This is a genomic window from Microbacterium sp. NPDC056234 (assembly GCF_042267585.1).
Taxonomy (GTDB): Bacteria; Actinomycetota; Actinomycetes; order Actinomycetales; family Microbacteriaceae; genus Microbacterium.
The window spans coordinates 170,284-225,387 of the sequence record NZ_JBHJTE010000001.1 but is presented as its reverse complement, the minus strand read 5'-3'; the positions used below and the strand labels follow the sequence as shown (position 1 = coordinate 225,387).

Annotated in this window: 57 protein-coding genes and 1 pseudogene (2 of these 58 cut by a window edge); 34 read left to right on the top strand and 24 right to left on the bottom strand. The window is 68.5% G+C overall.

Features of this window, described 5'->3' with window-relative positions; all coding sequences use genetic code 11:
• Positions 1–582, bottom strand: partial view of an SDR family NAD(P)-dependent oxidoreductase gene (locus ACFCYE_RS01055; RefSeq protein ID WP_376175693.1) — the 5' portion only. 414 nt of this gene lie to the left of the window's left edge; only the first 582 of its 996 coding nucleotides appear in the window; it begins with the start codon at positions 580–582; the stop codon falls past the left edge of the window.
• A gap of 76 nt (positions 583–658) precedes the next feature.
• Here ACFCYE_RS01055 and ACFCYE_RS01050 point away from each other — a divergent pair, with 76 nt between their 5' ends.
• Positions 659–1,243, top strand: coding sequence for a TetR/AcrR family transcriptional regulator (locus ACFCYE_RS01050; RefSeq protein WP_376175692.1), 585 nt, complete (start codon positions 659–661; stop codon positions 1,241–1,243).
• A 30-nt stretch (positions 1,244–1,273) separates the two neighbouring features.
• On the opposite strand, the gene ACFCYE_RS01045 is transcribed toward ACFCYE_RS01050, so the two are convergent.
• Positions 1,274–2,485 carry an McrC family protein gene (locus ACFCYE_RS01045; RefSeq protein WP_376175691.1) on the bottom strand — a complete coding sequence of 404 codons (1,212 nt, stop codon included), beginning with the start codon at positions 2,483–2,485 and terminating at the stop codon, positions 1,274–1,276.
• A gap of 2 nt (positions 2,486–2,487) precedes the next feature.
• Positions 2,488–4,617, bottom strand: coding sequence for an McrB family protein (locus tag ACFCYE_RS01040; protein ID WP_376175690.1), 2,130 nt, complete (start codon positions 4,615–4,617; stop codon positions 2,488–2,490).
• A 694-nt stretch (positions 4,618–5,311) separates the two neighbouring features.
• Here ACFCYE_RS01040 and ACFCYE_RS01035 point away from each other — a divergent pair.
• From ACFCYE_RS01035 to ACFCYE_RS01025, 3 genes are all read left to right on the top strand, one after another.
• Positions 5,312–5,671, top strand: a complete 360-nt coding sequence (locus ACFCYE_RS01035) for a hypothetical protein (protein WP_376175689.1) — start codon at positions 5,312–5,314, stop codon at positions 5,669–5,671.
• A gap of 103 nt (positions 5,672–5,774) precedes the next feature.
• On the top strand, positions 5,775–6,269 hold the full coding sequence (locus ACFCYE_RS01030) for an SDR family NAD(P)-dependent oxidoreductase (RefSeq protein ID WP_376175688.1): 495 nt from the start codon (positions 5,775–5,777) through the stop codon (positions 6,267–6,269).
• Positions 6,270–6,348: 79 nt separating this feature from the next.
• The gene (locus ACFCYE_RS01025; RefSeq protein ID WP_376175687.1) at positions 6,349–6,663 is read left to right on the top strand and encodes a hypothetical protein; all 315 of its coding nucleotides are present in this window, start codon (positions 6,349–6,351) and stop codon (positions 6,661–6,663) included.
• A 23-nt stretch (positions 6,664–6,686) separates the two neighbouring features.
• Here ACFCYE_RS01025 and ACFCYE_RS01020 read toward each other — a convergent pair whose 3' ends face one another.
• Complete coding sequence (locus ACFCYE_RS01020; protein ID WP_376175686.1) at positions 6,687–7,208, bottom strand: single-stranded DNA-binding protein; 522 nt, start codon at positions 7,206–7,208, stop codon at positions 6,687–6,689.
• Positions 7,209–7,324: 116 nt separating this feature from the next.
• Positions 7,325–8,392 carry a hypothetical protein gene (locus ACFCYE_RS01015; RefSeq protein WP_376175685.1) on the bottom strand — a complete coding sequence of 356 codons (1,068 nt, stop codon included), beginning with the start codon at positions 8,390–8,392 and terminating at the stop codon, positions 7,325–7,327.
• Positions 8,393–8,495: 103 nt separating this feature from the next.
• Here ACFCYE_RS01015 and ACFCYE_RS01010 point away from each other — a divergent pair, with 103 nt between their 5' ends.
• The 16 genes from ACFCYE_RS01010 to ACFCYE_RS00935 all read left to right on the top strand — a co-directional run bounded on the left by ACFCYE_RS01010 (position 8,496) and on the right by ACFCYE_RS00935 (position 26,887).
• Positions 8,496–8,705 (top strand): hypothetical protein, encoded by a 210-nt coding sequence (locus ACFCYE_RS01010; RefSeq protein WP_376175684.1) that lies wholly within the window; start codon positions 8,496–8,498, stop codon positions 8,703–8,705.
• Positions 8,706–8,809: 104 nt separating this feature from the next.
• Positions 8,810–10,513 carry an ABC transporter substrate-binding protein gene (locus tag ACFCYE_RS01005; protein ID WP_376175683.1) on the top strand — a complete coding sequence of 568 codons (1,704 nt, stop codon included), beginning with the start codon at positions 8,810–8,812 and terminating at the stop codon, positions 10,511–10,513.
• 2 nt (positions 10,514–10,515) lie between these two features.
• Positions 10,516–11,490: an ABC transporter permease gene (locus ACFCYE_RS01000; protein ID WP_376175682.1), complete on the top strand. Its 975-nt coding sequence runs from the start codon at positions 10,516–10,518 to the stop codon at positions 11,488–11,490.
• Positions 11,487–12,485, top strand: coding sequence for an ABC transporter permease (locus ACFCYE_RS00995; protein WP_376175681.1), 999 nt, complete (start codon positions 11,487–11,489; stop codon positions 12,483–12,485). The genes ACFCYE_RS01000 and ACFCYE_RS00995 overlap by 4 nt, the downstream gene beginning before the upstream one ends.
• Entirely contained in the window at positions 12,482–13,360 is an 879-nt protein-coding gene (locus ACFCYE_RS00990; RefSeq protein ID WP_376175680.1) for an ABC transporter ATP-binding protein, read from the top strand. Before ACFCYE_RS00995 ends, ACFCYE_RS00990 begins: the two co-directional genes overlap by 4 nt.
• A complete protein-coding gene (locus ACFCYE_RS00985; RefSeq protein WP_376175679.1) occupies positions 13,357–14,217 on the top strand; it encodes an ATP-binding cassette domain-containing protein in 861 nt (286 codons plus the stop codon). Before ACFCYE_RS00990 ends, ACFCYE_RS00985 begins: the two co-directional genes overlap by 4 nt.
• Positions 14,214–15,494 carry an alpha/beta fold hydrolase gene (locus ACFCYE_RS00980; protein WP_376175678.1) on the top strand — a complete coding sequence of 427 codons (1,281 nt, stop codon included), beginning with the start codon at positions 14,214–14,216 and terminating at the stop codon, positions 15,492–15,494. Before ACFCYE_RS00985 ends, ACFCYE_RS00980 begins: the two co-directional genes overlap by 4 nt.
• Positions 15,491–16,933: an aminopeptidase P family protein gene (locus tag ACFCYE_RS00975; protein WP_376175677.1), complete on the top strand. Its 1,443-nt coding sequence runs from the start codon at positions 15,491–15,493 to the stop codon at positions 16,931–16,933. Before ACFCYE_RS00980 ends, ACFCYE_RS00975 begins: the two co-directional genes overlap by 4 nt.
• Positions 16,903–19,722: a glycoside hydrolase family 127 protein gene (locus ACFCYE_RS00970; protein ID WP_376175676.1), complete on the top strand. Its 2,820-nt coding sequence runs from the start codon at positions 16,903–16,905 to the stop codon at positions 19,720–19,722. The genes ACFCYE_RS00975 and ACFCYE_RS00970 overlap by 31 nt, the downstream gene beginning before the upstream one ends.
• A gap of 72 nt (positions 19,723–19,794) precedes the next feature.
• Complete coding sequence (locus ACFCYE_RS00965; RefSeq protein ID WP_376175675.1) at positions 19,795–20,703, top strand: dihydrodipicolinate synthase family protein; 909 nt, start codon at positions 19,795–19,797, stop codon at positions 20,701–20,703.
• A gap of 12 nt (positions 20,704–20,715) precedes the next feature.
• Positions 20,716–21,717 carry a proline racemase family protein gene (locus ACFCYE_RS00960; protein ID WP_376175674.1) on the top strand — a complete coding sequence of 334 codons (1,002 nt, stop codon included), beginning with the start codon at positions 20,716–20,718 and terminating at the stop codon, positions 21,715–21,717.
• Between the two features lie 93 nt (positions 21,718–21,810).
• Positions 21,811–22,518 (top strand): GntR family transcriptional regulator, encoded by a 708-nt coding sequence (locus ACFCYE_RS00955; RefSeq protein WP_376175673.1) that lies wholly within the window; start codon positions 21,811–21,813, stop codon positions 22,516–22,518.
• Positions 22,515–23,681 (top strand): NAD(P)/FAD-dependent oxidoreductase, encoded by a 1,167-nt coding sequence (locus tag ACFCYE_RS00950; protein WP_376175672.1) that lies wholly within the window; start codon positions 22,515–22,517, stop codon positions 23,679–23,681. The genes ACFCYE_RS00955 and ACFCYE_RS00950 overlap by 4 nt, the downstream gene beginning before the upstream one ends.
• Positions 23,678–23,971, top strand: a complete 294-nt coding sequence (locus tag ACFCYE_RS00945; RefSeq protein WP_376175671.1) for a (2Fe-2S)-binding protein — start codon at positions 23,678–23,680, stop codon at positions 23,969–23,971. The genes ACFCYE_RS00950 and ACFCYE_RS00945 overlap by 4 nt, the downstream gene beginning before the upstream one ends.
• The gene (locus ACFCYE_RS00940; protein WP_376175670.1) at positions 23,964–25,439 is read left to right on the top strand and encodes an FAD-dependent oxidoreductase; all 1,476 of its coding nucleotides are present in this window, start codon (positions 23,964–23,966) and stop codon (positions 25,437–25,439) included. The genes ACFCYE_RS00945 and ACFCYE_RS00940 overlap by 8 nt, the downstream gene beginning before the upstream one ends.
• Positions 25,440–25,441: 2 nt before the next feature.
• Positions 25,442–26,887, top strand: coding sequence for an aldehyde dehydrogenase (NADP(+)) (locus ACFCYE_RS00935; protein ID WP_376175669.1), 1,446 nt, complete (start codon positions 25,442–25,444; stop codon positions 26,885–26,887).
• A 63-nt stretch (positions 26,888–26,950) separates the two neighbouring features.
• Here the strand turns inward: ACFCYE_RS00935 and ACFCYE_RS00930 are convergent, their stop codons facing one another.
• The gene (locus ACFCYE_RS00930) at positions 26,951–28,822 is read right to left on the bottom strand and encodes a glycoside hydrolase family 127 protein (RefSeq protein WP_376175668.1); all 1,872 of its coding nucleotides are present in this window, start codon (positions 28,820–28,822) and stop codon (positions 26,951–26,953) included.
• A 109-nt stretch (positions 28,823–28,931) separates the two neighbouring features.
• Between ACFCYE_RS00930 and ACFCYE_RS00925 the strand changes: the two genes are divergently transcribed.
• From ACFCYE_RS00925 to panB, 5 genes and pseudogenes are all read left to right on the top strand, one after another.
• On the top strand, positions 28,932–29,297 hold the full coding sequence (locus ACFCYE_RS00925) for a cupin domain-containing protein (protein WP_264156075.1): 366 nt from the start codon (positions 28,932–28,934) through the stop codon (positions 29,295–29,297).
• Positions 29,254–30,045, top strand: a pseudogene (locus tag ACFCYE_RS00920) (DUF2520 domain-containing protein); the annotation flags it as partial. The gene ACFCYE_RS00925 and the pseudogene ACFCYE_RS00920, both read left to right, overlap by 44 nt.
• A gap of 283 nt (positions 30,046–30,328) precedes the next feature.
• Positions 30,329–31,180 (top strand): pantoate--beta-alanine ligase, encoded by an 852-nt coding sequence (panC, locus tag ACFCYE_RS00915; RefSeq protein WP_376175667.1) that lies wholly within the window; start codon positions 30,329–30,331, stop codon positions 31,178–31,180.
• The gene (panD, locus tag ACFCYE_RS00910; RefSeq protein WP_376175666.1) at positions 31,180–31,563 is read left to right on the top strand and encodes an aspartate 1-decarboxylase; all 384 of its coding nucleotides are present in this window, start codon (positions 31,180–31,182) and stop codon (positions 31,561–31,563) included. Before panC ends, panD begins: the two co-directional genes overlap by 1 nt.
• Positions 31,560–32,429 (top strand): 3-methyl-2-oxobutanoate hydroxymethyltransferase, encoded by an 870-nt coding sequence (gene panB, locus ACFCYE_RS00905; RefSeq protein WP_376175665.1) that lies wholly within the window; start codon positions 31,560–31,562, stop codon positions 32,427–32,429. The genes panD and panB overlap by 4 nt, the downstream gene beginning before the upstream one ends.
• A gap of 82 nt (positions 32,430–32,511) precedes the next feature.
• Here the strand turns inward: panB and ACFCYE_RS00900 are convergent, their stop codons facing one another.
• The gene (locus ACFCYE_RS00900; RefSeq protein ID WP_376175664.1) at positions 32,512–32,730 is read right to left on the bottom strand and encodes a helix-turn-helix domain-containing protein; all 219 of its coding nucleotides are present in this window, start codon (positions 32,728–32,730) and stop codon (positions 32,512–32,514) included.
• Positions 32,730–33,215, bottom strand: coding sequence for a DUF2975 domain-containing protein (locus tag ACFCYE_RS00895; RefSeq protein ID WP_376175663.1), 486 nt, complete (start codon positions 33,213–33,215; stop codon positions 32,730–32,732). The genes ACFCYE_RS00900 and ACFCYE_RS00895 overlap by 1 nt, the downstream gene beginning before the upstream one ends.
• Before the next feature lie 141 nt (positions 33,216–33,356).
• Between ACFCYE_RS00895 and ACFCYE_RS00890 the strand changes: the two genes are divergently transcribed.
• Entirely contained in the window at positions 33,357–33,914 is a 558-nt protein-coding gene (locus tag ACFCYE_RS00890; protein WP_376175662.1) for a PadR family transcriptional regulator, read from the top strand.
• Between the two features lie 11 nt (positions 33,915–33,925).
• Positions 33,926–35,686: an ABC1 kinase family protein gene (locus tag ACFCYE_RS00885; protein ID WP_376175661.1), complete on the top strand. Its 1,761-nt coding sequence runs from the start codon at positions 33,926–33,928 to the stop codon at positions 35,684–35,686.
• A gap of 34 nt (positions 35,687–35,720) precedes the next feature.
• Here ACFCYE_RS00885 and ACFCYE_RS00880 read toward each other — a convergent pair whose 3' ends face one another.
• Positions 35,721–37,289, bottom strand: a complete 1,569-nt coding sequence (locus tag ACFCYE_RS00880) for an SDR family oxidoreductase (protein ID WP_376175660.1) — start codon at positions 37,287–37,289, stop codon at positions 35,721–35,723.
• Positions 37,290–37,395: 106 nt separating this feature from the next.
• On the opposite strand from ACFCYE_RS00880, the gene ACFCYE_RS00875 reads away from it, so the two are divergent.
• Positions 37,396–38,604 (top strand): MFS transporter, encoded by a 1,209-nt coding sequence (locus tag ACFCYE_RS00875; protein WP_376175659.1) that lies wholly within the window; start codon positions 37,396–37,398, stop codon positions 38,602–38,604.
• A 111-nt stretch (positions 38,605–38,715) separates the two neighbouring features.
• Here ACFCYE_RS00875 and ACFCYE_RS00870 read toward each other — a convergent pair whose 3' ends face one another.
• Together ACFCYE_RS00870 and ACFCYE_RS00865 are read right to left on the bottom strand one after the other, a co-directional pair.
• Entirely contained in the window at positions 38,716–39,378 is a 663-nt protein-coding gene (locus ACFCYE_RS00870; RefSeq protein WP_376175658.1) for a hypothetical protein, read from the bottom strand.
• A 141-nt stretch (positions 39,379–39,519) separates the two neighbouring features.
• Positions 39,520–40,392, bottom strand: coding sequence for a helix-turn-helix domain-containing protein (locus ACFCYE_RS00865; RefSeq protein WP_376175657.1), 873 nt, complete (start codon positions 40,390–40,392; stop codon positions 39,520–39,522).
• A gap of 90 nt (positions 40,393–40,482) precedes the next feature.
• Between ACFCYE_RS00865 and melA the strand changes: the two genes are divergently transcribed.
• The 3 genes from melA to ACFCYE_RS00850 all read left to right on the top strand — a co-directional run bounded on the left by melA (position 40,483) and on the right by ACFCYE_RS00850 (position 43,322).
• On the top strand, positions 40,483–41,871 hold the full coding sequence (gene melA / locus ACFCYE_RS00860) for an alpha-galactosidase (RefSeq protein WP_376175656.1): 1,389 nt from the start codon (positions 40,483–40,485) through the stop codon (positions 41,869–41,871).
• A 94-nt stretch (positions 41,872–41,965) separates the two neighbouring features.
• A complete protein-coding gene (locus tag ACFCYE_RS00855) occupies positions 41,966–42,343 on the top strand; it encodes an ArsR/SmtB family transcription factor (protein ID WP_376175655.1) in 378 nt (125 codons plus the stop codon).
• 1 nt (position 42,344) lies between these two features.
• Positions 42,345–43,322: an SRPBCC domain-containing protein gene (locus ACFCYE_RS00850; RefSeq protein ID WP_376175654.1), complete on the top strand. Its 978-nt coding sequence runs from the start codon at positions 42,345–42,347 to the stop codon at positions 43,320–43,322.
• A gap of 10 nt (positions 43,323–43,332) precedes the next feature.
• Here the strand turns inward: ACFCYE_RS00850 and ACFCYE_RS00845 are convergent, their stop codons facing one another.
• Positions 43,333–44,049: a hypothetical protein gene (locus ACFCYE_RS00845; protein WP_376175653.1), complete on the bottom strand. Its 717-nt coding sequence runs from the start codon at positions 44,047–44,049 to the stop codon at positions 43,333–43,335.
• Between the two features lie 51 nt (positions 44,050–44,100).
• Between ACFCYE_RS00845 and ACFCYE_RS00840 the strand changes: the two genes are divergently transcribed.
• On the top strand, positions 44,101–45,240 hold the full coding sequence (locus ACFCYE_RS00840; protein WP_376175652.1) for a mechanosensitive ion channel family protein: 1,140 nt from the start codon (positions 44,101–44,103) through the stop codon (positions 45,238–45,240).
• A gap of 25 nt (positions 45,241–45,265) precedes the next feature.
• Here the strand turns inward: ACFCYE_RS00840 and ACFCYE_RS00835 are convergent, their stop codons facing one another.
• From ACFCYE_RS00835 to ACFCYE_RS00795, 9 genes are all read right to left on the bottom strand, one after another.
• Entirely contained in the window at positions 45,266–46,084 is an 819-nt protein-coding gene (locus tag ACFCYE_RS00835; RefSeq protein ID WP_376175651.1) for a ribonuclease H, read from the bottom strand.
• A 59-nt stretch (positions 46,085–46,143) separates the two neighbouring features.
• Positions 46,144–46,470 carry a hypothetical protein gene (locus ACFCYE_RS00830; RefSeq protein ID WP_376175650.1) on the bottom strand — a complete coding sequence of 109 codons (327 nt, stop codon included), beginning with the start codon at positions 46,468–46,470 and terminating at the stop codon, positions 46,144–46,146.
• A 54-nt stretch (positions 46,471–46,524) separates the two neighbouring features.
• Positions 46,525–47,016: a hypothetical protein gene (locus tag ACFCYE_RS00825; RefSeq protein WP_376175649.1), complete on the bottom strand. Its 492-nt coding sequence runs from the start codon at positions 47,014–47,016 to the stop codon at positions 46,525–46,527.
• Positions 47,017–47,039: 23 nt separating this feature from the next.
• On the bottom strand, positions 47,040–47,567 hold the full coding sequence (locus ACFCYE_RS00820) for a hypothetical protein (protein WP_376175648.1): 528 nt from the start codon (positions 47,565–47,567) through the stop codon (positions 47,040–47,042).
• A gap of 39 nt (positions 47,568–47,606) precedes the next feature.
• Positions 47,607–48,164 (bottom strand): TetR/AcrR family transcriptional regulator, encoded by a 558-nt coding sequence (locus ACFCYE_RS00815; protein ID WP_376175647.1) that lies wholly within the window; start codon positions 48,162–48,164, stop codon positions 47,607–47,609.
• Positions 48,165–48,226: 62 nt separating this feature from the next.
• Positions 48,227–48,442, bottom strand: coding sequence for a hypothetical protein (locus ACFCYE_RS00810; RefSeq protein WP_376175646.1), 216 nt, complete (start codon positions 48,440–48,442; stop codon positions 48,227–48,229).
• A gap of 27 nt (positions 48,443–48,469) precedes the next feature.
• Entirely contained in the window at positions 48,470–49,372 is a 903-nt protein-coding gene (locus ACFCYE_RS00805; protein ID WP_376175645.1) for a VOC family protein, read from the bottom strand.
• Between the two features lie 67 nt (positions 49,373–49,439).
• Positions 49,440–49,886 (bottom strand): hypothetical protein, encoded by a 447-nt coding sequence (locus ACFCYE_RS00800; RefSeq protein ID WP_376175644.1) that lies wholly within the window; start codon positions 49,884–49,886, stop codon positions 49,440–49,442.
• Positions 49,864–50,928, bottom strand: coding sequence for a M4 family metallopeptidase (locus tag ACFCYE_RS00795; protein WP_376175643.1), 1,065 nt, complete (start codon positions 50,926–50,928; stop codon positions 49,864–49,866). Before ACFCYE_RS00795 ends, ACFCYE_RS00800 begins: the two co-directional genes overlap by 23 nt.
• Before the next feature lie 57 nt (positions 50,929–50,985).
• Between ACFCYE_RS00795 and ACFCYE_RS00790 the strand changes: the two genes are divergently transcribed.
• On the top strand, positions 50,986–52,494 hold the full coding sequence (locus ACFCYE_RS00790) for an SDR family NAD(P)-dependent oxidoreductase (protein ID WP_376175642.1): 1,509 nt from the start codon (positions 50,986–50,988) through the stop codon (positions 52,492–52,494).
• A 73-nt stretch (positions 52,495–52,567) separates the two neighbouring features.
• Here ACFCYE_RS00790 and ACFCYE_RS00785 read toward each other — a convergent pair whose 3' ends face one another.
• Positions 52,568–52,906, bottom strand: coding sequence for a winged helix-turn-helix transcriptional regulator (locus tag ACFCYE_RS00785; RefSeq protein WP_376175641.1), 339 nt, complete (start codon positions 52,904–52,906; stop codon positions 52,568–52,570).
• 81 nt (positions 52,907–52,987) lie between these two features.
• Between ACFCYE_RS00785 and ACFCYE_RS00780 the strand changes: the two genes are divergently transcribed.
• Entirely contained in the window at positions 52,988–53,641 is a 654-nt protein-coding gene (locus ACFCYE_RS00780) for an FMN-dependent NADH-azoreductase (protein ID WP_376175640.1), read from the top strand.
• A gap of 118 nt (positions 53,642–53,759) precedes the next feature.
• On the opposite strand, the gene ACFCYE_RS00775 is transcribed toward ACFCYE_RS00780, so the two are convergent.
• Positions 53,760–54,809, bottom strand: coding sequence for a sensor histidine kinase (locus ACFCYE_RS00775; RefSeq protein ID WP_376175639.1), 1,050 nt, complete (start codon positions 54,807–54,809; stop codon positions 53,760–53,762).
• Positions 54,810–54,819: 10 nt separating this feature from the next.
• On the bottom strand, positions 54,820–55,104 hold the 3' portion of the coding sequence (locus ACFCYE_RS00770; protein WP_376175638.1) for a response regulator transcription factor. 387 nt of this gene lie beyond the right edge of the window; 285 of the gene's 672 nt are visible here — the last part of the coding sequence; the start codon falls outside the window, past its right edge — the gene reads right to left on this strand; the stop codon is at positions 54,820–54,822.

Here is a 55,104-nt window from a genome sequence, read left to right as displayed (position 1 = left end):
GTTGATGGCGATCACGCGGTCCCACACGGCATCCGACGTCTCGCCTGCGGGCGAGAAGTCGTCGTTGATGCCCGCGATGTTGGCGAGGCCGTCGATGCGGTCGCCGGCGGCCGCGATGACGGCGTCGATGGCATCCTGCTTCGTCAGGTCGCCGGCGATCGTGACGATCTCCGGGAGCTCGGCCACGAGGGCTTCGAGCTTCTCGGCGGAGATGTCCGCGGCGATGACGCGTCCGCCTTCGCGGGCGATGCGGGATGCCGTGGCCCTGCCGATTCCGGATGCCGCGCCCGTGACGATCACGGTCTTGCCGGCGAAGCGGCCGGCGGTGGGCTTCTCGGTCCAGCCTTCGGATGCGTCGGGTTCGGGGATGTCGCCGTCGTTGGCGGAGCGGACGAGGTCGTCGACGACGGACTGGGGCAGCGCGCCCTGGCTCATGGCGACGAGCTGCTGCAGGGGGAGGCCGAGCACGGGGGTGAGGACCTCGGGATCGGCGCCGGTCTTCTCGAACAGGCCGCGGATGAGCGGTCCGCCGGTCGGGTCGTTCAGCCATTCGCCGATGGTGGAGTGTGCGGTCAGGGCCATATTCGTCTCCTTGCTCGGGTATTTCGCAACGGTGCGTCTACTTATTTTTGAGTCTACGCCTGGTTACGCTCGGAGGATGCCTCGTCCTCGTAGTGAGCAAGCACGTCAAGCCGTCTTGGCGGCGATGCGCGTCGCGCTGACCGAGGAGGGATATTCCTCGGTCTCGATCGAGGGCCTGGCCGCCGCGGCCGGCGTCTCGAAGCAGACGATCTACCGATGGTGGCCGTCGAAGGCGGCGATCCTGGGGGAGGCGCTGCTGGGCGGGTCGTTGCCCGGGGCGGATGTCGCGCTGCCGATGACGGACGATCTGGAGACGGATCTGCGGGCCTGGTTCTCGGCCATGTCCGCTTCGCTGGGGGATGCCGAGGGCGTGGCGCTTGCGCGGGCGCTGATCGCCGTCACGGCGACGGATGCCGAGCTCGGTGCCGCGCTGAACGAGAAGCTGGCGGCGCCGATCCGCGGGTGGGTGTCGCAGCGGCTGGCGTTGGCTGTTTCAGTTGGCCAAGTGCGGGCGGATGTGGATGCCGAGGTGATCGCGGATCAGTTCGTCGCGATGGCGAGTTATGCGGCGCTGCAGGGGAAGGTGCTCGGTGTGGAGCAGGTGGATGCGCTGGTGGGGGTGCTCATGCGGGGGGTTGTCGCGCCCGATTCGACAGGATAGCGCGATCGCCTACAGACAGCGTTCCGATGCTTAGGGAGCCGAACCTCGATCGACCAGAGCTAGCCCCGCTTCACTTACCTTCGCAACCAGCTCGTGCGGCGTCCCGCTCAGATCGACAGCGTGCGCAACAACGGTCGTCCCTGTCGTAGAGATCTCGTAGCGCCGAGGCCTCACGTCGCCCGAGACATACAGTAAGTGCACCTCGGGTACTCTAGCCGCGACAGCGTACGCCAGTCCCTGATAAACGTCCGCGTTGGGTGGGGATCCGGCGTCTCCGCCCCACACCTTGTACTTGGTATCGGCGACGGTAACGACACGGCCGTGTTGCGAGATCACGATGTCCGGTCGCATCTTTACTTCGCCGGCTTCATCCAGACGCCAGTCGGAAACCTGCAGATCCACATCGAAGCCAGCTGGATGCAAGGTCGCGCGAAGCACCTCGCCTATGAAAGTCTCGTAGACCTTAGCGACGTTGAGGAGGAATGTCGATCCGCCGCGCGTGCCCTCCGCGTGGGCCCACGACATGGCCTCGAGGATCCAGCGCGCAAGGCGAAGCGCCGGCTGATAGTGCGCGTTCAGCCGACTCTCCGGCGGCATCTTTACGGGACTACCAGCACCAATATCAGACACATCGATGAACAGCGTGAGTAGCGAGCTGAGGCTGTCAAGCACCGAGGGTGGGAGCTGTTCGAGCCTGACCAGGGAGCGCAGTGCGGCCTTGAGAAGCCTATTCTCCGACACGTCCTCGGTGTAGTCGTCATACGTGAGTTCGACTGGGATGGGTATGCCGGGGCGTGATCTAAGCTGTCGGGCGATATCCCAGCGACCACGGATCACGACACCTGTTTCCTCAGTGGCGATGTATCCCTTGAGTAGCCCGCGGCTCGTTGCCTGTCCGGCAGCGTCGATCAGCGCTGAGGCGAGCGCCGCGGGCAGGCCCTGGTCGGCATCGAAAGCGAAAGACCGGTCGCGGACCTCGGCCTGCTCCCCGCTATGTGAGGCCATGAAGATCAGGCTCCGCAACGGCGTCTTCGGGTGGACCACTAACCGCAGATTGTCGATTGCCACCACGCCGACTCGGGTGACGTCGGTGACTCGCCAGACGCTGATGTCGCTAGTTGGCGACACGCGGCAGAACTTCATCTCCTGCAGACGCGCGGCCTGCGCAGCGCTGAGAAAGACGAGAGACTCGCCCTTCTCGGTGACCTCCTGTGTCCGAAGGTCGAAGGCATTCCAACTCATGCCTATGCTGATTCAGCGCGATCGGGGTCGAGCGTCGAGAGGAGAGCGTCCAGGCCATACTTCACATTCACGTCGACGCCGGTGCCGATGTGTCGCTCTTCAAGCAGCGGCAGAATGCTCTCCTCCCATACCGCCCGAAGATCGTGCTCGGTCAGGTCATCCGTGCGAAGGAGGTGGCTGGGGCCGATACGATCCTCGCGATTGCGGATACTTTCGTTTAGGCGCTCGAACAGCTCGCTGATCGGAAGAGACTGTGGGTGCTTGGAGGCCCAGCGCTTGAGAATACCCTTCACCGGTTCTACGTCCGGGTGAAGCTCGAAGAACGAGAATCGGCGTCGCATGGCCGAGTTCAAGAGCGCGATGGATCGGTCCGCGGTGTTCATGGTGCCGATGATCAGCACGTTCGCCGGAAGGGTAAACGACTTTCCGCCGTCGTCCCCCGAACCCGCATAGAGCACGTCGATAGGGTCGTCGCGGTACTCGAGGAGGTAATATAGTTCGCCGAAAACTTTGCTGAGATTGGCCCGGTTGATCTCGTCGATCATCAGCACATGTGGCACATCTGGGTTCTTTCGAGCCTCGTCAGCGATCTCTCGGAGCGGGCCCCGCGTGAGCGAGAACGATAGCTGCCCGGCCTGATCGGTGACGGGTCGGTACCCAGCGAAGAAGTCCTCGTAAGTGTAGGAGGGATGGAACTGGATGCGTTTCACAGCTGTCCCCGGGCGGCGGAGTTCGTCCGCTAGCGCGCGAGCGACGAAAGTCTTGCCCGTGCCGGGAGGGCCGTAGAGGATCACCTGGCCCCGACGATGGAGAGCGCTGGTCACTTTCGAGAGCCAGGACTTATCCAGCTGGGTCGCCGCCGCCAGCTCGGCGCTGTTGATGTCCGAAGGCACGAATCCGCGGGGGTCGGCTGATGCCGGCTCCTCGGATTTCTCCCTCTTCGAATCGTAGTCGACCGGTTGAGCGGTATCCGGATGCCACCGGCTGCGCAACGGTTCGTCGTACACGTTCACCGGCTTCCCGGCCTTCGCCTGGAGCGCAAGCTGGATGCGCTGGAGATCTGCGTCGGCGTCGTCGGAGAACTCGCCGCCGATCTCGCCGATGAATGTCTCGCGGATGCGCTGGCGGTGATCCGGAGCCACGATCGGTCCAAAGAAGCCGGGATGCACGAGATAGAGCAGCGCATAGCGCTGGGTTGGAAAGCCGTTGTCCGAACCCATCACCAACTCGCGCCACTTCAACGGATCGTCGAGCGCAGCCTGCTGTTCGTCTTCCTCGAGGCCTGACCACGCGAGCAGGACGTCAAGTATGACGGTGATCGCGTGATTGATGTGGGTTTGCATTCCCTGGCCGGGGTTGAAGGCTCCACCGCCGAATGCTTCGTCAAATATCAGGGGGATCTCGACGGGATGTGTCATCAGATCGAGCATGGACTGCACCCGCTCGCGCTTCTTTGCGTGGCCAATGATCCATCCGATTGGAAGGACCTGGAGCGCGATTACCTCGGCCATCAGCAGGCGTTGCCCGTCTGTTGCTTCGGCGAATTGCAGAGCGAGGTTCCCGATGAACCCGTGGCCTTCCGTGCGGGCTGATGAAGTCCAAAGTCCATGAACTTCACGAATGTTGGTCGCGCTCCATACCTCACGTCCGGGAGCGAAAGCAGAAAGCCCCTTGCGGAAGCCTTCCTGGACGATGACATCTGCCGCAGCCAACAGCTTTTGTTGCGCGCCGCCGATCGGGAGCCAGTTCTCACGTAGTGCCTTCGCCGATTCCTCGCGGCGGCGCACGCGCTCAAGTGAGGTGATGCGCTGAGCCTCCGCGAAGAGCTCCGGGCCAGGGTGAGTAGCGAGAGCAGCCACGCCCTCCGCTGTGATCGCCCATTCCCCGATCCCCGACGGGTTCTTCTGCAACCACCCCGGGGCGATGAACTCCGAACTCGCGAAGCGCCAGTTTGTCTGTCCGCGAGGCAGGTTCCGGGTGTTGAGCTCCGACTCAAACTCAGTGAGAGGAACCTCCTCAAGTGAGGCTCGCCAGATCTCGCCGATGGGCAGAGACTCGCCGGGCTCCGTGCGCTCGCTCAGCGTTTCCAGTGCCGCGCGGATTCGTTCGGCGGTCTTGAGTTCCTTTTCCACGGTGCTCCTGGAGTTCGTCGTCGAAGGCGGGAGCGCGGGCGCCGCCGCTTCGCCACGAGACCGCGCGTATTGCTAAATATATTCGGTTGAGCAACTTGCGGGTGCGGAGGAGCAGGGCTTGAATGGGGCGAAGACGACAAGCCGGATGCTCAGCAAGAGAGCGTAGAGCGCGGTATTGACGGCAAGCAGCGATCCGAGATCGTCGTGCCTCGAACGCTCTGCCGACTGCTCGGCCTGTTCGGCGGCCCGCTTGGGGTGCATCGTTGTCTCCTAGGCCTCATCGCGGTGCGCGTCTTGTGCTCCCAGGGATCTCGGCTCGGCCACGGCACCCTTTGATGGAGACGCGGACACCGCCGCCGAGATGGAGCCCTCGACGGCACCGGTAGCATCCGATGATGGCATCCCTCGTGAGGCTCACCAGTCGCCAAGCAGTGGAAGACGCGCTCGGAGAGTTCGACCGGATCGGCCGCTTGGTCTTCCTCGATAAGTACGGATTCGGCGAGGTGAGGAGTACTTCCTCATCACAGAGGGCGGGAACTACGACTCGAAGGCTATCTTCGCGGCGGCATATGAGCGTGAGCACGGCGTGCGTCTCATCAGCGACGACTTCCCCGGTGGCAAGACCGGCGCCGCGAAGTGGCTCGATGAGCTTGGCTACACGATCGAGGACCTTTAGGCGCCGGAGGGCCGGCTGGTGTTCGACTCGTTCGAAGCCGCACTGAACGAGTTTCGGCAACCGGTCGACAACATCGCGGCGGCCCGTGCCTTCGTCGCCGGTCGCGACTTCACGTCCTTCTACCTTCCCCCGAGCCGCACGTACATCTCGCTGATCGCGCGCGGCGACTCGCGCCCCTCCGCATGGGTGAACAAGGGCTTCGTGTGGTTCCGCAACGACGACGGCACCCAGGAGGGCATAGCGTTCCCCTACAACAAGGTGCTCGATGGCGACGGAAATTCTCATCAGCCACGACGCGAAGAAGCCGAGCGACACATCTGTCCAACTCCTGGCTGCGGCATGGTTCTGCCTCCCAACGGAGTGTGCGACTACTGCTGACCGCCGGTGCTCCGTCGGTGGATTGCGCGGTGACCGATGCATCAACATGACGCCCCGCGCCTCTGAATCACTGAGAGGTTCTTCTGCGCGAATCGGAGTTGTGATGTCAGGTCGGTGGACGGGCAAACGCGCGCTCGTGACAGGCGCCAGCAACGGGGTGAGCCTTGAGATCGCGCGCTGCCTGGCGGAGGAAGGCGCGGCGCTCGTTCTTCCCGTGCGCAACAGGCTCCGCGGAAACACCGCAGCCGGCAGCATCCGGGCATCGGTTCCGGACGCTGAGATCGACGTCCGCGTTCTCGATCTCGCGCGGCCGGAGACCGTGACGGCGCTCGCGGCTCAGCTGCTCGCCGAGGGCGAGGCAATCGATCTGTATGTGCTCAACGCGGGCATCGTGCTGCTCGGCGACCCTGAGCGGCACCTCACCGAGCAGGTCTCGAGCTGCACTTCCAGACGAACTTCTTGGGCCACTACGCCCTCACGCAACAGCTCCTGCCCCTGCTCCGGCGCAGGCGTGCGCGCATCGCCGTGCAGCTCAGTCTCGCCGCGCCGCGCGGGCGTCTGGACGATCTGCAGTCCGAGCGTCGGCACCACCCGCTGAGTGCCTACGCGGCTTCGAAACGGGCTCTGGGGGTCTACGCCTACGCGCTCGCGCAGTCCAGCATCGCCGGCATTTGGGCGTGAACGTGCAGTTGTTCCACCCGGGAGTCGTCCCGGGAACGGGTATCGCGGCGGATGCTAGGAAGAAGGCGTCCGGCGCCCCGAGTCGCCTCATTGAACGCGTCGGCACCACGCCCCGACAGGCGGCTGCGACGGCGATCGCCGCGCTCGCGTCCGACGCAGTGCCCGGCCAGTATTTCGCGCCCTCCGAGATGTTCGGGATGTCCGGGGCGCCGCGCGAGCGTCCAGTGCCCAAGGAGTTGACGAATCGTGAGGACGCGGACCGGCTGCATGAACTGGCCGAACGCCTGGTGAACGCGACGAGCCGAAGCTAGCGTGGCCCCTCTGCCATCAGGACTCAGAACGGCGTCTCATCCACCCCGCTCGCGGCCCAGCTCTGCCCGGGTGCAGCCCATCCGTCCGTCGTGCCCGATCCACCGCCGGCCCCAGCAGGAGCCGCCACCGCAGCATCCCGCTCCTGCCCGCCCCCGAACTGCCCACCCGAACCGCCCGGCGACCGCTCCCCGCGCGTCACCTGCGCGGTCGCGTACCGCAACGACGGACCGATCTCATCGATCTGCAGCTCCATGCTGACGCGGTTATTACCCTCGCGGTCCTGATACTCGCGCTGCTGCAGCCGCCCGCTGGCGATCACGCGCATACCCTTGGTGAGGCTGCCGGCGATGTTGGTCGCAAGATCCCGCCAGGCGGAGCAGCGCATGAAGAGGGCGTCGCCGTCCTTCCACTCGTTCGCCTGCCGGTCGAAGCTGCGCGGCGTGCTGGCGATCGTGAAGCTGGCGACCGCGACCCCGCCCTGCGTCTGGCGCAGTTCTGGCTCGGCAGTCAGGTTCCCCACGACGGTGATGATGGTCTCGTTCATGTCTTCGCTCCGGTTCCGTATGCTCTTCATCTCGGGTCGAGACTGCCTCGTCGGTGAGGTGAGCTCAGCGTACGCCGTCGCGCCGACATCAAGGTCAGGTGCTTGGCCACCGGGGCTCAGGCGCGGCCGTGGAACAGGCGTCGAATCCAAGTGGGTGACACTTCGGCTTCCCCGCTGTGTTCGTCCCATGCGAGGTAAATAGGAGCGTAGGCGCGAGTAGTGCGCTCAAGATGTCGAGACGTGATCGTGGCCGCGACGCGGGAGAGCATCTGCCGGCCTTTCCAATCCACTGGGGCCCACAAGGCCGCTGATTGCAGAGCGGTAATTCCCAGAATCAACACGCCAACGAGAACGCTGTCGGTACCGCTGAACAGGAACGCTGACGCGAACGCGACACTAGTCAGCACCGCTAGGACGCTGAACGCGCGGCCGCGCCACGCACGTGCTTGGGGCGAATCGGCTTTGTCTGCAGTTGACAGCCACGCAAACGTCAGGATGATCGAGCCGTACGCCGTCACAGCCGGTACAACCGCCCATTTGGCGGAGAGGCCGAAGTCGGCTCCCCACAGCATGCTGCCGATGGCGACGCCGAGCGCTGTCTGCAGTATGACGGGGGCGATGATGAACGCGGCGACGATCAGCCAGGGCCAGCGAGTTGTGTTCTGATGCCATCGCTGCCCCAGCGCCTCGTTCGCCCAGATCTCCCGCACTGCGAGATCTTGGTCCGCCTTCAGATATCGCTGCTCAATTGGTGCCGGAATTGGTGGGTCGAGACGCTCCGCGAGGACGAACGTTATGAACCCGAGAAGCGCTGCGAAGAGCACAGTCGCAAGCTGATCAGGAGCCGCCACGACGACCACCACTGCGAACGCCAGCACGAATGTGAGCGCGACCCGCACGGCCCATGCGATCAGTCGGACGGCCTCGTCTCTCTCCGAGTCGCTGGCCCCGTTCACCCGCAGGGCGCTAAGGAGCCCTGGAATTGACGTGAAGATCAAAAGCTCCGGCGAATACATCGGCAGCGCGAACGAGGCTACGACCTCCAACGATGCTGACGCCGGGACGCTTATCGGGGTGGTGTTGAGGATGAATATGATCCCAATGATTGCCACATTCCCGGCTGCGGCGAGAACGAACCACGAGGTGGTGCGGATGAGTATGGATGGCATGGGTGGGGTGCTCATGCAGCCTGACTATCAGACGCAACCGACGTTGAGTAGCGCCGAAGCGATCAGAGCGCCCAACGCGCATTGTCGGCCCGACATCGAACCCGAATACTCTCGAACCGTGATCACCGACGCCCGCAACATCGACACCGCCCTCGCCGCGATCACCGAGCACTGGCAGCCGCGTCGTCTGACCAGCGTGAACGACTACGACGTCAGGGGGGGGTCAAGCTCCAGGGCGAGTTCGGCTGACGCCCGACACCCGCGGATTTCCGCGGAACTCGACGACCGTGATGTGACGATCTCGTTACGAGATCCCGTCCTCGGATGAATCTCCGGTAGAACTTTTCATGACGGTACAGTTGTACATTGCACTGTCATGCTGTTCCATTGGAACCGTACGCAAAGGCGCTACCGACAGAAAGGTCAGGTCCTGTGACCACCAAGAAGAAGAGGCTCGTGGGGCTCATCGCAGCCACGACCGCATCCGTCCTTCTCCTCGCCGGCTGCTCTGCCGGCGGAGGCGAAGCAGGCCAGGGTTCCCAGGGATCCGGCTCCGGTGAGGCGCAGACGGGTGGCACCGTCCACATGCTGCAGAACGCCGACTTCTCGTACCTCGATCCGTCCCGCGGCTTCGACGGCGGCGTCAACGCGTTCTACCGGCTCATCTACCGCGGCCTCACCATGGTGACCGCCGGAGATGCCGAAGACCCCAACGAGATCGTTCCCGACCTCGCCGAATCGCTCGGCGAAGTCTCCGACGACGGCCTGACGTGGACTTACACGCTCAAGGACGACATCTTCTTCGACGACGGCACCCCGATCACGTCGACCGAGATGAAGTTCGGCATCTCGCGCACCTGGGACCCCCAGGTCGGCATCGGTTCCCCCTACCTGCGGAACACCATCGACGCACCCGAGGGATATCAGGGCCCCTACGTGTCCGGCGACCTGCCGACGATCGAGACCCCCGATGACAAGACGATCGTCTTCCACCTGAAGAAGCCGTTCCCCGAGTTCGACAGCGTGCTGGCACAGCCCAACGCCGTCCCCTTCCCCGAGGGCTCCGGTGCTGGCGACGAGTTCATCAAGGACGTCATCGCCTCCGGCCCGTACACGCTCGCCGAGTACACGCCCGGCAGTCTGATCCGCCTCGAGCGCAACGAGTACTGGGACGAGTCCACCGACGAGGTGCGCAAGGCGTACCCGGACGAGTGGGAGTTCGAGATCGGCATCGACAGCGCCACGATCGACGAGCGCATGATCGCCGGCCAGGGCGACGACCAGAACGCGATCTCCGGCACCCTCGGCGCCGCGAGCCTGCCCCGCATCCAGACGCCGGAGCTCCAGGAGCGCGCGATCACGGCCGACGCCTACTGCACCACCTACATGGGGATGAACACCACGAAGGCGCCGTTCGCCGACGTCAAGGTGCGCGACGCGATCAACTGGGCCATCGACCGCTCTGCCCTGGTCAACGCCAGCGGCGGCACGCAGCTCGCCGACCCGGCGTACATGATGATCCCGCCGACCGTGAGCAGCCACCAGGATTTCAACCTCTGGGAGACGGAGGGCGACAAGGGCGACCCTGAGAAGGCGAAGGAGCTGCTTGCCGAAGCGGGCCTGGAGGACGGATTCGAGTTCACCCTCGACATCCGCTCGCAGCCGCTCATGCAGGCGCAGGCCGAGTCCATCCAGGAGGCGCTGAAGAAGATCGGTGTCACGGTGAACCTCAACGTGATCGACACCTCGATCTACTACGAGACCATCGGCACGCCGGCTCAGCAGCACGATGCCGCGATCACAGGATGGTGCCCGGACTGGGCGTCCAGCGCCAGCACGATCATCCCGCCGCTGTTCGACGGTCGGAACATCACCGAGAAGGGCAACTCCAACCTCGCCCAGATCAACGACCCGACGATCAACGCGCGCATCGACGAGATCGGTGCCATGCCGGCCGACGAGGCCGTGTCCGCATGGGGCGACCTCGACAAGGAGATCATGGGACTCTCGCCGACGGCACCGCTCGTCTTCGGCAAGGCGATCTTCCTGCCCGGTGAGAACATCGCCGGCTACAACCCGAGCACCAGCATGACCGATCTGACGATCATCGGTCTCAAGGATCCCGCGAAGGGCTGAGCATGACCTTCAGCCCGACATCGCTCGAGGCCGAAGCCACGCCGGGAGGTGACCCAGCGCTCGAAGAGACGCTGGAGTCACCCCCGGCCTCTGGCCGGCGGCTCCTGCGGGCGTTCCTCCGTGACGTGGGAGCCGTGCTCTCCAGCGCGTACATCCTGCTGATCATCCTCATGGCGATCTTCGCCCCGTTGCTGACCATGCTGAGCGGGTGGGGCCCATACGATTTCGACCAGTCGGCCATCGACCCGAACATGGGTGCGATTCCGATCGGCCCGCTCGGCGGGATCAGTGCCGAGCACTGGTTCGGCGTAGAGCCGGGAAGCGGTCGCGACATCTTCGCGCGCATCGTCTACGGCGCGCGGGTGTCGATGACGGTCGCGCTCTCCGCGACGCTTCTCACCACGATCATCGGCGTTGTCCTCGGCATGCTCGCCGGGTACTTCGGCGGCGTCGTCGACGCCGTCATCTCGCGGGTCATGGAATTCCTCATGGCGTTCCCCGCGCTGATCTTCATGATCGCGATCCTGTCCGCCCTCCCGGCCGACAACCGCGTCTTCCTGCTCGTCGTCGTCATCTCGCTGTTCGGCTGGCCGTATCTTGCCCGCATCGTCCGGTCGCAGACGCTCTCCCTCAAGGAACGCGAATTCGTCGAGGCGGCCAAGGCCTCAGGCGCGAGCGGCGTCCGCATCATCTTCCGCGAGATCCTGCCGAACCTGCAGTCCACCATCATCGTGATGGCGACCCTCGCCGTCCCGGGCTACGTCGGCACGGAAGCGGGGCTGTCGTTCCTCGGTGTCGGCGTCGTGCCGCCCACACCGAGCTGGGGGCAGATGATCGCAGCGGCCACACCCTGGTACGCCGTCGATCCGATGTACTTCGTGATCCCGGGTGCCTTCCTGTTCCTGCTCGTCCTCTCGTTCACCACCCTCGGCGACCGCATCCGCGTGATCATCGCCAGCGGGGAGGCCCGTTCATGATCCGCATCGCACTCTCGCGCGTTCTCGGCATGCTCGTCGTGCTGTTCCTCGTGACCCTGTTCACGTACGCGATCTTCTTCCTTCTGTCGGCGGATCCTGCCGTCCAGATCTGCGGCAAGAACTGCACGCCGGAGCAGATCGAGCAGATCCGCGTCAACCTCGGTCTCGACCTGCCGTTCTGGACGCAGTTCTGGAATTACGTCACGGGGCTGTTCACCGGACGCACGTTCATGGTTGCCGGAAGCCCGGTCGAGTGCGCTGCTCCCTGCCTCGGGTACTCGTTCCAGACCAGTCAGATGGTCAGCGACATGATCGTGCAGCGCCTGCCCGTCTCGATCACGATCGCGCTCGGCGCCGCCGTGCTGTGGCTCATCGGCGGCGTGGTCTCCGGTGTGCTCAGCGCGGTGAAGGAGGGCAAGTTCCTCGACCGGTTCTTCGCCGGCCTCACGCTCGGCGCGATGTCGATCCCGAACTACGTGCTCGCGCTCGCACTGCAGTTCATCCTCGTCGTCGCCCTCGGCTGGCTGCCGTTCCCGCAGGTCGTCAGGTTCAGCGACGACCCCGTGCAATGGTTCCTCAACTTCCTCATGCCGTGGATCGTGCTCGCCGTCGGGTACGCGGCGGTCTATACGCGACTGACCAGGGCGAACGTCATCGACACCCTGCAGGAGAACTTCGTCCGCACCGCTCGGGCGAAGGGGCTCCAGCCGAGCCTGGTCTGGCGTCGACATGCGCTGCGCCCGGCACTGACGCCGATCGTCACGATCTTCGGCATGGACATCGCGGGGCTCCTCGGCGGCGCCGTTATCACCGAGAAGGTGTTCGGCCTCAACGGCGTCGGCAAGCTGACCGCCGACTCCATCACGGCGAACGACCAGCCCGTCATCATGGCGGTCACGCTGCTGTCGGCCTTCTTCGTGATCGTCGGCAACATGGCCGTCGACCTGCTCTACACCGCCATTGATCCGCGCGTCAGGACAGGAGCATCGGCATGAGCATCAGCACCGATGGCACCACGACAGGACCCCTGCTGTCGGTCAGGGACCTCACCGTCTCGTTCCCCACTGCACAGGGGCCGGTGCAGGTCGTGAAGAACCTCGAGTTCGACGTGCCGCGCGGAGGAGCACTGGGCATCGTCGGCGAGTCCGGCTCCGGCAAGTCCATGACGAGCCTCGCGATCATGGGCCTGCTGCCCAAGAGCGGCACGGCCAGCGGCTCGGTCCGCTACGACGGCGCCGAACTGCTCGGGATGCCGGAGCGCAGGATGCGGGACATCCGAGGGGATCGCATCGCGATGATCTTCCAGGATCCGCTCTCGTCGCTGAACCCGTACTACAAGGTGGGGACGCAGATCGCGGAGGCCTACCTCTCGCATCGCTCAGGGGTGTCGCGCCGGCAGGCGCGAGCCGTGGCGATCGAGGCGATGGAGCGCGTGCACATCCGCGATGCCGCTCGACGCGTCGACCACTACCCGCATCAGTTCTCCGGCGGCATGCGGCAGCGCATCATGATCGCCATGGCGCTGAGCATGAAACCCGACCTGATCATCGCCGACGAGCCGACAACCGCCCTCGACGTCACGGTCCAGGCGCAGATCCTCGACCTGCTGGCCGAGATCCGCGCCGACACCGGCGCCGGGCTCATCCTCATCACCCACGACCTCGCCGTCGTGAGCGAGGTGACGGACGACATCGTCGTGATGCGGGCGGGCGAGACCGTCGAGCGCGGCTCGGTCGAGCAGGTCTTCAGCGACCCGCAGGCCGAGTACACCCGACGACTACTGGACGCCGTCCCGCGCATCGACGACGAGATCGGAACGCTGCGCACGACCGAGATCGCCGTCCCGTCCGTAGAGAGGAGCGCACTGTGAGCACCGCGACGCCGCTGTTCCGCGGCACGAATCTGGTCAAGGAGTTCAAGACCGGATCCGCCGGCCCGTTCGGACGCGCGAAGGCCTTCCGCGCTGTCGACGACGTCTCCCTCGAGGTGCGCAGCGGCGAGACGCTGGCGCTCGTCGGCGAATCCGGCTCCGGCAAGTCGACGACCGCCCGCCTCGTCGCCCGACTCATGGACGTCACGGGCGGAACCGTCGAGTTCGAAGGCGTCGACGTCACCCGCACGAGCGGCGCCGCGCTGAAGGAGTTCCGCAGCGCCGTGCAGGTCATCTTCCAGGACCCGTATTCGTCGCTGAACCCCAAGCACACCGTCGAGCGCCTCGTCACGGCGCCGCTGGTGTACCAGGGGCGGAAGATCCCCGGGGGCGCACGTGCCTTCACCCGCCAGTTGATGGAACGCGTCGGGCTCAACCCGCTGCACTCCGAGCGCTACCCCTCGCAGTTCTCCGGCGGCCAGGCTCAGCGCATCGGCATCGCCAGGGCGCTCGCCGTCGGCCCGAAGCTCGTCATCTGCGACGAGGCGGTCTCGGCGCTGGACGTCTCGGTGCAGGCGCAGGTGATCAACCTGCTCCGCGACCTGCAGGCCGACGAGGGCTTCGGCTACCTCTTCATCGCCCACGACCTCGCCGTCGTCCGCCAGATCGCCACCCGCGTGGCAGTGATGTCGCAGGGCAGGATCGTCGAGACGGGCACGCGGGACGACGTGTTCGAGAACCCGACGCACGAATACGCGAAGACCCTGCTGAAGGCGGTTCCGCGCATCAACCCGGATTGGGATCGTCGTCGCAGGGAAGCGGATGCCGCGCGCACCGCGGAGGAGAGAGCATCATGACCACCGAGTACCTGCTCCCCGGCATCCGGGTCCGTGAGCGGCGCACGACCGTGCCGCTGGACTGGAGCGCCCCAGACGCTGAGACGATCGAGCTGTTCGTACGCGAACTCGTCGATCCGGAACACGACGACCCCGACCGTCCGCTGCTCGCCTTCCTGCAGGGGGGGCCGGGTGGCGCGAACCCCCGTCCGCTGACCCGCGACGGCTGGATCGACGAAGCACTGCGCAACTACCGCGTCGTGCTCGTCGACCAGCGCGGCACCGGGCTCAGCACCCCGGTGGATGCCGTGACGGTCGAGGCCCGCGGCGACGGCGGCGGAGACTTCCTCGCGTGCTTCCGCGCGGACTCGATCGTGCGCGACCTCGAGCACGTGCGCACGTCGCTGTACGACGGACGCCGGTGGACCACCCTGGCGCAGAGCTTCGGCGGCTGGATCACGTTCACCTACCTCTCGTTCGCCCCCGAAGGGCTGGCGGCGAGCTACGTGTGCGGCGGCGTCCCCGGCATCCCGCCGAAGGCGGCAGAGGTCTACCGGCGCACGTTCGATCGCGTCGCGACCAAGACGGCCGAGTTCTACCGCCGCTACCCCGAGGACGAGGCGGCCGTCGCGCGCATCGCCGACCGGCTCGCCGAGGGCGACGTTCTGCTGCCGGATGGCGACGTGCTCACCATCCGGCGCTTCCAGGCGCTGGGGATCGACTTCGGCATGAAGCCCGGCTTCGAGCGCCTGCACTGGCTCGTGGAGAAGGCGTTCACGAGCGACGGCCGGCTCTCCGCCGGATTCCTGCAGGACGTTCTCGCGCTCTCGTCGAGTGCCGGCAACCCGCTGTTCTGGACGCTCCAGGAGTCCATCTACGGCGACCAGGCGAGCGGGCCGACGGCGTGGGCGGCGCAGGCCGAGCGCGAGCGCCGCCCGGAGTTCGACGAGAACCGGCGGCCGCTGCTGTTCACGGGCGAGATGGCGTTCCCCTGGATGTTCGACGACGTCCGGCTGCTGCGCGGCTTCCGTCGCGCGGTCGACGCGCTCGCCGCGAAGGACGACTGGTCGCCGCTGTACGACCGCGACGCGCTCGCCCGCAACGAGGTGCCCCTCGCCGCCGTCGTCTATTTCGATGACATGTACGTGGATGCCGGACTGCAGCTGGAGACGCTGAAGGGCGTCGGCAACGCGCAGTACTGGGTAACCAATGAATTCGAGCACGACGGGATCGGATCGGGCCGCACCCTGTCCCGGCTCAGGGAGCTCGTTCGCAACCGAGGAGGAGAACGCGCATGACCGACCAGGCGATCCAAGGGCGTCCGCCTTACGCCGGAACGCGCTACCCGCGGCTCGTGGAGGTCCCCGCCTTCCGCGAATTCATCGCGCAGGGCTGGGACGATGTGCCCACGCGCCCCGACCTGCCGGAGGGGACGGCGGACGCTGCGGCAGCGCACCGCACGCGCCTGAGCGCGGCTTTCCCCGGCCAGACGCTCGTGCTCTGCGCCGGCGTCGCACCGGTGCGCAACGACGACGCATCCTACGGGTTCCGCGCGGACAGCAGCTTCGTCTGGCTGACCGGATGCCAGACCGAGGATGCCGTGCTCGTGATGTGGGCTCGCCCTGGCGGACACGATCCGGTGCTCTACATGCCGCCGCCGTTCCGCCCTGGCGACGACGGCTTCTTCAGCAACGCGCTGCACGGTGAGCTGTGGGTCGGCCCATCGGCCGGCATCGCCGAGTGGGCCGAGGCGTTGCAGATCGTCGTCGAGCCGCTCGCCGCTCTCGAGGCGCGCGGCGGCGAGTTGCGCGGTGCGCTCGCCGCCCGCTCGGCCACGGGCCTCGCGGCCGCGCACGACGCGACCGTGTCGACCGACCTCGAGCGCACGCTCTCGACCCTGCGCATGGTGAAGGACGAGTGGGAGATCGGTCAGCTGCGCGAGGCCATCGACGCCACGGTCTCGGGCTTCGCCGCGGTCGCCGCCGAGATTCCGCACGCCATTGCCGCCGACCTGGGCGAGCGCTGGCTGCAGGGCACGTTCGACCGGCACGCGCGCACGTTCGGCAACGGCCCCGGATACTCCACGATCGTCGGCTCCGGCGCGCATGCGCCGATCCTGCACTGGGTGCGCTGCGACGGCCCGGTCCACCCAGACCAGGCGCTCCTGCTCGATATGGGCGTGGAGGCGCGGTCGCTCTACACCGCAGACGTGACGCGGACCGTTCCGGCGCAGGGCACCTTCTCGGCCGCGCAGCGCGAGGTGCACGACCTCGTCGAACGCGCGCATCGCGCCGGCCTCGACCGCATCCGCCCAGGCACTGCGTACCTCGACTTCCACTTCGCCGCGATGCAGGTCGTGGCGCAGGGCCTGCACGACTGGGGTCTGCTGCCGGTGTCGGTCGACGAGGCGCTGTCGCCGCAGGGTCAGCAGCACCGCCGCTACCTCGCGTGCGGCATCGGCCACCACCTGGGGCTCGACGTTCACGACTGCAGCCAGGCGCACTACGAGGACTACATGGGTGCCGACCTCGAGCCCGGTGTCGTCATGACGGTTGAACCGGGACTCTACTTCCACGCGCATGACCTCACCCTTCCGCCCGAGCTCCGCGGCATCGGCGTGCGGTTGGAGGACGACGTGCTGGTCACGCAGACCGGCTCCGAGGTGCTCTCCGGCGCGCTCCCGATCGATGCGGCGGGCATCGAGGCGTGGACGCGGCAGCAGTGGGCGGCGCGATGACGGCGGCATCCGGCATCCGCGTCGAACCGGCGCTGCGCGCCTTCGACCTCGACCGCGTGCGGATCGCCGACGACAGCGCGTTCGCCCCGGCGCGCGATCGGATGCTGCACCTGGCACGGGTGTATCCGGTGGACCGCCTGCTGGCGGTCTTCCGCGCGAACGCCGGCCTCGACACCCGCGGGGCGACGCCGCCCGGGAACTGGGAGGACTTCGGCCACCCGAGCGAGCAGGCGTGGGGCGAGGCCGACTATCCGGGTCGCGAGAACGCGCAGACGGCGAACCTGCTCCGAGGGCACTACGCCGGGCACTTCCTCTCGATGCTCTCGCTCGCCTACGCGGGCGAACAGGATGCCGCGCTGCTGGCGAAGATCGACGAGGTCGTCGCGGGTCTCGGCGAGGTGCAGCGCACGCTCGCCGCGACCGGTCGGTACTCGCACCCCGGCTTCCTCGCGGCCTACGGCGAATGGCAGTTCGTCCGGCTCGAGGACTACGCGCCGTACGGCGAGATCTGGGCTCCCTATTACACGACGCACAAGATCATGGCGGGGCTCATCGACGCGCACGAGCTGGCCGGCAGCGCCGACGCGCTGGAGATCGCCGTCGCCATGGGGCACTGGGTCGCACACCGGTTGACTCGGCTCGATCACGACCGCATCCAGCGGATGTGGTCGCTCTACATCGCCGGTGAGTACGGCGGCATGAACGAGACGATGGCGCGGCTGAGCGCGGTCGCCGACGAGCCGTTGTTCCTCGAGGTCGCGCGCCTGTTCGCCCAGGACGACCTGATCGAGGCCGGTGCAGAGCGCCGCGACATCCTCACCGATATGCACGCCAACCAGCACCTGCCGCAGCTGATCGGCTACGTGCACGAGTACGAGCTCACCGGCGACCGTCGCTATCTGGACGCCGTGCTCGGACTGTGGGACCAGATCGTGCCGGGGCGCATGTACGCGCACGGCGGCACGGGGGAGAGCGAGCTGTGGGGTCCGCCCGGCGCGGTCGCCGGCGACATCGGCCACCGCAACGCCGAGACCTGCGCCACTTACAACCTGCTCAAGCTCGCACGGCTGCTCTTCGCGCACACGCGCGATCCGCGCTTCATGGCGTACTACGAGCGCGCCGTGCACAACCACATCCTCGGCTCCCGGCGGACGGTGGACTCGGACGACAGCCCCGAAGTCACCTACATGTTCCCCGTGCACCCCGGCGCCGTCGCCGAGTACGACAACATCGGCACCTGCTGCGGCGGCACCGGACTCGAGAACCACGTCAAGTATCAGGACACCGTCTTCTTCGCGGGGGACGACGCCGAGCTCTGGATCAACCTCTTCATCCCGTCCACGCTGGAATGGCGCGAGCAGAGCGCGACCGTCCACCTGCGGACCGAGCTGCCCTTCGCCGGAACCGTCGAGGTACGCATCGACGACGCCGGCGGCTTCGTCGACGGGACGCCCCTCACCGTTCGGGTGCGGATGCCGGAGTGGGTGGTCGGAGAGGTCACGCTCCGCATCGGCGAGGAGCCGGTGGATGCCGTCGAAGAGGGCGGCTATCTCGTCGTGCGCCGCCCGTGGCGGTCGGGCGAGACGTTGCGCATCGAGGCGCCGATGGCCCTGCGCGCGCTTCCGACACCCGACGACGCGACACTGCACTCGATCGAATTCGGGCCGTCCGTCCTCGTCGCCCGCTCGGACGCGACGACGACGCTCGACCTCGGGCTGGCGAACCGGCGTCGCGTCGACGGCTCGATCGCCGCGGATGCCGCGGTCGATGCGCGCGCGATAGGAGAGGCCCTGCGCGCCGACGGTGCGGTGCGCATCGACGGCTTCCGTTTCGCGCCGGTGTGGACCGGCGGCGACGAGCGCTACCACCTGTACGTCCGCGCGGCGGCCCCGGTGATCGGCTTCGTCGGAGCCGAGACCGACGTGCCGGTGCGGTCGCGGCAGGACGGCGGTTCTTTCCTGGACGACGTCTGGCGGCAACCGGTGCCGGCATCGCGCGCGGCGTTCCTCGACCGCGTGGCTGCGGCCGCCGCCGACGCCCGCCGAGACGGCCTGCTCGCACAGGGTGAACTCGTGCGGGTCCTCGCCGCTGCGGCCGCGGCCGACGTCGATGGCACCATGACTCCAGCCGTCGCCGACGCCGTAGAGACGGATGCCGCGGCGCTGACCTGGTCGGAGCGCATCGACGACGGCATCCGGAGCATCCGCTGGGAGGTGCCCGCGCCGCTCGCCGCGGCGCGCACGCTGCCCTCGATCGAGATCCTCACCGACGCTCCCGCCTCGCCATCCGGCTGGTTCACGACGCTCCCGGTCGTGCGGGTCGTCGCTGAGGATCTCGGCAGCTCCGGCGATCTGCGGATCGAGCTGGCCATCGGCGAGGATGGGTGGGCGCCGTACGACGGACCCGTCGCGCTGCCGGGCGAGGGGCATCATCGCGTCGCCGTGCGCGTGACCGATGCCGATGGTGCCACCGCCCATGCCTCTCGCGAGTTCGCCGTCGATGTGAGCGCACCGACGTCCCGCGCGACCGTGCGCCGGCTCGGCGCGAGCGTCGAGATCACCCTCGCCGCCGACGACGAGGTGTCGGGTGTGGAGCGCATCCAATGGGAGGGGCCAGGGACGTTCTGGGCGACGTTCCAGGAATCGTTCGTCCGCGCGCTGTCGGAGCACGAACAGATCATCGAGTTCGCAGCCACCGACCGCGCAGGCAATGAGGAGCCCCGCAGGCGGCTGGTCCTGCCGGCACGCGAGGAGGCGTCGGAAACCGGCCTCATCGAACCATGGACATGAGTCTCTCCGTCTACTAACATTGCAATTGTACTTACCGCCACCCGGCGCCGAAAAGCACAGGAGTACCGATCCATGAATGAAAAGAAGCCGTGGCACGGCGTCAATCTCGCGACGACGCTGCCGATCAACCCCGACTTCTCCGTCAACTACGACGCCTACGCCGAGCACATCCGCTTCACGACGGACAACGGCGTCACCGGCATCATCCCGAACGGCTCGCTGGGTGAGTACCAGACGCTGACCGACGAGGAGCGCAAGCGCGTCTACCTGACCGCCGTCGAGGCCGCCCCCGCCGGCGTCGCCGTGATCCCGGGGGTCGGCGCGTACGGTGCGCTCGAGAGCGTGCGCCTGACCGAACACGCCGCCGAGCACGGCGCCCCAGCCGTCATGCTGCTCCCGCCGAACGCGTACCGCGCGAGCGACGCCGAGGTCATCGATCACTTCCGTCGGGTCGCCGCGGTCGGACTGCCCGTCCTCGCGTACAACAATCCGATCGACACGAAGATCGACCTGCGTCCAGCTCTGCTCGCGCAGCTGTTCGAGGAGGGCCTGATCGTCTCGGTCAAGGAGTTCTCCGGCGACGTGCGCAACGCCTACGAGATCCACGAGCTCGCACCGGGGCTCGATGTCTCGATCGGCTCCGACGACGTCGTGCTCGAGCTGGGCATCAACGGCGCCCGCGGATGGGTCGCCGGCTACCCGAACGCGATTCCGGCATCCACGGTGGAGCTGTACAACCTGGCGACGTCGGGCGACCCGGCGAGCTGGGCCAAGGCGCACGAGATCTACCGCGACCTGCACGCGCTCCTGCGCTGGGACTCGAAGACCTGGTTCGTCCAGGCGATCAAGCTGTCGCAGGAGGTCGCCGGCGTCGCACCGGCCGGCATCACGACGCGCCCGCCCCGGCTGCCTCTGCCCGACGACGTCCGCACGCGTATCATCGCCGACACCGAGGCCGTTCTGGCCAAGGGCTACCGCTGATCCGGAGAGAACATGCGAGCACAGCGGGTCTTCCACGCCGTCGACTCCCACACCGAGGGGATGCCGACGCGCGTGATCGTCGGCGGCGTCGGAACGCTGCCCGGGGCGACCATGGAGGAGCGGCGCCAGTGGTTCATGGCGAACAGCGATGAGCTGCGCCTGCTCCTGATGAATGAGCCACGGGGCCACAGCGCGATGAGCGGTGCGATCCTGCAGCCGCCGACGCGTCCGGATGCCGATTTCGGTGTGCTCTACATCGAGGTCTCCGGGTGTCTGCCCATGTGCGGGCACGGCACGATCGGGGTCGCGACGGTGCTGGTCGAGACCGGAATGGTCCCCGTCGTCGAGCCGATCACCACGATCCGTCTCGACACCCCGGCCGGCCTGGTGATCGCCGACGTGCGCGTCTCGGACGGCCACGCCGACAGCGTGACCATCCGCAATGTCCCCTCGTTCGCGGTGGCGCTCGACCAGGTCGTCGACGTGCCCGGCCTCGGCGCCGTGGAGTACGACCTCGCCTTCGGCGGCAACTTCTACGCGATTGTCTCGCTCGAGCAGATCGGGCTGCCGTTCGATCGCAGCCGCAAGGACGACCTGCTGAAGGCGGGCCTGAGCATCATGGACGCGATCGAAGCGCGGGGCGAGCCCGTGCATCCGATCGACTCCACGATCCGCGGATGCCACCACGTCTATCTGAAGGCCCCCGGGTCGACCGCCTTGCACTCGCGGCACGCGATGGCCATCCATCCGGGCTGGTTCGATCGTTCGCCGTGCGGCACAGGGACGAGCGCACGGATGGCGCAACTGCACGCCCGCGGCGAGCTGCCGCTGGACGTCGACTTCGTCAATGAGTCGTTCATCGGCACGAGCTTCACCGGCCGGCTCGTCCAGGCGACCGAGGTCGCCGGCATCCCCGCGGTCATCCCGACTATCACCGGGCGCGCCTGGGTGACGGGCACCGCGCAGTACATGCTCGACCCGAGCGACCCGTTCCCACAGGGATTCGTGCTGTGAACATGACGTGCGCGGCGCGCGGCGCCGATATCGTGACAGCCAGGCACCGGCGAACAGCGGTCGCCGCAGGGGTGGACCGGAAGAGGGAAACACATGACCGGAATTGATGCGCGCAGCGTGGTGCGCCTCAGCAAGCAACCGAGCATCCGCGACACGGTCAAGCGGGCGCTGCGCTCGGCCATCATCAGCGGAGAGATGCAGCCGGGGCGCGTGTACTCGGCGCCGAGCCTCGGCGAGGAGTTCGGCGTCTCGGCTACCCCGATCCGCGAGGCCATGCTCGAGCTCGTGCGCGAGGGGCTGGTCGTCGCAATGCCCAACCGCGGCTTCCTCGTCACCGAGGTGTCGCCGAACGACCTGTCCGAAGTGACTGAACTTCGACTGTTCCTCGAACCCCCGGCGGTCGAGAAAGCGACCCCCCTCATCCCCGCGAGCGCGTTCGCCGCGCTACGCGGCCAGGCCGACGACATCGTGCAGGCCGCCGAGCGCGGCGACCTGGTCGAATACCTCAGTGCCGACAGCGATTTCCACCTCGCGCTCCTGCAGTATGCCGGCAACGAGCGACTCGTCTCGCTCGTCGCATCGCTGCGCTCGCAGACGCGGCTCTTCGGTCTCTCCGAGCTGCACGAGCACGGGCACCTGGCCGCTTCGGCGCAGGAGCATCACACGATCATGGATGCCATCGAGCAGCGGGATGCCGCGCGTGCGCGCGATCTCGTCTCGCGCCACATCGAGCACGTGCTCGGCGACTGGTCCGGCCAGGTGGACGGCGAGCAGAGCAGGGCGGGAGCGACCGCGGAGTGAGCAGTTCGACAGCACGCGCCGACGTGGTCATCGTCGGTGCGGGAGTCGTCGGCGCCGCGACGGCGTATTTCGCCGCCCTCGCAGGTCTCAGCGTGATCGTCGTGGAGCGCGGCTCGATCGCCTCCGGCACGAGCAGCCGCTGCGAGGGGAACGTGCTGGTCTCGGACAAGGAGGTCGGCCCTGAGCTCGAACTGTCGCTCTATTCGCAGCGCGTGTGGCGCGAGGATCTCGCCGAGTACGCCGACCTCTGGGAGTTCGAGGCCAAGGGCGGCCTCGTCGTGGCACGCAGCGCGTCGAGCATGCGCGCGCTCGCCGAGCTGGTCTCGCATCAGCGCACGCTCGGCATCCGCGCCGACATGATCGACGACATCTCCGGCGTCCGCGAACTCGAGCCCTACATCAACCCCGCTCTCGCCGGCGGGGCGTTCTACCCCGACGACGCGCAGGTCCAGCCGCTGCTGGCCACTCATCAGCTGCTGCGACTCGCCTGTGAGCACGGCGCGCAGGTGCGGACGAGAACGGCGGTCTACGGCATCCTCACCACCGGCGGCCGAGCCGAAGGCGTCGAGACGAGCGCAGGACGCATCTCGGCCGGGGCCGTCATCAACTGCGCCGGCCCCTGGAGCGGAGAGCTCGCGGCCCTCGCCGGCGTGCACCTCCCTGTGCTCCCACGGCGCGGGTTCGTGCTCGTCACGGAGCCGGTGCCCGTCACCGTGCATCACAAGGTCTATGCCGCCGAGTACGTCGGCGACGTCGCCAGTTCGGATGCCGGGCTGCAGGTGTCTCCCGTCGTGGAGGGCACCCCCAGCGGGACGATCCTCATGGGCGCCAGCCGCGAACGCGTGGGCTTCGACCGCACGTTCTCGGCCGACGCCGTGGCGCGCATCGCCGCGAGCGCACTCGGGCTCTTCCCCGCCCTGCGGGACGTGGGCGTGCAGCGCGCGTACTCGGGATTCCGGCCGTACTGCCCCGATCACCTGCCGGCGATCGGGGAGGACGTCCGGATGCCGGGGCTCTGGCACGCCGCAGGTCACGAGGGCGCGGGCGTCGGCCTGTCTGTCGGCACGGGCAAGCTGCTCGCGCAGTCGATGCGCGGGGAGCCGACGGATCTCGATCTCGCACCGTTCCGCCCTGATCGCCTGGAAGGAGTGGTCGCCGCATGAGCGCTCAGAACGACTCGATCTGCTTCGACGGTGCACCGGTGCCCTTCGTGCCCGGTCAGACGATCGGCGGCGCACTCTCGGCCGCGGGCATCGTCTCGTGGCGCACGACGCGCAGGGACGGTGCTCCGCGCGGACTGTTCTGCGGCATCGGCGTGTGCTTCGACTGCCTCGTCACGGTCGACGGCGCCCGCACCCAGCGCGCGTGCCTCGTCGCGGCGCGCGCCGACCAGGACGTGCGCAGCTCAGACCCCGACGAGCCGCTCCCGCTGCCGGAGGCATCCCATGACTGAGCCCATCGCCGACCTCGCCGTGATCGGCGCCGGCCCCGCGGGGCTCAGTGCGGCCGTCGTCGCTGCTGAGCTCGGCCTGTCGGTCGTGCTCGTGGATGCCGGTGCGCAGACGGGCGGGCAGTTCTGGCGGCATCCCGATGAGCGCCACCGCGAGAGCTTCGCCGCCGACGAATCCACCGGACACCACCACTGGGCGCATTACACGGACCTGCGCGATCGGCTGGCCGAGGCCATCCGCGCAGGTCGGCTCACGCACCTCGCAGGGCGCCAGGTATGGCGAGCGGATGCCTTCGCCGACCACGTCGCCCTGCGCACCAGCCCCGTCACGGGCATCGACGCGCTGCCGCCCGAGGCACGCACGACACGGGCGCGCCGTCTCGTGATCGCGACCGGTGCGTACGACCGACAGCTGCCGGTACCAGGATGGACCCTGCCCGGAGTGATGGCGGCGGGTGGCGTGCAGGCGATGCTGAAGGCGAACCAGGTCGCCGCCGGGCGCCGCGCCGTGGTCGCCGGCACGGGGCCGTTCCTGCTCTCCGTCGCCGCCGGACTCGCCGACGCCGGCGTCGAGGTCGTCGCGGTCTGCGATGCCAATGCGCTGTCGCGATGGGCGGCCACGCCGCTGCGGGCGCTGCAGGAGCCGAGCAAGCTCTGGGAGGGCGCGCAGTACGCCGCGACCTTCTTGCGTCACCGGGTGCCGCTGCACACACGCACCGTCGTCACTGCCGTGCTCGGAGCGGGCCGTGCGTCCGCGGTCGAGCTGTCGCGCGTCGACGGCGCCGGCCGCGTCCGGCCTGGATCGTCTCGGACGGTCGAAGCCGACCTCGTCGCCTTCGGCTGGGGCTTCACACCACAGCTCGAGGTCGCCGTCGGGCTCGGGCTGCGCACGCACGTCGACGTCGACGAGTCGCTCGTGATCGACGTCGACGACGACCTCCGCACCTCGAACCCGCTGATCTTCGCGGCCGGCGAGGTGACCGGCGTCGGCGGAGCGATCGCCTCGTGCGCCGAGGGCGAGCTGGCCGGAGCCGCGGCCGCGCAGGACCTCGGCAGTCCGGTCGACCGGCGACGGATGCAGCGCCATCGCCGCCGCCTCCGCCGCGGCCGACGCTTCGCCATCGGCATGCACAGAGCGAGCCCGGTGCCCGAGGCATGGAGCACGTGGCTGACACCGCAGACCGCTGTGTGCCGGTGCGAGGAGGTCTCGGCATCCGAGATCACGGACGCCGTGTGTGGGCTCGGCGCGGACGACGCCCGCGATGTGCGTGTGACCGCGCGCCCCGGCATGGGGCTGTGCCAGGGCCGGGTCTGCGGTTTCGCGCTGTCGAAACTCGTCGCCGCGCACACCGGAGACGCGGCCGGTGCGCCCTCGCTCGAATCCCTCACCAATCGGCAGATCGGCGTGCCGGTGTCGCTCGGCGATCTCGCCGACCTCGTGCCGAATCACCCTTCATCAGAGGAGTCATGATCATGGATGCCACATCGCCTGCCGAGGTGGATCGGATCGTCGCGCAGGCCGCTGTCGCGTCCGCGCAATGGCGACAGGCGTCGATCGCGGATCGTGCCCGTGCGCTCGTGTCTGTTGCCGACGCCCTGGATGCGCGCGCCGACGAGCTCGTCCCGGTCGCTCAGCGCGAGACGCACCTCGCCGAGCCTCGGCTGCGCGGCGAACTGCGGCGCACCACCTTCCAGCTGCGCATGTTCGCCGCGATGCTCCCCGAGGGGCTGTGGCTCGACGCCCGCATCGATCACGCCGACGCGGAGTGGCCGATGGGCGCTCCGCGACCCGACCTCCGTCGTCAGCTCGAGCCGATCGGCGCGACCCTGGTGTTCGCGGCCAGCAACTTCCCGTTCGCGTTCTCGGTCGCCGGTGGCGACACCGCGAGTGCGCTCGCCGCGGGCAACGCCGTCGTCCTGAAGGCGCACCCCGGTCACCCCGAGCTCTCGGATGCGACCACGGATGCCGTGGTGGAGGCGCTCGCCGCCGCCGGCGCTCCGGACGGCCTGTTCCAGACGATCCACGGAACCGAGGCGGGCGTGCGCGCGCTGCAGGCGCCGGAGATCAAGGTCGCCTCCTTCACCGGATCGGTGCGGGGAGGACGGGCGCTGTTCGACATCGCCAACGCCCGCCCCGAGCCGATCCCCTTCTACGGCGAACTCGGCAGCACCAACCCGGCGTTCGTCACGCGGAGCGCGGCGGAGAAGGATGCCGCGGGCATCGCGTACGACTTCGTCGCGTCTGTCACGGGCAGTGCGGGGCAGCTCTGCACGAAGCCTGGTGTGCTCTTCGTCCCGGCCTCGTCCTCCGTGCGCGATGAGCTGGCGGCGCAGGAGCTCCCCGTGGGCGGTCCGCTGCTGAACCCGGGCATCGAGAGCGGGTTCCAGGGTGCGCTCGCCGGCGTGCGCGCGGTCGACGGCGTGGAGGCGGTCTCCGAGGGGACCGATGCGCTCGCGCCCGTCCTGCTGTCCACCACGTCCGAGACGTTCCGTGCGCACATGGACACGCTGATGACCGAGATGTTCGGACCCGCCGCGCTCGTCGTGGCCTACGAGGACGAGAGCGAGCTGGTCGAGTTCGCATCGCGCCTGGAGGGGCAGCTGACCGCGACGATCATCGGGGAGTCGGGCGACGGGATCGCCGCGGAGCTGATCCCCGTGCTCTCCACCCGCGCCGGACGCGTGCTGTGGAACCAGTGGCCGACCGGCGTCTCGGTGACGTGGGCGCAGCAGCACGGCGGCCCGTACCCGGCGGCGACGGCGGTCGGTTCGACTTCGGTCGGCATGGCCGCGATCACCCGCTTCCTGCGCCCGGTCGCGTACCAGAACGTGCCGGACGAGCTGCTTCCGGATGCTCTCAAGGAGGCCAATCCGCTGGGCATCGTCCGGCGGGTGGACGGTGTGCTCGTCCTACCGTGATTAGGTGACCTAATCGGGCTCGCGGCGCGCCGCCAGCCCGATTCTCCTCGCCCTGCAGGGCCGTCAGCGTGCGGTCGGAAGCCAGACCCGCATCGCTTCGCCACCATCGAACTCGGCGAACGGGCGTAGATGCAGCAGGGCATCCTCGAGCTCCAGTGCCGAATCGGCGGCGTACAGCGTCGCGCCGGCGGGCAGAGTCCGCCGTTGCGCGGTCAGCTCGAGGCGCGGCCCGAGCGGCCCGCGGGCGTCTGTGCTCTCCTGCGCGTGGGTCGCGGCGTCGATCGTGACATCATCCACGTCGCCGACCGCGCAGTACACGACGGGTCCGCGGCGCAGGGCCACTGTCCCGCGGACGGCGTCGATGCGTGGGTCGGGGTGGACGACGGAGAGCGTCACCGGCAGCTGCAGTTCGAGGCTCGTGCCGTCGACCAGAGCGTCTTCGAGCAGGATCCAGCCGTCCTCGACGGCGGAGTCGGCCAGCGTCCCGTTCCGGTGCAGCGTGACGGTCGCGCCGGCGGCCCAGCCGGGGACGCGCAACGCGAGTCGACGGCGACCGTCGGCCGCGTCTCCGCTCACGCGGATGCGGACGAGCCCGTCGGCGGGGTACGCGGTGTCGATCTCCACCGTCGCGCCGAGCGCGGTGACGGTGGCCGACGCGTAGAGGGCGATGTCGAGGCCGTCCTCTCGTTCGGCGGCGATGTGCTGTTCGAGCGCGGCGAACGTGCGCATGAGGTTCGGCGGGCAGCAGGCGCAGCTGAACCAGCGGCGTCGAGCATCCGGTGCCTTTCCGCCGTACGGGCGCTCGTCGCGCACCTGCAGCGGATTGACGTAGGTGAACATGTCGCCCGCCGTGGAGATGCCCGCGGCGACGAGGTTGTACAGCGCGGTCTCGGCGACGTCGAGGATGTCCGCTCTGCCGGTGGCCAGGTACATCCGCCATGCCCAGCCGAACAGAGCGACGCCCGCACAGGTCTCGGCGTAGGCGCGGTCCGGCGGCAGCTCGAAGGCCTCGCCGAACGACTCGTCCTCGTGGCGGGCGCCGGTACCCCCGGTGACGTACATGCGGCGCCGGACGAGGTCGTCCCACTGGGTGAGCATCGCGTCGAGCATCTCGGGCTGCCTCGTCTCGAGGTACAGGTCGGTGATGCCTTGGTTCAGATAGAGCGCGCGCACCGCGTGACCGCGCATGGTGGTCGCCTCGAGCGCGGGCTTCTCGTCCTGGTAGTAGACGGCGCCGAACAGCACTCCACCGAGGAAGCCGGCTCCGCGGCGGCGCACGAACGCCTCCGCGAGCTGAAGAGGCGCGGCGGCGCCGGTTGTTCGGTGCAGTTCGACCAGGGCGGTCTCGATCAAAGGATGCCCGCAGTACTCGACCGCGTCATCCGCGCCCATGCGGTTGACGACGTGATCGACGAAGCTCTCGGCGACGGCCAGCAGCCGGTCGTCGCCGATGGCGCGGTGCGCGCCGATCGCCGCCTGGATCAGGTGTCCGAGGCAGTAGAGCTCGTGCCCCTGTGCGAAGTCGGTCCAGGGCTGGTGACCGTCGCGGTGCAGGTAGGCGGAGTCGAGGTACCCGTCCTCCTGCTGGGCGCGTTCGATCAGGTCGACGGTGGTGTCGAAGAACGCGCGGAGGCCCTGGTCGTCCTCCCGGCCCAGCTCCCAGGCGGCCGCCTCGAGGGTCTTGTAGATGTCGGAGTCGATGAACAGGAGCCCTCGGAAGCCGGCATCGGATTCGCCGGTCAGGCGGCGGAGATTCTCGAGATTGCCGTACTCCTCGAGCATCGCGATGCCGTGTGGGAGCGTCGTGTCCCGGTTGCGTTCGTGCCAGACCTGGAGAAGCCCACCGGTGACGACCGGAACGCTCGTGAGGGGCTTGCGCGCTCCATGCCGGGTGACCCCGACGGCGGTGCGGCTGTTGGCGGCTGCGGAGGACACGGACGACACCTCTTCTCCGAGACGTGGGGTGGCGCCTCATCGGGTGCAATTGTACTTGTACTCTCCTCGGTGGTGTCAACGGTCAATGAAGGACCCCTACGCTCGAACCATGACCACCGACGTCCGCAACATCGACACCGCCCTCGCCGCGATCTCGGAGCACTGGCAGCCGCACCGCCTGACGAGCATCAACGATTACGACGTCAAGGTGGTCAAGCTGCAGGGCGAGTTCGTCTGGCACACGCATCCCGACACCGACGAGCTCTTCATGGTCATCAGCGGTGAGCTGACCATCCAGCTCCGCGACCGCGATGTCGTCCTCGGACCGAACGACGTGTTCGTCGTCCCGAAGGGTGTCGAGCACTGCCCGAAGGCCGACGGGGAGGTGCACGCGCTGCTGTTCGAGCCGCAGGGCACGGTCAACACCGGGGATGCCGGGGGCGAGCGCACTTCAGAGCTGCGCGAACTCGGCTGAGCCCTTCCGTTTCGGAGGTCGCGTCGCGGCGCCAGCGAGCACCTCGCGTCGATGTGATAACTATTCACGCGATTCAATACGCAGAACTGCAAGCGCAGCTTGTCTTACATGCGGCGTTCTGCTCTCGGATTTGGAGCGGCTGCCGCATCAGGCGGATACTCGGGTCATCCCCGCAGCCCGTTTCCAACCGGAATCCGCCATGAATCCTGCCGCTGTTCTCACGCCGGACGCGACCATCGCCGTCGTCGGTGCCGGTCGCCTCGGCACGGTCCTTGCACGGGCACTGCGCGCTGCGGAGTTCGACGTCCGCGGGCCCTTCGGCCGCACCGACGAGATTCCGCAGAGCGACATCGCACTCCTCTGTGTCCCGGATGCGGCGATCCCCGCCGCGGCGGCGCGCACGCGACCGCACGTCACCCTGCTCGGCCACGTCTCGGGCGCCACGCCGCTGACCGGCGTCGACTTCAGCATCCACCCGCTCCAGACCTTCACCGGCACCGAGTCGCCCGAGGTCTTCCATGGCATCGGCGCCGCGATCGACGGGCGCACGCCGATCGCCCGCGAGGCGGCAGAGCATCTCGCCCGCGCCGTCGGCGCGCGGCCGTTCCCCGTCGACGACGCCCACCGTGCGAGCTATCACGCGGCGGCATCCTTCGCCTCGAACTTCGTCCTGACCGTACTGGATGCCGCAGAGCACCTCGCCGAGTCCGCCGGCGTTCCGGATGCCCGCGACCTGCTCGGGCCGCTGGTCCGACAGAGCGTGGACAACTGGCGCGCACGCGGCGCGAGCGAGGCCCTGACCGGCCCATCACCCGCGGCGACATCGCGACCGTCGCCCGCCAACGCGAGGCCGCCGCGCAGGCGGACCTCGACGTACTTTTCGATGCGCTCGCGGACGCGACAGGGGTGGTCGCTCGTGGTGAGCGCGTTTCGACTCAGTCGCTGCGCTCCCTCGCTCAACGAACGGAGAAGGGGTGCTCCCTCGCTCAGCGAGCGGAGAAACCCGCTGCAGGGACGAGTGGAGGAGATGCATGAAGATCCTCCGCACCATCCCCGAGGTCCGCGCCGCCGTCCGGGCCGCGCGCGCCGAGGGGCGCAACGTCGGCCTCGTCCCCACGATGGGCGCATTCCACGAGGGGCACCTCTCGCTCATGCGCGAGGCTCGTGCCCACAATGACCTCGTCGTCGTCTCCCTCTTCGTCAACCCGACCCAGTTCGCCGCCCACGAGGACCTCAGCACCTACCCGCGCGATGAGGCCCGCGATGCCGCGCTCGCCGAAGCCGAGGGCGTCGACATCCTCTTCGCCCCAGAACCGGCCGAGATCTACCCCGACGGATTCGCGACCACGATCCACGTCGCCGGAATCACCGAGGTGCTGGACGGCGCGAGCCGCGGCATCCACCATTTCGACGGAGTCGCGACCGTCGTCACCAAGCTGTTCGGCATCGTCCGCCCCGACGTGGCCTACTTCGGACAGAAGGATGCCCAGCAGGTGCTCGTGGTGCGCCGCGTCGTGCGGGACCTGGATCTCGGCGTGCGCATCGAGGCGTGCCCGATCGTCCGTGAACCCGACGGACTCGCGATGAGCTCGCGCAACGTCTACCTCGACCCGGCCGCACGCGCGCAGGCGACCGCCCTCAGCCGCGCGCTCGACGCCGCGCACGCCCGCCATGACGCCGGGGAGCGGGATGCCGCGGCGATCCGCGCCGCAGCCGCGGACGTCCTCGAGGAAGCCGGCATCACGCCGGAGTATCTCGAGCTCCGCGACGCCGAGACCCTGCAGCCGGTCGCGGACACGACCCGGGACACGCTCCTCGCCGTCGCCGCCCGCGTCGGCGCCGCCCGTCTGATCGACAACCACACCCTGAGAGGCGACGCCTGATGCGACGCACCATGCTGAAGTCGAAGATCCACCGCGCGACCATCACGGCCAGCGACCTGAACTACGTCGGCTCGATCACCGTCGACCCCGACCTGCTCGACGCCGCCGACATCCTGCCGCACGAGCAGGTGCACGTCGTCGACGTGAACAACGGCGCTCGATTCGTCACCTACACGCTCGTCGGCGAGCGGGGCTCCGGGGAGATCAAGGTCAACGGCGCCGCGGCCCGCCTCGTGCACACCGGCGATACGATCATCGTCATCTCCTACGCGGACTACTCCCGCGAAGACCTCGAAGACTACGAGCCCGTCGTCGTGCACGTCGACCGTGCGAACGCGATCGTCCGCGTGGACGACGCCGTCGGCGAGCTGGTGGCCTCGTGAGCGCGCGCCCCGCGTCGACACGGCGCCTCACGCTGCGCGATCTCTCCGCCAAGAAGGCGGCCGGCGAACCCATCGTCATGGTCACCGCGTACGACCACCCCGGCGCGCAGATCGTGGATGCCGCGGGCGTCGATGTCGTCCTCGTCGGCGACTCCGCCGCGATGACGGTGCTCGGCTACGACAGCACCGTCCCGGTCACCGTCGACGAGATGCTCATGCTCACCCAGGCCGTGCGGCGGGGTCTCGATCGCCCGCTGCTCGTCGGTGATCTGCCGTTCGGCTCGTACGAGGCATCCGATGCCCTGGCGATCGCGACGGCGCAGCGTTTCGTCAAGGAGGCCGGCGTCGACCTCGTCAAGATCGAGCGCGGCGGCACGTCGATCGATCGGGCGCGTGCGCTGGTCTCGGCCGGGATCCCGGTCGTCGGACACGTCGGCCTCACCCCCCAGACCGCCGCGTCGCTCGGCGGCTACCGCGCCCAAGGGCGCCGAGCCGATGCGGCGCTCGCCTTGATCGACGACGCCGTCGCACTGCAGGATGCCGGCTGCTCGATGCTCGTCGTCGAAGCCGTCCCCTCCGAGGTCACCGAGGCGCTCATGTCACGGCTCGAGATCCCGGTGATCGGGATCGGCGCCGGGGCGGATGCCGACGGGCAGGTGCTCGTGTTCCACGATCTGCTCGGCATCCTCGCCGGGGGAGCGGCGCGGTTCGTCAAGCGCTACGCCGACCTGCGCACCGACGCCATCGCCGGTGTCACCGCCTACGCCGATGAGGTGCGCAGCGGCGCCTATCCCGCGCCCGAGCACACCTACGCGATGGCGAGGGGCGAGGCCACGCGGCTCAAGAAGCTGCTCGACGGGCGCTGACGCAGCCGTCTGGCACCAGATCAGGACGATCGCGGCCGAATCGTCCTGATCTCGGCACAACCTCCTGATCTCCGCACGCTGTTCAGTCCCCAGCATCCTCCGGCACCCAGCGCAGCAGGTCGCCCGGCTGGCACTGCAGCACCTGGCACAGCGCATCCAGCGTCGTGAACCGCACCGCCTTCGCCCGGCCGTTCTTGAGCACCGCGAGGTTCGTCGGCGTGATCCCGATCCGCTCGGCGAGCTCGCCGACGGCCATCTTGCGGCGGGCGAGCATCACGTCGATGTCGACGATCACCGGCATCAGATCACCTCGCCCAGCTCGGAGCGCAGCGCCCGCGCCTCGTCCTCGCGTGCGATCGCCTGACGCAGCAGCGCCTTCATGACGACGACGAGCAGGGCGATCCCGCCGAGCACCAACGAGGCGCCGCAGATCAGGCCGACGATGCCCGGGGCCATGGATCCCGGCGCCAGCAGGATCGCGAGTGCCAGAGCCAGCACCGCCGCGGTCGCGAACGCCGCGATGATCGCATTGACCCATCTGAACGAGGATGCCGAGAAGATCGACCCCCGCCTCACCTTCGTCAGCAGCATCCAGACGGAGACGGCGAACACCTGCATCGTCAGGATGCCGAGCACGATGATGCCCACGAACGCGATGCGGCCCCAGAGCTCTTCCTCCGCGAGGTCGAGCCAGAGCGCCGGCACGATGAGCGCCTGCACCGCCACGGATCCCAGCACCGCCAGGGCGATCACGACCTGCAGCACCCCGATGGTCACTTTTCCCACGGTTCCGACCCTTCATCGAAGAACAATAGGAATCTATCGTTAATCGTTCGATATGGGAAGAGCCTGCGAAACCGGCGAACCCCTTCCGAAGTCGACGTCAACGACATATCGTTGACTATCGCTCACCTACGAGGAGGCATCATGAACGGTTCATTCCCCACCGGCGGATTCGGCTTCGGCCCCAACGGTCCAGGAGCATCGATCTTCGACGCGTTCGAGCAGTTCCGGCAGAGCTTCGAACCGCGTCCAGGCGGAGCATCGCGCATGGCACGCGGCGACGTCCGCGCCGCCGTCATCGCCCTGCTCGCCGAGCAGCCCATGCACGGCTACCAGATCATCAGCGAGATCTCCGATCGCACGGGCGGCGCGTGGAAGCCCAGCGCGGGCTCCGTCTACCCGACCCTGCAGCTGCTCGCCGACGAGGGCCTCATCTCCGCCGAAGAGCAGAACGGTCGCAAGACCTACTCGCTCACCGACGCAGGCCGGGCCGAAGCGGATGCCGCGGCCGACAAGCCCGCTCCGTGGGAGGCCTTCGGAGGACGCACGGCGGCGAACCTCACCGCCCTGCCCAAGGCGGGCATGGAGCTCGCCGGCGTCGCCGCCCAGGTCGCCCGCACCGGCACGCCCGATCAGGTCCAGAAGGCGGTGGACGTGCTCGACGAGGCGCGCCGTAAGCTGTACGCGATCCTCGCCGACTGATCGGAGCGTGCATGGATTCGACGTCGGATGCCGTGGACGAGACGCCGCCGCGACAGGTCGCGGCGGCGCCGTTCGCGCCGGATGCGGGGCGCGCAACGCCCGCGCACCGCGCCCGCTATCGCCGCATCGTCGGATTCGCGGCCCGCGAGTTCCTGATCGTCTGGTGGTACGAGCTCGTTCTCCCGAGGTTCGGTCTGACCTCACATGCGGACCGCACGCGCGCCGCACGCATGCAGCGCTTCGCCCGTCGCTTCCATGCGCTCGCGGTCGGGCTCGGCGGGCTCATGATCAAGGTCGGGCAGTTCATGTCGTCGCGCCTCGACGTCCTGCCGCCCGAGATCACTGCTGAACTCGAGGGCCTGCAGGACGAAGTCCCCGCTGTCGCGTTCGCCGACATCCGCGCGCTCGCCGAAGCCGAGTTCGGCGTGCCGTTGACCAGCGCGTACGCCTGGTTCGACGAGACGCCGCTGGCCGCGGCATCCCTCGGACAGGCGCACCGGGCTCGCCTGTCGGATCAGGATGCCGAGGACACCGGTCTGCGCGATGTGGTCGTCAAGGTGCAGCGACCGGGTATCGACGGGATCGTCGCCACCGACCTCGCCGCCCTGCGGCGGGTGGCGCGGTGGGCCAGCCGCATCCGCCTGGTCTCGAACCGCGTCGACGCCCCCGCTCTCGTCGAGGAGTTCGCGCAGACCTGCCGCGAGGAGATCGACTATCTGCACGAGGCCGCCGGCGCCGAGCGGTTCGCCGCGGATTTCGCCGATGACCAGCGCGTCTCGGCCCCAGAGGTCGTCTGGGAGCGGAGCACCCGCCGCGTCCTCACGCTCTCGGACGTCACGGCCATCAAGATCAACGACACCGCGGCGCTTCGGGCCGCGGGGATCGATCCGACCGAGGTGGCGAACGTGTTCGCCGACGTCATGCTCGACCAGGTCTTCACGCACGGCTTCGTGCACGCCGACCCGCATCCGGGCAACATCTTCGTGACGCCCCTGGCGTCGGATGCCGGGGGTCCCGCGTGGCGCCTCACCTTCGTCGACTTCGGGATGATGACGTCGGTTCCGGACAGCCTGCGCGCGGGCCTTCGTACGCTGGTGATCGCCGTCGCCGGTCGCGACAGCAAGGGCCTCGTCGCCGCCGCGCAGGAGATCGGCGTGCTGCTGCCGTCCGCCGATACGCGTGAGTTGGAGCGGGCGCTGACGGCCCTGTTCGCGCGCTTCGGCGGCATGGGCTTCGCCGAGCTGCGCGACGTCGATCCGCGCGAGTTCACCGGGTTCGCGACGGAGTTCACCGACACTGTGCGGGAGCTCCCGGTGCAGCTGCCGGAGAACCTGCTGCTGCTCATCCGCGCCGTCTCGCTCACCTCGGGGCTGTGCAGCGCGCTCGATCCGGCCTTCAACATCTGGGACCCGGTCGAGCCGTACGCAGCGAAGCTGCTTCAGGATGAGAGCGGCAACCTCGTGCAGGACTTCAGCCGGCAGGCGGCGGCGAACGCCGGCCTCCTGTGGCGTCTGCCGAAGCGCCTCGACGACGTCATCTCGAGCGCCGACAACGGCACGCTGTCGTTCGACACGTCCCGGCTCGAGCGGCGCCTCGATATCCTCGTCGGCATCGGGAAGCGGGTCGTCTCGGCCGTGCTGTTCATGGCGCTCGTCGTCGGCGGCGCGCTCCTGCTGATCGGCGGCGCTGCGCCGGTGCTCGGATGGGTGCTGATCGGCGTCTCCGCGCTGCCGCTGCTGCACGCCCTGTTCGGCGGGCGACGGCGCACGTAGTCGCGGCCCAGTGTCCCCGGATCGGCGCCCGCCGTCAGCCGTCGACGGACGCCGCCTCGGCCTTCGCCCCTTCGGCGGCCCCGGTGATCCGCGCGGCCATGCCGGCGAAGATCGAGCCGTGGAACGGCAGCACGGCGAACCAGTACAGGCGACCGGTGAGGCCGCGGGGGAAGAAGACTGCTCGCTGCTCGTAGCGGGCGCCCTCACCATCCGGTACCGCCCGAAGCTCGAGCCAGGCGGAGCCGGGCACCTTCATCTCGGCGCGCAGGCGCAGCAGCCCGCCGCTGGCAGCATCCGGCTCCTCCACGGCCTCGACGCGCCAGAAGTCGATCGCGTCGCCGATGCGCGCGCGACTGCGGCTGCGGCGCCCTCGTCGCAGACCGACGCCGCCCATCAGGCGGTCCATCCAGCCGCGCACCGCCCAGAGGAACGGCGACGAGTACCAGCCGTTCTCACCGCCGATGCCGACGATCACGCGCCAGAGCTCATCCACCGACGCCTGGGTTCTGAGAGACCGGGCGTCGGTGAAGACGGTGCGGCCCGCCCACTCAGGGTCGGTCGGCAGCGGGTCGCTCGGCGCGCCCGAGACCTCGGCATCCTGCCAACTGGTCTCCACGCTGTCGGCGTCGACGCGTCCGAGCGCGAGCCGCACCGCTGTCCGATACGGGGTGAGGCCGCCGTCGGGCGGCGCGATGAGCGCGTCGATGTCGTCGTTCTTGACGACGCACTCGTTCTGCAGCGAGGCGACGAGGGGGCGCGCGATCGAGCGGGGGACGGGCGTCACGAGGTTCACCCAGTGCGAGGCGAGCTCGGGGGTCAGGACGGGGAGGGCCGCGATGCCGCGCTGCGGGAGGCCGGCCTCGACGGCATATCCGTTCATCATCTGCCCGTATCGCAGAACGTCCGGTCCGCCGATGTCGACCGTGCGGTTCACGCTCGCCTCGACCCGCGCTGCGCCGAGCAGGTAGTGCAGGACATCGCGGATCGCGATCGGCTGGATGCGGTTGCGCACCCACTTCGGCGCCGGCATGTACGGCAGCACTTCGGTCAGATGCCGGATCATCTCGAACGACGCGGAACCCGATCCGATCACGACGCCGGCCTGCAGCACGAGCGTCGGCACACCGGAATCGAGGAGGATTTCGCCGACCTCGACGCGTGAGCGCAGGTGCGGCGACAGCTTCACGTCGTCCGGGTGCAGGCCGCCGAGGTAGACGATGCGGCGCGCACCGGCATCCTTCGCGGCCTCGGCGATCGTGGTGGCCGCGCGCTGGTCCGCATCCTCGAAGCCCTTGCCGGCGCCCATCGAGTGGATCAGGTAGTAGACGACGTCGACGTCCGCCATCGCGGTGCGGACGGCATCCACGTCGTCAGCCGAACCCTCCACGATCTCGCAGTCCGGTCCCCACGGGAAGGATGCCGCGCGTGCGGCATCGCGGGCGAGCACCCGCACGTGGTAGCCGGCGTTCAGCAAGCGCGGTGTCAGGCGGCCGCCGATGTAGCCGGTCGCACCGAGGACGAGCGCGCGGGGTGCGCTGCCGTCTTCGCGGGGGAGAGCGCGCAGTGCGTTCTCGCGGCCGGTGGGCTGGGTGAGCTCGGTCATGTCCTGAGCGTAGGCGGCGGCCGTCGAGTCGGCGACGCGGTTGCGTTCGATTCCGATCTGTGGTTGCCGGACGGTTCACCGCTCTGCCACATGTACGCTTGTACGCATGGCTTCTGCACCCGCCCCGGACGGCGCGACGCGACGCGCACGCATCGCCGTCTCGGCGCTGTTCCTGACGAATGGCGCGCTGTTCGCCAACATCCTGCCGCGCTACCCCGAGATCAAGGCCGCCCTGGGGCTGGACAACATCGCCTACGGAGTCTCGGTGGCGGCTTTCCCGGCCGGTGCGATCGTCGCGGGGCTCGCCGCCGCCGTCCTGATCCGGCGCCTCGGCTCGGCGCGCGTCGCGGTGATCGGCACGGTGCTCACCGGTCTCGGGTTGCTGTCCGCGGCCTTCGCGCCGTCCGCGGTGCTGTTCGCCCTCGCGCTCTTCCTCGGCGGGGCATCGGATGCCATCACCGACGTCGCGCAGAACGCCCACGGCCTTCGGGTGCAGAAGCGCTACGGGCGCTCGATCATCAATTCCTTCCACGCGATCTGGTCGATCGGCGCCGTCCTCGGCGGCGGCATGGCGGCCGCGGCGATCGCCTTGCGCGTTCCCGTCGGCATCCATCTGTCGATCTCGACCGCGGTGTTCGCGTTGGTCGCCCTCGTCGCGCTGAGATTCTGCCTGCCCGGACGCGACGAAGAGGCGGTCGAGGATGCCGTGGCCCATGTCCCCGAGATCCAGGGGGCCGTGCGTCGAGGCGTCAGCCCGCGCACCGTGTGGATGCTCGTCGCCCTCACCCTCATCGCGATGGCGGGCGCTGTCGCCGAAGATGCGGGGAACACGTGGGCGACGCTCTACCTGTCCGAGTCGCTCGGGGCGCCGGCGGCGATCGCGTCGCTCGGATTCATCGCGCTCGTCGGGGCGCAGTTCATCGGACGCCTGCTCGGCGATGGCCTGGTCGACCGCTTCGGTCAGCGCGCTGTCGCCCGGGTCGGCGGGCTCATCGCTGCGGTCGGCATGGGCTTCGCGCTGGCCTTCCCGAGCGTGCCTGGGACGATCGCCGGGTTCGCGGCGGTCGGGTTCGGCATCGCGACGCTGATCCCGGCGGCGATGCACGCGGCCGACGAGCTCCCGGGGCTCCGGCACGGCGTCGGGCTCACCGTGGTGTCGTGGCTGCTGCGACTGGGGTTCCTGCTGTCACCGCCGTTCGTCGGGTTCATCGCCGAGACGGTCAGCCTGCAGGCGGGGCTCCTGGTCGCACCGATCGCCGGACTGGTCGCGTTCGCGCTCGCCGGCGTGCTGGAGAAGCGCCCCGCCTCGCGTTGATGTCACTCTGTCTGCTCGGTTTCGGCCGATTCGGAGCAGGCAAATGAAATGAACGTCGTTGGACGCGCAGCTGTACCCGGGAACAGGCGTCTGACGGGTGCGGACGAGAGTTCAGCGCCGAGCGTCGGCCGCGGCGATCCCGGCCCGCATCGTCTCGCGATCCGCGGCATCCCACGGCCCCGATGCCGCCAGCGGGATCTCGGTCATGAAGCGGCGCTGGTCCTCGGGGATGCGGGTGACCAGGGCATCCGGATCCGACCCGGCCGTCGCGTACAACGCCGGGCCGTCCGCGTAGAACGGGTCGGTCATCACGAGCCTGCCGTCGGAGCCGCGCATCACGTTCGACGGGTTGTCATCGATCGGGCCGCACCAGGGCAGCTCGGCGATCGCGCGGGCGTGGATCCCTCGCAGGATGCCGGTGAGCTCGACGACGCTCTCGTCTTCGTCCGCGATGAGGCGGTGCAGGCCTGCAGCATCCGCGGGGTCGACCGGGTGCAGGCGCTCCATGAGCATGAGGTCTCCGCCGCCGACGAGCCGGTGGTGCGCGAACAGCCGCGGCACGAGCAGCGTGTGCTCGGCGCGGCGGTAGAGCTCGGCCGTGTACGCCCCCGTCGGGTCGAACGGGCTGATGCGGGCGACCGTCTGTCCGTCCGGCGACAGCAGCGCGAAGGCCCAGTCGCCGGCGCCGATCCGTGACCATCCGGCGTCCGTGAAGACGCGCTCGACGTCGCGGTGATCGGCGTCGGCGGCGAGGTCGGGGATCGGCGTGCTCATCGACCCAGTCTCCAACATCTCCGACCCGAGGGCGCCGGATGGGCGAGTGCTCACGCCCCGCGTGCGCTGGTGAGCGGCGACGGCGACGGCGTCTGTGTCTACGGGTGCGCCCTGCAAGCCGCCAGGGTGACCGGCTCGCGACTAGAGCAAGCGCGAGCGGTACGTGCCGGGTGAGGTGCCGCATCGCTTCGTGAACTGCGCGTAGAAGCTGCTCTGGGAACCGAAACCGGCAGCGTGTGCGACCTCGCTCGCTGTCATGGTCGTGGTCACCAACAGACGCTGCGCCTCCGCCACGCGGCAGCGGATGAGGTATTCGGCGATCGTCGAGCCGACTGCTCTGCGAAAGAGCGTCGTCGCATAGTGGGGGTTCAAGTTCGCGGATGCGGCGATGTCCACGACCGAGATCTGCTTGCGAAAGTTCTCCACCGTGAATCGCGCCATCTCTGTGACGCCGCGCATCGAATCGGCCGAGACGTTCGGATTGCCGGATGCCGCGGCAGAAGCCTTCTCGCCGCTGTGGCGTTGCCAGTGGAGGACGCGACGGATGAGTGCCTGAATCTCGAGCAGCGCAATCGTCTCGAGGCCGTCGACGCCCATCTCCTGCTGCCACGAGACGAACATGGCTTCCATATCGCGAGCGATGGTCGTCGCCGGGACGATGATGGGCTGGCTCAGTAGCACCTCGCTCAGGTCCGACATGGGGAGATTCCAGCCCAGCACGGTCGTGAGGGGAACCTGAATCCAGCACATGTCCCCGTCCGCTCCGGCGTCGGTGGCGACGAGGCGATGCGGGGTCGCACCCCAGAACACCGCCAGCGATCCGGCCGGCACGGAGGCGCGCGTCCCGCCGAACTGGTAGTCCAGTGCTCCCTGCAGGACGATGTTGATCTCGAGGTCGTCATGGCGGTGGGGCAGGGGCATCACCGGCGCCGCGCCACGGTGGAACCAGAGCCGCGTCCGGTCAGTGACGATCGCGCTGTCGCCGTAAAGCTCGGGTGCTTCGCGAGCGTTCATTTGGCCAGTCTATGGACCGAACTGAGAATTCAGGAAGGTCAGCCAGGAAAGAAGGAAGTCTTGCCCGATTTCGAACTTTAGGCTCGCCGTATGACGGCAACGACGCGCACTCCCAAGATCACCATCATCGGCGCGGGGGGATTCGTCTTCCCGTTCCGCCTGATCGGCGACATCCTCAGCTTCCCGGCCCTGCAAGGGAGCACGCTCGCCCTCATGGATCTCGATGCGGACCGTGTTCACCGCACGGCGACCGCCGCGCGGGAGCTCATCGCCCACCACGGGCTCGACGCGACCGTCATCGAGACCACCGATCGTCGCGAGGCTCTCGCCGATGCGGACTTCGTCATCATCACCTTCCAGGTCGGTGGCATCGACGCCTATCGCTGGGACGTCGAGATCCCGCGCCGGTACGGAGTCGACCAGGCCGTCGGCGACACCGTCGGCCCCGGAGGCGTGTTCCGATTCCTGCGTTCAGTGCCGGCGTACGAGGCGATCGCCGCGGACGCGCTCGAACTGTGCCCGAATGCGCAGTTCATCAACTACGCCAATCCGATGGCGATGGCGACGGCGTTCCTGAACGCGAAGGGGCTCAACACCGTCGGCCTGTGTCACAGCGTGCAGGGCACCACCCGCATGCTGGCACGAACTCTGGGTGTCCCGTACGAGGAGGTGTCCTTCCTGTCGGCCGGGATCAACCACCAGGCGTGGATCCTCGAGTTCTCGCGGGCCGGTGAGGATCTGTATCCGGAGTTGCGTCGCGTCATGTCCGAGCGTCACCGTGTCGGAGTTGCGGCCGGCGGACTCGAGGAGGACGACGGCGACCACAGCGAGGCCGCCGAGGGGATGAGCACCTACGAGGGAGGCAACGAGCAGGTGCGTACCGCCCTCATGAACGCCTTCGGTTACTTCGAGACGGAATCCAGCCACCATGCGTCGGAGTATGTCCCGTACTTCCGGAAGGACCCGGAGACGGTGCTGGAGTTCATTCCCGAGCGCTGGGACTACTACGAGATCTGTCTCGCCCACGATGAGAAGGGGGACATCGATGAGCAGCTGGAGCGGTTGAAGGCCGAACTCTCGCCGTCGCTCGAGTATGGCGCCAGCATCGTGAACGCGGCGATCACCGGTGTCCCGGCAGTCGTCTACGGCAACGTGCCGAATGCGAGGGGGCTCATTCAGAACCTTCCTGCTGACGCGTGCGTCGAGGTGCCGTGCGTCGTGGATCGCAGCGGCGTGCAGCCCACGGCGATCGGCAGCCTCCCGCCGCAGCTCGCGGCCCTGAACCGCACCAACATCGGCGTGCAGAGCCTCGCCGTGCATGCGGCCCTCAGCGGGAATATCGAGCACATCTATCACGCGGTGGCGCTCGACCCGCTGACGGCGGCGAAGCTCACTCTCGATCAGATCCGCGCGATGACCGATGAGCTCCTTCTCGCCCATGACGCGCTGCTTCCCGCATCGCTTCGTCTGGGAGCGTGACGCCGCGCTGAGTCCGATCGTGCGGGCCGCCTCGGCGCGCTCCTGACAAGAAACCTCTTGACACGGCATCCGCCTCGCCGTAACGTACAACCAAATGGTTGCACAAACAGAACTGAGTGAAGCGGAGATCGACCGTGTGTTCCACGCACTGGCGACGTCGACGCGGCGTGACATCCTGCGCAGGACGATCGAGCAGGAGCAGTCCGTCTCGGCCCTCGCCGCCGAATACGACATGTCGTTCGCGGCCGTCCAGAAGCACGTCGCCGTGCTCGAGGCCGCGCACCTCATCATCAAACGCGCCGAGGGACGCGAGCGGCTGGTCCGCGCCGACCCCGCGATGATCGCCCGCGCCAGGGTGCTCCTCGCCCGCTACGAAGAACTCTGGCGGTCGCGCGTCGCCCGTCTCGACGACCTGCTCGCCGAAACAGAACCGCCCGCACGAAACGAACCACGACACGAAAAAGGAGATTGACATGCCCGTCACCGACGTCGTCACCGACGCAGACAACCTCACCATGACCGTCATCGCGGACTTCGCCGCGCCCGTCGAGCGGGTGTGGTCCGCCTACAGCGACCCGCGCCAGCTCGAGCGCTTCTGGGGTCCCCCCGGATGGCCGGCGACCTTCACCGCCTTCGACCACACGGTCGGCGGGCGCGCGCACTATCGGATGAACGGGCCGCACGGCGAGACGCCGGCGGGCCTGTGGGAGTTCCTCTCCATCGAAGCCCCGCACCGGTTCGAGATCCTGGACAGCTTCGCCGACGACAACGGCGAGCCGCTCGACGAGCCGCCCGCGACGCGGATGACCTTCGAATTCGAGTCGACGGACGCCGGCACAAGGATGGTGACCACGAGTCGGTTCCCGACGGCCGACGCACTGGAGCAGCTCGTCGGAATGGGCATGGTCGAGGGCCTGAAGCTGGCGATGTCGCAGCTGGACGTCGTGCTGCAGGACCTCCGCGAGTACGCCCAGGGCAAGGGCACGCAGGTCGATCTGCTCGACGACACCCACGTCCGCATCACGCGGCTCATCAACGGACCGCGCGATCTCGTCTGGCGCGCGCACCACGACCCCGAGCTCGTGAGCCAGTGGATGCTGGGCCCGGACGGCTGGGAGATGACGGAGAACATCGTGGCCACCGAGGTCGGTGCGTCGCATCGGACGTCGTGGGCACCGGTCGGCGACACCGAGGGCGAGCCGTTCGGCTTCGAGGGCGAGGTGCTGGTGTTCGATCCGCCGCGTCGTTCGGTCACGACCGAGCGGATGCAGGGGATGCCGACCGAGACGCTCAACGACCTCAATCTCTACGAGGAGGACGGGGTCACCCTGATCACGCTGTTCATCGAGTATCCGGACAAGGAAACCCGCGACATGATCCTCGCCACCGGCATGGCCGACGGCATGGAGGCATCGTACGCGCGGCTCGAGAGCACGCTGCTCACCGTCTGACCAGCGCGCCTCAGAGGCCGGTCGTCCCCTGCGCGGGGCGGCCGGCTTCTGCGTCCGGCACAGTCGATCTGCGAGACCGCGCGTCCTGGTAGGCGATGGTCGCGACGATACCGATGAGCAGGATCAGCTCGAACGCGTTCGTGGCGGCTCCGCTGGGGATCGGGATCGGGATGGCGCTGCCGACCACCATGATGACCGTGACGACGGTCAGCCACGGCCAGCCCTGGCGGATCCAGATGCCGATGCCCGCCACGAGCAGCGCGGCCGCGACGACCAGCACCATGAGGGGCGGCCCTGCTGCGGCGTTCGTGTCGTCGTAGCTCAACGTGCCGTACTCGCGCACCGGCTCGAGGGAAACCTGCGACGCACCGACGGCGATCTCATAGGCCACGAGTGCAAGGGTGATCAGGATCGCGAGGACGACCGCTGCCGGGCGCGCAGCCCACCGCACACCCGCCCGGACCAGGATGCTCCACGCCACGAGGACGAGCAGCGGAGTGGCCAGGGCATGGATCCAGAACCGCGCCCCGTTCGCCGTCTCCAGCGCCGCGCCATCGCCGATCATCGCGCCGAATCCGAGGATCGCGTTGTCGTAGACGAGTCCGAGCACGACGAGCAGGACCAGGTCCGAGACCACCGGGCGGCCTCGGCGGCCGAGCAGGATCACACCCCAGACGAGGAGTGCCAGGTAGGCGGCGGCGAAACCCAGATACAGGATGCTGTCCACGATCATCTCCTCCGTTGACCACCCACGGTACGTGCTGCACGGGAATGCCGCGTGACGGTTGACACCGCGACGCCGACGTGGGATCGCGTCCGGCGGACGGCTCTGGCGGGTTCGCATCCGACCGCCGCATCGACGTACGGTGGACCGATGATCGATTGGACCTCCTGGACCGGAACAGCCGTCGCCATCGCCATCGCTCTGCTCGCCGCCGTCATCGCCGTCGTGCTGACGCGCCTCATCGCGGCGATCCTGAGCCGCAAGGTGCCCTGGGTGGCGGACCTCGATCGCCGCATCCGTCGGGCCTGGGCGGCGGTCTGTCTCGTCGTGGCGCTGTGGATCGCCTGCGCGATCTCCGAACCCGTGGGTGAGCAGTGGTGGCCGGGGGTCTCGCGGCTCTTCCTGATCCTCACGATCCTCTTCGGCGCCTGGCTCATCGCCGCGCTCGTGTCGTTCGGATTCGAGCGTCTCCTCCTGCGCAACGACACCACCCTCGTCGGGGCCGACATGCGTCGACGCCGGACCCAGGTGATCGTGATCCACCGGCTCGTGCTGGTGCTCATCGGCGTGGCCGCCGTCGGTACGGCACTGTTCACGTTCCCCGAGCTGCGCGTCGTCGGCACGAGCCTGCTCGCATCGGCCGGAATCGTCAGCATCATCGCGGGTCTCGCCGCCCAGTCGATCTTCGGAAACCTCATCGCCGGCATCCAGATCGCCTTCACCGACGCGATACGCGTCGGCGACGTGGTCGTCGTCGAGGGCGAGTGGGGCACGATCGGCGAGATCAACCTCTCGTACGTCGTCGTCTATATCTGGGATGAGCGCCGGCTCGTGGTGCCCTGCAGCTACTTCACCACCAACCCGATCGAGACCTGGACCCGCCATTCGGACAAGATCCTCGGCACCGTCTACATGGAACTCGACTGGCGCGTCCCGATGGATGCCGTGCGCGAGAAGTTCCTCGAGATCGTCGACGCATCCCCGACGTGGGACCGACGCTCCGCCGGCGCCGTCGTGACCGATTCCGTGGGCGGAAACGTCACCGTGCGATTCGTGATGTCGGCGAAGGACTCCTCCGACCAGTGGGACCTGCGCTGCCAGGTGCGCGAGAAGCTGATGACGTGGCTGCAGCAGGAGCACCCCGAGGCGTTGCCGCGCACCCGCGTGCTCGTCGACGCACCGGCGGTCGAATAGGACGACCGGTCGGCGTCGGCGAGCGTCAGATCAGGCGGCGCAGCGCCTCTTCCAGAGACACTCCCTGCGCGTCGGCGCGATCGCGCAGGCGCGAGTGCTCGGCCGGAGTGAGCGAGATGCGCAGGTCGATCGCCTCGGCGGCGGGGGAGTCGAGCCCTGCGAGCAGATCGGAGGCCTCGGCCCAGAGCGGCGCGGCCAGGGATGCCGCTGCCGCGGGCGACGGAGCGGATGCCGCGGCGACGGCTGCCGTATCGGATGCCGCGGTGCGGCGTGCGGGGGCGGTCCGGTCGACATCCGTGGTCGTGCTCGCGCCGGATGCCGTGGTCGTCGCGCCGGCGGCGACGGCCGCCGAACCGGCGACGGCGGCTCCGGCATCCGATGCCCGTGTGAAACCGGGCCCTCGGCGGGGCTCGATCTTCGCCTGGTACGCCTTCGCCGCGGCGTTCGCGCGCTCGTCTGCGGCCTCATTCAGGGCATGCCCCGCGTGACCCTTCACCCAGGAGAACGACACGTCACGACCGCGCATCGCCTCGTCGAGCGCCTCCATGAGGTCGCGATTGAGCACGGGACCGCCGTCGGACTTGCGCCATCCGCGGCGCTTCCACCCCGGCATCCACTTGGTGATCGAGTCGATGACGTACTTGCTGTCGCACTCGATCACGAGCTTCTCGTCCGTGCCGGCCGTCGCGCGCAGCAGCTCGAGCACGGCCTGCAGCTCGCCCTGGTTGTTGGTGCCGTGCGGGGATCCGCCGGCGGCCCAGTTCGCGTCGTCGATGTACCAGGCCCAGCCGTTCGGGCCGGGGTTGCCCAGTGCTGAGCCGTCTGCGGCGGCGGTGATCGTCATCCTTCGAGCGTAGCCGCGCCCGGATGCGGTGCCGGGCGCGGCGGATCGGGCGCGGCGGATCAGGCGCGGCGGAAGGTGAAGTAACCCGCCACGGCACCGTGGTTCACGACGCCCTCACCGGTGCCGAAGATGCGGGCGGACGTCGTCGCCCCGCTTTCGACGAAGGTGTAGCCGGTGTGCTCGAGCCGCCAGCCGGCCTTCTCGACCTCGCCGAGGAAATAGCCGATGGTGTCGTCGGTCGACATCATGTTGCCGGCGGATCCCCACGAGGACGACTCACCCGTGAGCAGGCTCACGTCCAGCTGCAGGTGCAGCAGCAGGTCGCCACGGGTATGGACGTCCTTGGCATGCTGCAGAAGACGGGTGGCCACATCGGCTGTGGGCATGAAATCCCCCTCGGTCTCGGTCGGACGGTCTGGATCGGCACCAGCGTAGTCGGGTCAGCCCCACTCGATCGCGATGACCGTCGTGCGCTGGATGCCGCCGTCGACCGGCGTCTCGTATCGCACCGGCATCCCGGGGTGGGCGACCGAGAACCAGAACGCGGTCGGCTCGGCATCCGCGGAGTCCCGCACGTCGTACCTCAGGCAGTCGACCCGACCGATCGGCAGGTCGAGCGTCTCGGACGAGAGCACGGTCCGATCGGAAGGGAATGCGGCGTGCCCCTGCAGCTCGGTCCATGTGACCCGACCGCTTGAGATCTCCCCTTCGACGATCCCGGTCGGACCCGACGCCCAGCGATCCAGGGTCGCGCCCTCGGCATCCGTCTCGCGGAAGCGGTTGACGCGAAGAGATCGTGACCCGTCCGGGTTCTCGATCTGGATCCGGATGGTCTTGCCGCCGCCGGTCGCCCGACGGATCTCCTCCGCGGTGAACGGGGTCGGCAGGAGTCCAGGGCCGAGGACGTGCGCCTCGGGATCAGCGTCGATCATGAAGCCATTCTGCCCGCTGCGGATCAGAATCCCGGCGCGCCTTCCTCGGCGAGGAAGGACTCCAGGAGCTCGCGACCGTCGATCGCCGCGAATGAGCGGCAGTCGTAGAGCGGCCGATTCGTCTCCTCATCCCGGAACGCGTCGGCATATCCCAGCGCCGGGATCTCACGGAGCAGGGAATCCAGGTACTGGGCATCGACGAGGTCCCAGCTGTTCGAATGGAAGCAGTACTCGAACGACGAGATCGACCGTTCTTCGAGGGCGGTATCGGCCTCGTGGATAGCCAGCGCGATGTCGACCGCCGAGTACTCCGGCGTTCGCGGCACGAGGTCGATGAAGATCCTCTGGCACAGGCCCTCGCAGGGTTTGGCGTCGGCTCGGACGCTCGCATCCAGCCCGTCCTGCACGTCGGAGACGCGTTCCGAGATCTGCGCCAGCGCTTCGTCGTCCAGGGGCTCCGGCATGCCGAGGACACTGCACCCCGCCAGGGCGACGGCGAGCGCGGGGAGCGCGGGGAGCAGAAGGAGATGCCGTATCGAGTCGCGCGTCACAGGAACATCAGATCACGAACGGGCGCCATCTGCGGCTCGTCATCCCTCCGGGGGCGAACCGACGATCCGGTCCACGGCTTCGCGGATCACGGCACGATCCAGCGGCGCGACGTCCAGGGCGCTGTGGATGCTGATGCCCTCGATCGTCGCATCGAGAAGTCGAGCGGTCGCCGGATCGAAGTGCCGCTCGAGTACGACGCGGCTGCGCGCCATCCACGCGCTGGTCAGCTCGCGGTAGCGTTCGTCGCGCGCCGCCAGCGTATACAGCTCGTGCGAGAGGACGAGTTCGCGATGGCCGGCGAACACGTCGTGCTGGATGAGGTCGACCACGGCATCCTTCGCCTGTTCGCGGGTCATGTCGTGTCCGAGCCGAACCTCGAATCCCTCCGCGATCGAGTGGGAGAAGCGCGTGAAGGCCTCGCGCAGCAGGGCGTCCATGCCGTCGAAGTGATACGTCATCGAACCCAGCGGCACACCGGCCGCCTCGGCGACGCGGCGGTGGGTGGTTCCGGCGACACCGCGTTCGGCGATCACTTCGAGACACGCGTCGATGATCCGGTCGCGGCGTTCGGGGTCGTACCGGGGGTTCGTCGCCATCAGATGCTGCCGAGGAGGTTATCCTGCATGCGTACGATTGTACACATGGCGCCGCGCGCGGATCAGAGTGTGGGTGGCTCGCCGTCGCTGTGGTCGGAGGCCTCGGGTGACGGGGGCGGGACGGGGAACACGATCGATTCCACCGAGCCGCCCAGGCCGACGCTCAGGGCGTCGATGCCGGCAGGGGGCAGGACATCGACGGCATCCGATTCGGCGGGCTCTCCCGGAAGCGCGGCCCAGGCGCCTTTGTCCTCAGGGCCCTGCGTGAACATTCCCATGGGTCCATTGTGCGCCCGGCAGGCGGCTCAGTAGTCGGCGATGACGATCTTCTTCTGCTTCATCATCGTGTCGTAGGCGCCAGGGCGCTCCATGAGCTCGCCCATGTTCTCGGGGACGATCTGCCAGCTGACCCCGTAGCGGTCGGCGAGCCAGCCGCACTGCTCGGCCTCGGGAACCGCACTGAGCGCCTCCCAGAGCCGATCGATCTCCGTCTGGTCCGCGCAGCGCACCTCGAGGGAGACGCCGCAGTCGAACGCGAAGTCCTGCGCGACGGCGGAGTCCATCATCGCGAAGGGCTGACCGGCCAGCTGGAACTCTCCGAACATGACGTCGCCTGCGGCAGCGGGTCCTGTCGGCTCCGGATACTCGGCGATGAATCCGAGGCTCGCCTCCTCGAACAGCGAGACGTAGAACTCGGCGGCCTCCTGCGCCTTGCCCTGCACCGGTCCGCTGAACATCACCTGCGGGATCACGAACGGGCGCGGCCCGCCCTCCGGATCGGTGAGGATGAGCTGCCAGCTGACGCCGAAACGGTCCTCGACCCAGCCGTAGCGCCGACTGAACGGATACTCTCCGAGATCCATCAGCACGCGTCCTTCGCTCGACAGCCCCTTCCAGGTCTCGTCGAGGGCTCGTCGTGCGGCGTCGGCGTCATCGTCGAAGGCGAGCGGGTCGAAGTTCAGCATGAACGAGATCGAGGGATTCGGGCGGAACTCGTCGCCGGCGTTGATGAGTGCGATCTGGTAGCCGTCGACATCGAGGTCGAGCACCAGAGTGTCGCCCGCGAATTCGGACTGCCAGTCGGGGACGTCATCCGGATATCGTGCGCTGACCCTCGCACTCGTGCGGGGGAGCACCTCGCTGTAGAAGCCACCGGCCTCGTCGGCGTCGCGATTGAACCAGAGATTGGGGACGATCTTCTGCGCCATGACTTCTCCGTCGTTCGATGTGATTCCAGAGTGCGCCAGCGGAACCCCCGTGGTAAGGGGCTGGCCGTCAACCCGCCGAGCGGACGGCGTCGACGAGCGTGCGCCACGGACCCACGAGGTCGGGTTCGGGCAGCTTCTGCTCCAGCTTCTGCTCGGGCGTGCGGGCACGGATGCTCCACACGAAGCGGTCGGCGCCGCGCGACGCCGATCGGCCGGGCGAGGGCTCAGGGGAGGGCTCGGGGGTCGGTTCGGGTTCGGGAGTCGATGGGGAGGACGGCCCGGAGTCGCGTGCGACGGGTGGTTCGTCGGAGCCGGTCGAGCCCTCGCGGATCGTCGTGTCCTGTCCGGCGTCGTCGTGGAACGCGTGATCCCATGGGCACGCGTCGACCAGCACGAGCCATCGGTCGGCGTCGTCCGATCCGGCTTCCACCCGCCACTGTCGTTGCAGACCGGCGAAGCCGCCGGTGCGCACGACGACGATGGTCACGACGTCATCGTGGTGCTGAGCGCTCATCCTCATATACGCCGACCGTCCTCCACGCTGTGCGGACGGCGGTCGTCACCTCCGATTCCTCACCGTACAACTCGGTCGCGGCATCCGCAGTGGCATCTGCGAACGTTCGGAAGTCCGCGGTGCTCGACAGGCCACCGGTCAGCGCCCGGTACCAGACCTGCCCCGCCCGCTCCCAGGCGTGCCCACCGAGCGCCCGTGCCGTCAGGGCGAAGGCGCGATTCGGGATGCCGGAGTTGATGTGCACCCCGCCGTTGTCCTCGGTCGTGTTCACGAAGTCGCGCATGTGCGCGGGCTGCGGGTCCTTGCCGAGCTCGTCATCGTCGTAGGCGGTGCCCGGCTCGAGCATGTTGCGCAGCGCGACGCCCTGCACCTCGTCGGTGAAGATGCCTTCTCCGACGAGCCAGTCGGCCTGATCCGCGGTCTCGCCCGCAGCGTACTGCTCGGTGAGCGCCCCGAGCACGTCCGCGATGGACTCGTTGAGCGCGCCGGACTGGCCCTGATAGGTGAGATCGGCGGTGTGCTGGATGACGCCGTGCGCCAGCTCGTGCCCGATCACGGAAAGGGCGCCGGTGAAGCCGCGGAAGACCTCGCCGTCTCCGTCGCCGAAGACCATGCGCTCACCGTCCCAGAAGGCGTTGTCGTAGTCGAGGCCGTAGTGCACGGTGGCGTCGAGCGGGGCGCCGGCATCGTCCAGCGAGTTGCGGGAGAAAGCGGCGAGCAGCAGTTCGAAGGTCGCGCCGAGTCCGTCGAAGGCCTCATTGACCGCCACGTCTTCGACCGGACCTTCGTCCTCGGCGCGGACGATGACGCCCGGAAGCGTCTCGGTGTTCTGTGCATCGCTGATCGTGCGGTTCGGGGCATCCGAGAGTTCGGCGACGAGCGAGCCGTCCTCGTCGATCGACAGGTTGATGCGTCCGCGGAAGGCGGGGCGTCCGGCGAGGAGAGTCTGCCGCGCGGCATCGGCAGCGTGGGGGAAGCGCCCCGATTCGGCAAGGCGGGCGAGCAGATAGGCGGGAACGATGCCGGGCGATGTTGTGCTCATGACAACGACCGTACGCCCGACCGGGGACATACAGGTGTCTCGCGTAAAATCGGCGTAATGACCGATGCCTCTGACCCCCTGCTGGACTCCGGCATCGACCCCGCGGACCTCGAGACGACGCTGCGTGTGCTGGCCAGGCTGCACGAGGTCGACCAGGAGCACCCCGACTACATCGCGGTGCGCCGCGGCACGGCAGCCATGTTCAAGGCGGCCAAGCGGGTGCGTCGCAAGGAGATCCGCGACGCGATCGCGGACGCCGACAAGGCCGTCGTCGCCAACACCGCCACCGGCGCGCCCGACCGGATCGACGACGAGACGCGCGGTATTCCGCTCGCGGCATCGACCGAGGCTCCGACCGCAGGGACTCTGCTCAAGCCGCGCAACTGCTACATCTGCAAGCAGCCGTACACCGTCGTGGACGCGTTCTACCACCAGCTGTGCCCCGAGTGCGCGCGGTTCAGTCACGCGCGACGGGATGCCAGGACGGACCTCGCCGGCCGCCGCGCGCTGCTCACCGGCGGGCGTGCCAAGATCGGCATGTACATCGCGCTGCGGCTGCTGCGCGACGGCGCGCACCTGACCATCACCACCCGGTTCCCGCGCGACGCGGTGCGCCGATTCACCTCGCTGCCGGATTCCGCCGAGTGGCTGCATCGTCTGCGCATCGTCGGCATCGACCTGCGCGATCCGGCACAGGTGATCGGTCTCGCGGATTCGGTCGCGGCGCAGGGGCCGCTGGACATCCTCATCAACAACGCGGCGCAGACCGTGCGACGCTCGCCGGGTGCGTACTCGCTGCTGGCGGATGCCGAGCTGCAGCCGCTTCCGGACGGTCCGCTGCCCGAGATGGAGACGTTCGGTCACACCGCAGACCCGCACCCGCAGGCCCTGCAGGCATCCGTGGATGCGCATCCGCTGCTGTCGGTCGCGGCGCTCGCAGGGACCGTCGCCGAGCAGGGTGGTCAGGCCCTCACCGCCGAGGACCTCGCGAAGCTCGCGATGGCCCCTGGTTCGTCCTCGCTGGAGAAGCACGTCGACGGCAGCGCGATCGACGCCGGAGGGCTCGTGCCGGACGTCAACCGCACGAACAGCTGGGTGCAGTCGATCGACCAGGTCGATCCGCTCGAGATGCTCGAGGTGCAGCTGGCCAACACGACCGCTCCGTTCCTGCTCATCAGCAGGCTCAGGGCGTCGATGGCGGCATCCGATTTCGACAAGAAGTACATCGTCAACGTGTCGGCGATGGAGGGTCAGTTCTCCCGCCGATACAAGGGACCGGGGCACCCGCACACGAATATGGCGAAAGCGGCATTGAACATGCTCACGCGCACGAGCGCTGGCGAGATGTTCGAGGCCGACCGCATCCTCATGACCGCTGTCGACACCGGTTGGATCACGGACGAGCGCCCGCACTACACGAAGGTGCGCCTTGCGGAGGAGGGTTTCCACGCGCCGCTCGACCTGGTCGACGGCGCAGCGCGCGTGTACGACCCGATCGTGCAGGGCGAGGCCGGCAACGACCTCTACGGCGTCTTCCTCAAGGACTACAAGCCGAACCCCTGGTGAGGCCGGCGCGGGCGTTCGCGTCCGGGGTGGAGCGGATTCGCAGTCGCCGAGCGGCGCCAGACGGCGAGCGTCGTCAGTGCGCCTGCGGGGCCAGGTTGGCCGTCGCCCAGCGGCCGAGCTGGTCGAGGATGGGAAGCAATCCTCGTCCGCTCTCGGTGAGCTCGTAGGACACCGAAACCGGAGGGCCGGCCTCCACGGTGCGGGCGATCAGCCCCGTCTGCGCGAGTTCGCTCAGACGGTCTGACAGCACGGTGTCACTGATGCCGTCGACGGCGCGGCGCAGCGCCGCGAAGGATGACCGGCCGCCCCCGAGGGTGGCCACGATCATGCCGTTCCAGCGCTTTCCGAGCACGCTGAACGCCAGAGTGACTGCGGCATCGCAGACGTGGACGCTCACCTCGGTCTCGGGCATGCCCCCCAGTCTAGCGTGCTAACCTGTTCGCAGTTGCTAAGAAAAGCAAAGTGACTCCGAAAAAGAGAAAGGACTGCCCTCATGTCGCTGTTCCGTCTGGACGCCAGCATTCTTCCCGCGACCTCCGCCAGCCGTTCGCTCGCCGACCTCGTCGAGGCCGAGTGGACCGCCGCGCACCCGGACTCGACGGTCACCCGCCGCGACCTGGCGCTCGACCCCGTGCCCGCGACCGCATGGGCTGACGCCGTCACCGGCGGATTCGTCGACGCCGAGCAGCGCACCCCCGCGCAGAACGCCGCGCGCGAACTGGCGACGACGTTCGCCGACGAGCTCATCGGCGCTGACGCGCTGCTGTTCGCCGTCCCGCTCTACAACTACGGTGTCTCGCAGCACTTCAAGACCTGGTTCGACCTGGCCTACACGGACCCGCGCATCGACCCGACCGGTACCGCGCTGAACGGCAAGCCCGCCACCCTCGTCACGGTGCTCGGCGGCAACTACGCACCGGGGACTCCGAAGGAGGGCTGGGACCACTCCACCGAATGGCTGCGTCGCGTTCTCGCCGACGTCTGGGGCCTCGACCTGCGCGTCGTGCAGCGCCCGTTCACGCTGGTCGGCGTGAACCCCGCGATGGATGCCTTCGCCGATGCCGCTCAGGAGCTGAAGGTCGCCGCGGAGGAATCCGCTCGCACGTACGGTCGCGAGATCGCGGCCAAGCGCGGCGCCGCGGCCTGACGCCCGGCCGCGTCACCACTCCGGGGGCCGACACGCCAGATGTCGGACGTTCGGCGCGAATGCGTCCGACAAGTGGTGTGTCGGCCCCCCAGGCCGGTGGGGCCAGTCCCCGCGGCCGCTACGCCGCGCGCGGAAGCCAGACCGTCACGACGAGCCCGCCGCCGGAGCGCGGCGACAGCACGAGCTCGCCGTCGTGCGCCTCGCAGATCCGGCGGGCGATGGCCAGGCCGAGTCCGACGCCCACGTGATCGTCCGTCCGCGCGCGCTCCGCGCCGCGCTGGAACGGCTCGGTCAGCGTGGGAATCAGCTCCGGACGCAGCGGCGGTCCGGTGTTCTCGATCACGAGCGCCATCGCGCCCGGGCGCGCGTGAGTGCGAGCCGCCACCATCCCGCCGCTCGGCACGTTGTGCACGATCGCGTTGTGGACGAGATTCGTCACGAGTTGCTGCAGCAGAGCGGGTGAGCCGACCACCGTCCCCGCATCGCCTCCGACATCGATCGTGACGCCGTGGCGGTCGGCGAACGGGGCGAGCGTCTCGACGGCCTCCTCCGAGATGAGCGAAAGCTCCACGATCTCCCTGGCGAAGGCACGCCGCTCGGCGCGGCTGAGCACGAGCAGCGCCTCGGTCAACTCGATCGCGCGGGAGTTGACCTGCTGCAGCCGGTCGATCAAAGCATCCACGTCCCGCTCCGGGTCGGTGCGGGCGACCTCGAGCATCGTCTGCGAGATCGCCAGCGGAGTTCGCAGCTCGTGGGACGCATTCGCGGCGAAGCGCTGCTGCTCGGCGACGTCCGCCTCGAGCCGGTCGAGCATCGAATCGAACACGTCGGCGAGCTCTCGGAATTCATCTCCGGGACCCTCCAGCCCGACGCGCTGCGACAGCGAGCCCTGTGCGACCGCCCTGGCGACGGCGCCGATCCGGTCCAATGGCGCCAGCATGCGACCTGCGAGGACCCAGCCACCGCCGAGTCCGACCGCGAGCAGGACGAGCATCACGAAGATGGCCGAGGGGATGAACGCCCGCGTCAGGTCCCCGCGATTCGGGAAGAAGTCGGCGGCGTCCGGTACATACCGCAAGAGGAATACAGCGACCGCGGCGAGCAGGAGCACGCCGGAGGCGACGACGACGGCCGCGTAACTGAGGGTGAGCTTGAGCCGCGCGCTCATACCGCGAGGCCTAGGCATCGGCATCCGTCCCGATCCGATAGCCGACGCCGGGGACCGTGACGATCAGCTGCGGGTCGCCCAGGCGTTTGCGCAGCGAGGATACGGTGATGCGGACGGCGTTCGTGAACGGGTCCGCGTTCTCGTCCCACGCGCGTTCGAGCAGCTCCTCGGCGCTCACGACGCCGCCACCTGCGCCGATGAGCACCTCGAGGACGGCGAACTGCTTGCGGGTCAGCGACACGTATCGCTCATCGCGGAACACCTCGCGCCGGAACGGATCCAGCCGCAGCCCCGC

Excerpts from the sequence above, each read along its gene's own strand:
- ACFCYE_RS01050 (WP_376175692.1), top strand. The coding sequence starts at position 659 with ATGCCTCGTCCTCGTAGTGAGCAAGCACGTCAAGCCGTCTTGGCGGCG.
- ACFCYE_RS01045 (WP_376175691.1), bottom strand. The coding sequence starts at position 2,485 with ATGAGTTGGAATGCCTTCGACCTTCGGACACAGGAGGTCACCGAGAAG.
- ACFCYE_RS01030 (WP_376175688.1), top strand. The coding sequence starts at position 5,775 with ATGTCAGGTCGGTGGACGGGCAAACGCGCGCTCGTGACAGGCGCCAGC.
- ACFCYE_RS01020 (WP_376175686.1), bottom strand. The coding sequence starts at position 7,208 with ATGAACGAGACCATCATCACCGTCGTGGGGAACCTGACTGCCGAGCCA.
- ACFCYE_RS01015 (WP_376175685.1), bottom strand. The coding sequence starts at position 8,392 with ATGAGCACCCCACCCATGCCATCCATACTCATCCGCACCACCTCGTGG.
- ACFCYE_RS01000 (WP_376175682.1), top strand. The coding sequence starts at position 10,516 with ATGACCTTCAGCCCGACATCGCTCGAGGCCGAAGCCACGCCGGGAGGT.
- ACFCYE_RS00995 (WP_376175681.1), top strand. The coding sequence starts at position 11,487 with ATGATCCGCATCGCACTCTCGCGCGTTCTCGGCATGCTCGTCGTGCTG.
- ACFCYE_RS00990 (WP_376175680.1), top strand. The coding sequence starts at position 12,482 with ATGAGCATCAGCACCGATGGCACCACGACAGGACCCCTGCTGTCGGTC.
- ACFCYE_RS00980 (WP_376175678.1), top strand. The coding sequence starts at position 14,214 with ATGACCACCGAGTACCTGCTCCCCGGCATCCGGGTCCGTGAGCGGCGC.
- ACFCYE_RS00975 (WP_376175677.1), top strand. The coding sequence starts at position 15,491 with ATGACCGACCAGGCGATCCAAGGGCGTCCGCCTTACGCCGGAACGCGC.
- ACFCYE_RS00965 (WP_376175675.1), top strand. The coding sequence starts at position 19,795 with ATGAATGAAAAGAAGCCGTGGCACGGCGTCAATCTCGCGACGACGCTG.
- ACFCYE_RS00960 (WP_376175674.1), top strand. The coding sequence starts at position 20,716 with ATGCGAGCACAGCGGGTCTTCCACGCCGTCGACTCCCACACCGAGGGG.
- ACFCYE_RS00955 (WP_376175673.1), top strand. The coding sequence starts at position 21,811 with ATGACCGGAATTGATGCGCGCAGCGTGGTGCGCCTCAGCAAGCAACCG.
- ACFCYE_RS00945 (WP_376175671.1), top strand. The coding sequence starts at position 23,678 with ATGAGCGCTCAGAACGACTCGATCTGCTTCGACGGTGCACCGGTGCCC.
- ACFCYE_RS00940 (WP_376175670.1), top strand. The coding sequence starts at position 23,964 with ATGACTGAGCCCATCGCCGACCTCGCCGTGATCGGCGCCGGCCCCGCG.
- ACFCYE_RS00935 (WP_376175669.1), top strand. The coding sequence starts at position 25,442 with ATGGATGCCACATCGCCTGCCGAGGTGGATCGGATCGTCGCGCAGGCC.
- ACFCYE_RS00925 (WP_264156075.1), top strand. The coding sequence starts at position 28,932 with ATGACCACCGACGTCCGCAACATCGACACCGCCCTCGCCGCGATCTCG.
- panC (WP_376175667.1), top strand. The coding sequence starts at position 30,329 with ATGAAGATCCTCCGCACCATCCCCGAGGTCCGCGCCGCCGTCCGGGCC.
- panD (WP_376175666.1), top strand. The coding sequence starts at position 31,180 with ATGCGACGCACCATGCTGAAGTCGAAGATCCACCGCGCGACCATCACG.
- ACFCYE_RS00900 (WP_376175664.1), bottom strand. The coding sequence starts at position 32,730 with ATGCCGGTGATCGTCGACATCGACGTGATGCTCGCCCGCCGCAAGATG.
- ACFCYE_RS00890 (WP_376175662.1), top strand. The coding sequence starts at position 33,357 with ATGAACGGTTCATTCCCCACCGGCGGATTCGGCTTCGGCCCCAACGGT.
- ACFCYE_RS00885 (WP_376175661.1), top strand. The coding sequence starts at position 33,926 with ATGGATTCGACGTCGGATGCCGTGGACGAGACGCCGCCGCGACAGGTC.
- ACFCYE_RS00880 (WP_376175660.1), bottom strand. The coding sequence starts at position 37,289 with ATGACCGAGCTCACCCAGCCCACCGGCCGCGAGAACGCACTGCGCGCT.
- ACFCYE_RS00875 (WP_376175659.1), top strand. The coding sequence starts at position 37,396 with ATGGCTTCTGCACCCGCCCCGGACGGCGCGACGCGACGCGCACGCATC.
- ACFCYE_RS00870 (WP_376175658.1), bottom strand. The coding sequence starts at position 39,378 with ATGAGCACGCCGATCCCCGACCTCGCCGCCGACGCCGATCACCGCGAC.
- ACFCYE_RS00865 (WP_376175657.1), bottom strand. The coding sequence starts at position 40,392 with ATGAACGCTCGCGAAGCACCCGAGCTTTACGGCGACAGCGCGATCGTC.
- melA (WP_376175656.1), top strand. The coding sequence starts at position 40,483 with ATGACGGCAACGACGCGCACTCCCAAGATCACCATCATCGGCGCGGGG.
- ACFCYE_RS00855 (WP_376175655.1), top strand. The coding sequence starts at position 41,966 with ATGGTTGCACAAACAGAACTGAGTGAAGCGGAGATCGACCGTGTGTTC.
- ACFCYE_RS00850 (WP_376175654.1), top strand. The coding sequence starts at position 42,345 with ATGCCCGTCACCGACGTCGTCACCGACGCAGACAACCTCACCATGACC.
- ACFCYE_RS00835 (WP_376175651.1), bottom strand. The coding sequence starts at position 46,084 with ATGACGATCACCGCCGCCGCAGACGGCTCAGCACTGGGCAACCCCGGC.
- ACFCYE_RS00830 (WP_376175650.1), bottom strand. The coding sequence starts at position 46,470 with ATGCCCACAGCCGATGTGGCCACCCGTCTTCTGCAGCATGCCAAGGAC.
- ACFCYE_RS00825 (WP_376175649.1), bottom strand. The coding sequence starts at position 47,016 with ATGATCGACGCTGATCCCGAGGCGCACGTCCTCGGCCCTGGACTCCTG.
- ACFCYE_RS00815 (WP_376175647.1), bottom strand. The coding sequence starts at position 48,164 with ATGGCGACGAACCCCCGGTACGACCCCGAACGCCGCGACCGGATCATC.
- ACFCYE_RS00810 (WP_376175646.1), bottom strand. The coding sequence starts at position 48,442 with ATGGGAATGTTCACGCAGGGCCCTGAGGACAAAGGCGCCTGGGCCGCG.
- ACFCYE_RS00805 (WP_376175645.1), bottom strand. The coding sequence starts at position 49,372 with ATGGCGCAGAAGATCGTCCCCAATCTCTGGTTCAATCGCGACGCCGAC.
- ACFCYE_RS00800 (WP_376175644.1), bottom strand. The coding sequence starts at position 49,886 with ATGAGCGCTCAGCACCACGATGACGTCGTGACCATCGTCGTCGTGCGC.
- ACFCYE_RS00795 (WP_376175643.1), bottom strand. The coding sequence starts at position 50,928 with ATGAGCACAACATCGCCCGGCATCGTTCCCGCCTATCTGCTCGCCCGC.
- ACFCYE_RS00790 (WP_376175642.1), top strand. The coding sequence starts at position 50,986 with ATGACCGATGCCTCTGACCCCCTGCTGGACTCCGGCATCGACCCCGCG.
- ACFCYE_RS00785 (WP_376175641.1), bottom strand. The coding sequence starts at position 52,906 with ATGCCCGAGACCGAGGTGAGCGTCCACGTCTGCGATGCCGCAGTCACT.
- ACFCYE_RS00780 (WP_376175640.1), top strand. The coding sequence starts at position 52,988 with ATGTCGCTGTTCCGTCTGGACGCCAGCATTCTTCCCGCGACCTCCGCC.
- ACFCYE_RS00775 (WP_376175639.1), bottom strand. The coding sequence starts at position 54,809 with ATGAGCGCGCGGCTCAAGCTCACCCTCAGTTACGCGGCCGTCGTCGTC.